A 57,671-nucleotide genomic window follows, 5' to 3' on the forward strand; every position below is an offset into this window, starting at 1 on the left:
TAATCTCCGGAGTTCGCGGCTCGGTTTCGACGCATCCTCAGCGCAGGTTCGCCGAGTGCGCGGCGATCCCCGGGATGTCCGGACCGATCAGGATGCAGGCTTGAGCACCAGAGAAATCGAGTTGATGCAGTACCGCTGGTCGGTCGGGGTGGGGTAGCCCTCGCCCTCGAAGACGTGGCCGAGGTGGCTGTGGCAGTTGCGGCAGACGACTTCGACGCGGCGCATACCGAGGGTGGTGTCCTCTTTCAGGATGACGGCGTCGCTGTCGGCCGGGTCGAAGAAAGACGGCCATCCGCAATGCGATTCGAACTTCTCGGTGCTGCGGAACAGTTCGGCTCCGCAGGCGCGGCACTCGTAGATGCCTTCGGTGGTGGTGTCGGTGTATTCGCCGACGCCCGGGCGCTCGGTACCGGCCTGACGCAGAACCGCGTACTCCTCGGGTGTCAGCTTCTCCCGCCACTGCGCGTCGGTGAGCTGGACGGCCGGAGCGGCATTGTTGTCTGTTGCTGAACTCATGCTGACACGCTAATACGATTTGCCGGGTTATGCCGTTTTCGCTGGTGACGCGGTCGGTAATAGGTAGTTGGGCTCGATTCCCTCGTCGAGCCGTCCCTCTGTTCTCGCGGCGAACCAGCGTCCGACGAGCACTCCGAAGATCACGACGATCAGCAGCGCCCAACCGAAGGTGGTGCGGAGATAGTCGAGGGCCCGTCCGGTTTCGATCCACCGTCCGGACAACCAACGATCGGCGTTCATGAACCCGTAGATCGCGAGCCAGGCCGGCCAGTTCCGGAGTAGCGAGTTCCTGAGCACCACCGTCATGAGCAAGGGGAACAGCATCATCGAGTAGTACATCTGGCCCAGTGAGCCCAGCAGCCAGTGCGCGGTGAGGATCAGGCCGGAGGTGGTGGCGAAGAAGAACAGTCGATCTTCTCGGCAGTACCGGTAGAGCAACCACAGCGAGACCAACACCATGATGCCCAGGACGGCGCGGATGCCGAGGGTCAGGAACTCGGGCACTCCGTAGTAACGGCCGTTGCCGACGACAGCGCTGTTGAAGTAGTCACGCGTCTGCAGCAGGTACGGCAGCGTCCGATCGATGAAATCTTTGGGATCGACGGACAACGGCCAGGCGATGGCCATCATCACCACCGGGATGGCGATCGAGGTGATGAACACCTTCCACTGTCTCGTCATCAGGGGGAGCAGCAGCAGTGGTGCGAGCATCGGTTTGATCGCCAGGGTCAAGCCCATCGCGACACCGGCGGACAAATCCTTGCGCTGCAACAGGAATCCGAGAAACGCCACTTCGCCGAGGAGTACGAAACCGTTGAAGTTGGTGAACACCAGTGTGTTCGTCACCGTCTCGCTGACGAAGGCAGCCAGGAGCAGGGCGGGTGCAGCCACCGAGTCCAACCGGAAGCCGAAGATGCGCAGCAGGATGTACAGCGCGACGAGGATGGCCACGGTGCTGGCAAGGATGAACAGCCAGCGAGAGCGCTCCGGGTCGATGATGGCGATGGGGGAGAGCAGCATCGTCGCGCTCGGCTGGTACAGGTAATGAGGATCGACCGAATCGAAGTTCGCGGTGTACACCGGCTGCCGGTTGAGGAACGCGAGAGCTGCGTTGTACACCGGGTTGAAGTCGTTGGTGACATCGCCGTTGACCGCCCTGATCACCACCCGATGCACGACGGTCATGATGGCGATCGGCCAGAGCGCGTACTTGATTACTTCGGCGGTGGTCCGCCCGGTACGCGGCTCCAGAAAGCTAAGTGACACCCGCGAACGGTACCCGAGACGGTCGGTGCGCCCGTTCAGGACACCCCGCGGGGCCCGTGTCTTTCGCGACCCTCCGAGGAGTCGAGTCAGGCCGGACAGACGGTGCCGTCGGTCGGAAGCGTCGTGTCTCGGGCGTAGGTGACAGCAGCACTCTGCAGGCACTGCGACCCGCCGATGCTCGGATGCCCGCTGCCCTGCCAGGCGGCCGACGCGACGGCGGCACCGGTCGCACCGATCAGGCCGGTGACCGAGGACAGGCTGCCGTTGCCGACGATCGGGTCGCCGGCGTTGGACAGAACCAGGACCGGAACGTCCAGCGAGGTGGGCAGTGGGACGGAGGGAGCTGTCGGCCAGGACGAGCACAGCAATGCCGTCAGGGCAGCGTCGGTTCCGTAGATCGGGTAGCGGTCGGCCCACCCCGGTGCCAGGTCGCGGACGCCCTGCGGAGAGGGCCACTGCTGCCCGTCCGTGCAGCGGGCGACGAACTGGCCGTCGGTGCTGTACGCCGCCCGGCCTCGTTCGGCGAGCGCTGCGAGCGCAGTCGTGTCGGAGGCGGCGGCAGCGGAGAGCGTCGAGGACAGATCTCTCGCCCGCGTCGACGCGTCTCCCGCGGTCGAGGCCAGCGCAAAGGTGATCGCGTCGAGAATTTCGTGTGTGGACAGCGGTGCGAACTCGCCGCCGGCGGCGCGCTTGATCAACTGTGCCACTGCGGCCGTCGGGTCATTTCCGAGCGAGCAGTTCAGCGCGACGCAACGCTGCGCGAAGGCAGCGAACGCCGCTTCCTTGCCCTGAGTTCGCTGCTCGGCGAGCGTTGCCTGGTCGGCGTTGACGCCCGTCGGCGAATCGAGGATCAGGCGCGCGACGTTGTCGGGAAACTTCGCGGCGTAGGCCATGGCGGTGAGAGAACCGTTCCCCGCTCCGATCAGGCCGATCCGGTCCACGCCCCACAACTGGCGAAGCCGATCGAGATCGTCCGCGGCGTACCCGGTGCCGAAGGCGAGTTCCTGCGGCTGCAGGGTGTCGGTGCATTCGATGGTGGCGTCTCGTCCGGCGTCGACCGCGCGGTCGACGGAGTCCGAGTCGGATCTGGAGAACTGTCCCAGGGCATCGACGGCAGCCTTGGTAGGCGCCTGGGGTGTGTCGTCGATGCAGTCCACGGCCGTCGAGCGTCCGATGCCGCGGCGATCCACGGCAACGATCGGATGTGCCTCGAGCAGCGTGGCGAGTGGGCCGGCGGCCATCGTGGCCAAGGTTGCGATGGACGAACGATCCGAACCGGACGTGAACACCAGGGGCCCGGCATCGACGGGTGTCCGGTCGAGCGTGGCCCGAAGCGCCCCGACGGCGAAGGTGCCGAACATCTGACCGCTGGCGTCGACATCGGCCTCGTACTCACCGCATTCGAGCGTCAGGCCCGGCGTGGTGGCGGTGAGCCCGAACATTCCGAGGGTGGCCGAGGTGCACTCGGACCAATCGAGGTCGGTGGTCGGAACAGCGAGTGCAGCCGGTTCGGGCGGGGTTTCGGGCGACGACTCGGCGGGCTGACCGGGCGAGCGCTGCTCCACCGCCACTTCGGGACGGATCGACGGGCCGCCTCCACAGGCCGCGCAGACCGTGGCGACGAGGAGTACTGCGGCGAGCAACGAACGTTTCTGCGTCACGGTGCGAGGCTATCTACTTTTGCTTCGCTGCCGCGCCCGCGTCTCTCGTCACGGCCGCACCCAGCGGGTCAACAGCGTGCCGTCGGTGTCGCCGAGCACGAGTGCGCGCTGCATGGACGTATCGGCAGCGTGTGCGGCATGGGCGATGCGGCCGGCAGGCCCACTGATCACCTTCGGTGAGATCGTCAGGCACACGTCGTCCGCCGCCCCGTCGGACACCAGCTGACCGAACAGTCCTGGTCCGCCCTCGCACAGCACGCGACCGAACCCGAGCTGGGACAGAGACTCGAGAATGTCGGTGGTCGACACCGATTCGCCGGACGCTTCGAGCACCGTCGCCCCGGCCGTCCGGAGTTCGCCCACCGCAGAGCGGTCCGCCGCGGCGGACGTGAACACCACCGGCATCACCGCTGTGTCCGTCAGTAGGCGAGACCGCGCATCGATGGAGCCGGAGGCGGTGACGACCACGATGGTCGGCACCGATTCCTGACCGTTCGCCTGCCGGCGAGCGATGACATCGGGAGACAGGGCGACCCCGCCGTAGTTCTCTCCGCGCACGGTGCCGGCGCCGACGAGCACCGCATCGCACAGCTCTCGCAGGATGCCGAACAACCGGGTGTCTGCCGGGGTGCCCAGCCCGGCCGAGGCACCGTCGGAGGTGACGGACCCGTCGATACTGGAGACGAAGTTGGTACGGATCCACGGTCGGCCCACATCGGTCGGGTAGGCATACAGCGATCGCAGACCGTCGTCGTCCACTTCGGTTCCGACGGCGGGGAGCGCTGCGGCGGCCTGCTCCGATGTGAAGTAGGTCCCAATATCGAGAAGCTGCATGAGTCACATGAGACCACGTCGTTACGCTCGATCAATGCCCGCACGCCTTGTCGACCGAAATCCCGTGGTCCCCTCCGATCAGCTGATCGCGCAGATGGTTCCGCCGGCGATGTTCGACGACGTCAGCTTCTCCTCGTACATTCCCGATCCCAAGGAGCCGACGCAGGCCGCTGCAGTCGCGAAAGCCGAGGAATTCGCGAACAAGGTGCAGAAGATTCGCGGCAAGGGCAAGCGCGGACTGTTCGGTAAGAAGACCCCGGCCACCGGTGCGGGGCTCTACCTCGACGGCGGCTTCGGCGTCGGTAAGACCCACTTGCTGGCCTCGATCTATCACAGCGTCCCCGAACCGAAGGCGTTCGGCACGTTCGTGGAGTTGACGCACGTCGTCGGTGCATTGGGCTTCAACAAGGCTCTCGAAGAGCTCTCGAACCACAGTGTTCTGTGCATCGACGAGTTCGAGCTCGACGATCCGGGCGACACGATGTTGGTCTCGCGACTGCTGTCGGAGCTCTCGCAGCGCGGCGTGTCCATCGTGGCGACGTCGAACACCCTGCCCGGCCAGCTCGGCGAAGGCCGCTTCGCGGCCGAGGACTTCCTGCGGGAGATCAAGAAGCTCGGTTCGATCTTCGAGTCCGTCCGCGTCGACGGTCCCGATTACCGGCACCGCGATCTGCCGCCGGCCCCGGAGCCGACGTCGGAGGCCGAGCTCGTCGAGCGTGCCGACGGTATCGAGGGCGCGACCCTGGACGACTTCGACGACCTGCTGGCGCACCTGAGCACGCTGCACCCGTCGCGCTACGGCAAATTGTTGGACGGTATTCCCGCGGTGTTCCTGAAGAACGTGCACCCGGCTTCCGATCAGGCAATTGCGTTGCGACTGGTCGTCCTCGCCGACCGCCTGTACGACGCGGGTATTCCGGTGACGGCCTCGGGTGGCAAGCTCGACGAGATCTTCACCGAGGAGATGCTCGCGGGTGGTTACCGGAAGAAGTACCTCCGTGCGACGTCCCGTCTGCTCGCACTGTCTCGTTTCGCTGCCGTCGGCTGACCTGCCTCGGTCGCGGCAGGCTCAGAGCTGCACCTGCATGACGTAGTCGTCGTGCGTCCGGTCGCCGACGACGAACGTCTTGGTGCCGACTGTCTCGAATCCGTACTTGGCATAGAACTTCTGGGCGCGGACGTTCTGTTGGTTGACGCCCAGCCACGCCCCTCGGCAGCCATGCCGACGAGCACTGTCCAGCGCCGACGTCATCAGGCGCGCTGCGACTCCGCCGCCGTGTTCGGTGGGTCGGACGTACAGCTTGCTGATCTCTACCGTCGGCTCGTGGGACAGCGCCGAGCGGATGCCGGAGTCGGTGGGAGTGCCGAACACCAGCATCGCGTATCCGAGTACCTGTGCCTCGGCCGACTCGTCGAGCAGTACGGTCCTGTTCGGGTCGGCGATGTACGTCTCGAAGTGCTTGGCCGACAACACGTTCGAGATGAAAGTCTCGATATCGCCGGGTTGCGTTCCCGGTGGGCAGGCCAAGGGGAAGGTCAGTGCGGCCAGATCGGCGACTCGGTGCGCATCCGCCGGGCCCGCCTCACGAACGCTCACAGCTGATCGACGGCATTCTTCGCGTCCCGCAACGACAGTCCTGTTCGATCGCGCAGCAGCTTGATCGCCGCAATCGCTTTGCCTTCCGATTTGAGTGCCGTCAGTCGGGGGAGGAGGTCGTCCCATCGCACGGGACCCGAACTCGCTGCATCGAGAATGGTCGACGGGGGAGGAAACGGTGCTCCGCGTTGCATCGTCTCGATTGCGTTCTTGGCATCGAGCAATCCGGCACCGGTTCGATCACGGAAAACCTTGATGGCCTGAATCTTCTTGTCGGCGGCCAACAATCGGTGAATTTCTGCTCGCGCACCGTCGTCCAGTCCTACCAGCTTCAGGCTCTGGGACGTGGCACGCGATCTGTCCGGCTTTCGACGCGCGAGGAACCAGGCCGCGAGCACCGCGGTATCGACGAGGACCAGCGCAACGATGAACCATCCCCAGGTCGGCATAACGTCAGTACACCACTTCAGCGTGACGGGTCGAAGAGCGGGACGACGCCCGACGGATCGGCGGGCAGCGACTCGAACAGTGAGACAGCAGCATCGAGAGTCCGCTGCGCTGCGTCGTACTTCGCCGGTGCGAGATCGTGGCCTGCACCGTCGATGTCGATCAGCAGTGTGGGCGCGGGAACCAGAGCGAACGCCGCCCCGAGTTCTTCGGTGGTAGCGAACGGATCCCTGGTGCCGTGCAGCACAACAGTGGGGGTACGTAGGTCGGGCAGATGGTGGGTCCGAAGCTTGTCGGGCTTTCCCGGTGGGTGCAGGGGATAGGACGTCAGCACCAGACCGTCCACGAGACCCGGCTGCTCCGACGCGATCATCGATCCCTGCCTGCCGCCGTACGAATGCCCGCCGAACACGACGAACCCGTCGGTTTCCGCACGCAGTCGATCGACGGCCGCGGCGATCCCCATCCGGTCCTCCTCGGAACGGGAGGGATGCGGAGGACCCTTGGCCTTGCGGACTCGGAACGGGAGGTCGAACCGCAAGACCGTGAAGCCGGCCGCCGCCCACATCGACGCAATGTTCTGTAGGAGCACCGACCCGCAGTTGCCGCCCGCACCGTGAGTGAGAGCGAGCCCTCCGCGCGACGGGATCGGCGGCGTGTGAAGAAACGCGACGCCCCCGCCGAGTTCGATGTCGGCGGGGGCGTCGGGAACGTCGTGTTCAGCCATCGGTCGAGGACGTTACCTTTTCGTCGCTGCCGGCGTGATCGGTGTCCGTGCTGTCTGTTTCGGAGCTGTCGGATGCATCCTGATCGTCGGCATCCACCATCTCACCGTTGTCGTCGACCATGTCGGCAAAGGCTGTACCCGCGACGGTGCCGTTGGTTCCGGGGAGAGCCACAGTGGGCCGAGCGCCGGGTCGGTATCGGTCGTCGAGTCCCTCGACCGATTTCTTCGCTTCTTCGAGTGTGGCGTCGTCGACCTGAGGCTCTTCGCTGTCGGTCGCGTTACCGGGGCCGGCCGTGTCGGTGGGTGTTTCGTCCGTGGGTGCACTGCGAGCATCGTCCGACACGTGAGTGTCCTTCCATCGAAGTGTGTGCGTCGTCTCCACTGTGCACTTCTATGGCGTGAATCACCACCGAGACTGGGTAAGCCACAAAAAAGGACCCCCTCGAAAGGGGGTCCTTTGTTCTGACTGTGGTGCGCGATACTGGGATTGAACCAGTGACCTCTTCCGTGTCAGGGAAGCGCTCTCCCGCTGAGCTAATCGCGCATGTCCTCGCATCGGCCTTCACAACCGATGCACTAGCGAGGTGGAGACGGGAATCGAACCCGTGTGCACGGCTTTGCAGGCCGTTGCCTCACCACTCGGCCACTCCACCATGGGTCGAGACCCTCGAGCGGATGACGGGATTCGAACCCGCGACCCTCACCTTGGCAAGGTGATGCGCTACCACTGCGCCACATCCGCATACCCCGGAGGCAATCACTGCTGGGCAGTTGCTGTCTCCGTGGTGCGGGGAAAACATTAACCCAACGGGAGTGAAACTCACAAATCTCGTGGTCAGCCCCAGAATTCGGGTCTCTGGCGGCTGTGAACCGTGTGAAAGATGGGGTCGGACCGAGTCCGGGGGAGTGAGGTCTGCGCTCGACACAGGCGTCGAATGCGACATGAACGAGTCGGAGCAGGCGATTCGATCCACTGCGACACCTCGTGTTAATGTTTTGCCTCGTTCGGTCCCGTGGCTCAGTGGAAGAGCGTCCGCTTCACACGCGGAAGGTCGCTGGTTCGATCCCAGCCGGGACCACAGACGGAGAAAGCCCGCACCGCTTGTCGGTGCGGGCTTTTTCGTGTTCCGTCCCGGTAATCTGACCCGGTGAGCACCGACGGATCCACGTCCCGCGAGGCGGACGGCAAGACCAGCACAGCGGACTCGAGTGGTCCGGCAGAACAGCTGGCGAAGAAGCATCGACGGTTTCGGTCTCGCATCGCCGAGAACAAGTCGCTCGATCTCGCCTACCGGATCACTGTCGGTGTCGTCGGAGCTCTGGTGTTGGCGTTGGGTGTGCTGGCCATTCCGTACCCCGGCCCCGGCTGGCTGATCGTGTTCGCAGGACTGGGCATCCTGGCCTCGGAGTTCGAGTGGGCCAAGGGCGCGCTGCGCTTCGTCCGCAAGAGGTACGACGCGTTCATGGCCTGGTTCTCGAAGCAGTCGATCGTCGTCAAGGGACTCGGCGTGTTGTTCACGACGGTCGTCGTGCTCGCAACACTGTGGCTTCTGGGCACTTTCGCGCTGGTCGGAGGTTGGTTCGGCCTCGACTGGACCTGGCTCGAGAGTCCCTTGTGACGCACGCGCCGCGCTGAGGGCCGCGCGGTGGCCCGTTGCCGATAGGCTGTCGGAGGCCTTCCTGGCCAGATGAACCGATCGAGGAGTACATCGCTGTGAGCATGCCCGTTGTCGCCGCCGTCTCGCCCGCCCGCATCTCGGTGCAGGCAGGAACGACCGCAGGTACGGCGCTACGCGACACCGGCCTGCCGAACAAGGGTCCCGACGCGATCGTCGTCGTGCGAGATCCGGAGGGCAAGCTCCGTGACCTGTCGTGGGCTCCAGACTCCGATACCGAGGTCGAGCCGGTCCCGGCGAACACCGAGGACGGGCGAAGCGTCATCAGGCACTCGGCTGCGCACGTTCTCGCTCAGGCCGTCCAGGAACTCTTCCCCGATGCCAAGCTGGGCATCGGACCGTTCATCAAGGACGGCTTCTACTACGACTTCGACGTGAAGCAGCCGTTCACCCCCGAGGATCTGACTGCACTCGAGAAGAAGATGAAGCAGATCGTCAAGGCCGGGCAGCGGTTCTCGCGTCGGGTGTACGAATCGGTGGATCAGGCCCGTGAAGAGTTGGCGAACGAGCCCTACAAACTCGAACTGATCGACGACAAGTCCGGGATCGACGATCCCGAGGTCATGGAAGTCGGCGGGGGAGAGCTCACCGCGTACGACAACCTCAATCCCCGTACCGGTGAACGCATCTGGGGCGATCTGTGCCGCGGCCCGCACATCCCCACCACCAAGTACGTGCCGGCGTTCAAGCTCACCCGCAGCTCGGCTGCGTACTGGCGGGGCAACCAGGACAACGCCGATCTGCAACGCATCTACGGCACCGCGTGGGAGTCCACCGAGGCGCTCGATGCGCATCTCGAGTTGCTCGCCGAAGCCGAACGTCGTGATCACCGCAAGCTCGGTTCCGAGTTGGACCTGTTCAGCTTTCCCGACGAACTGGGTTCCGGTCTTCCGGTGTTCCACCCCAAGGGCGGCGTGATCCGCAACGAACTCGAGAACTACTCACGTCAGCGCCACATCGAAGAGGGCTACGAGTTCGTCAACACCCCGCACATCACCAAGGGCCATCTGTACGAGGTGTCCGGTCACCTCGATTGGTACCGGGACGGCATGTTCCCGGCGATGCACCTGGACGCCGAACTCGACGAGAACGGCGACGTGCGCAAGCCCGGCCAGGACTACTACCTCAAGCCGATGAACTGCCCGATGCACAATCTGATCTTCCGCTCCCGAGGGCGCTCGTACCGCGAACTGCCGCTGCGTCTGTTCGAGTTCGGAACGGTGTACCGCTACGAGAAGTCCGGCGTCATCCACGGTCTGACCCGAGTACGCGGCATGACTCAGGACGACGCGCACATCTTCTGCACTCGCGACCAGATGCGCGACGAGCTGACTCGTGCTCTGGAATTCGTTCTCGGACTGCTCAAGGACTACGGACTCGACGACTTCTACCTCGAACTGTCGACTCGCAATCCGGCGAAGTCCGTCGGCAGCGACGAAGTTTGGGAGGAGGCGACCACCACCCTCGCCGAGGTGGCCGAGGCGTCGGGTCTGGATCTGGTGCCCGACCCGGGCGGTGCCGCGTTCTACGGTCCGAAGATCTCGGTGCAGGCGAAGGATGCGCTCGGCCGCACCTGGCAGATGTCGACCATTCAGCTCGACTTCAACCTGCCCGAGCGTTTCGAGCTCGAGTACACCGGTTCCGGTGGTACCAAGGAGCGCCCGGTGATGATTCACCGTGCCCTGTTCGGATCCATCGAGCGGTTCTTCGGTGTGCTGACCGAGCACTACGCCGGTGCTTTCCCGGCCTGGCTGGCGCCCGTGCAGGTCGTCGGAATTCCGGTGGCCGAGGTGCATCAGGACCACCTCTTCGCGGTGGTGAAGGAACTGAAGAAGCGCGGAGTCAGGGCCGAGGTCGACGCGAGCGACGACCGAATGCAGAAGAAGATCTTCAATCAAACAGCGCAGAAGGTCCCGTTCATGCTGCTGGCCGGCGAGCGCGACGTCGAAGCAGGTGCCGTCAGCTTCCGATTCCGGGACGGCACTCAGGTCAACGGGGTTCCGGTGGCGGAGGCCGTGACCGTGATCACCGAGTGGATCGCCGCGCGAAACAACGCATCACCGACCGCCGAACTCGTGCAGACCAGTACCGCCGGAGTGAGCTGACATGGAAGAACACGACGAGTCGATCGTCGCCACCGGTGCCGGTGAACCGGATCGGCTACAGCGATTGTGGACTCCCCATCGGATGTCGTATATCGCCGAGGCCCCACAGGGTTCGGCGGAGGGTTCGGCGAAGTCGACCGAGCCGTTCTCCGACATCCCGAAGATGACGGACGAGGACGGACTGGTCGTCGCGCGCGGCGAATCGGTGTATGCCGTACTCAACCTGTACCCGTACAACCCCGGCCACACGATGATCGTGCCGTACCGACGTGTCGCGGCGCTCGAGGATCTCACGCCCGCCGAGAGCTCGGAGCTGATGGCGTTCACGCAGAAGATGATTCGCGTGATCAAGCGAGTGTCGAGCCCGCACGGTTTCAATGTCGGCCTCAACCTCGGGGCGGCTGCAGGCGGTTCGCTGGCCGAGCACCTGCACCAGCACATCGTGCCGCGGTGGGGTGGTGACGCGAACTTCATCACGGTGATCGGCGGTGCCAAGGTGATGCCGCAACTGCTCCGCGACACTCGGGCCCTGCTTGCCTCGGCCTGGAACGAATGAACCACCGGCAACGGGAGCGTGCGGCGTGCTGAGCATCTTCGGCCGTGCGCCGGTCTCGAAGTTGACGGCCCCGTTGGGCCGAGCGCTCAACAGCACCGGCCTGACTCCGGACTCGGTGACAATCATCGGCACGGTCGTCACCGTGACCGCTGCGGTGACGATGTTCCCTGCCGGCTACCTTTGGTGGGGCTCGATCGTCATCACCCTGTTCGTTCTGTTCGACATGCTCGACGGTGCGATGGCTCGCGCACGCGGAGGCGGCACCAAGTACGGTGCCGTTCTCGACGCAACGTGCGACCGCGTTGCGGACGGTGCGATCTTCGGCGGCTTGGCCTGGTGGGCCGTGTATTCCGAGAACGACAAGCTACTGCTCGTTGCCACTCTCGTCTGCCTGGTCACCTCGCAGGTCATCTCGTACGCCAAAGCGCGCGCCGAGGCCAGCGGCCTGTCCGCGGACGGTGGTTGGATCGAACGACCCGACCGCCTCGTCATCGTTCTGGTCGGGGCCGGGCTCACCGGTGTCGGAAGACATTTCGACATACCGTGGCTGGACAGTCTCATCTATCCCGCAATGTGGATTCTTGCCGCGCTGAGCATCGTGACCGTGTTCCAACGAGTGCTCGCCGTCCGCGGATCCGAGGGTGCCCGCGACATCATCGTGCCGCCGGCTCCGTCGGTCTCCGACGACGGCGGTGTGGAGCCGACATGAATCTGTCGGAACGCGCGTCCGACGCCGGGTACGCCGCGGGGTGGCGTCTCGTCCGGTCGTTACCCGAGGGTGTCGCCCGTCGGTTGTTCGACCGCGGCGCGGACTTCGCCTCGTCCCGTAACGGCGGCCCGGATCAGCTGCGCCGCAATCTCGCTCGTGTGCTGGGGACCACGGCGGAGCAGGTCCCGGATGACCTGATCCGAGACAGTGTTCGCTCCTACGCCCGGTACTGGCGTGAGGCATTCCGGCTGCCGTCCATGGACCTGGCCGCTCAGGCGGCCGTCATCGATCGGTGCGTGTACGGCAAGGAACATCTCGAAGCGGCGCTCGGTGCTGGCAAGGGAGTGGTGCTCGCACTACCGCACAGCGGCAACTGGGACATGGCCGGAATGTGGTTGGTACGGACGCACGGTGGCCTGTCGACCGTGGCCGAGAGGCTGAAGCCGGAGTCGCTGTACCAACGCTTCGTGGCGTATCGCGAGAGCCTGGGATTCGAGATCTTTCCGCTCAGCGGCGGCGAGCAACCGCCCCTGCTCGCGTTGTCCGACAGACTGCGCCAGAACAAGGTGGTCTGCCTGCTCGGCGAACGAGACCTGGCCAAGCACGGAGTACCGGTGACCTTCTTCGGGGAACCGACACGAATGCCGGCGGGTGCGGCCAAGCTCGCCATCGACACCGGTGCCACGCTGCTCCCGGTACACGGCTATTTCGACGGCGACGGTTGGGGATTCGACATCTCGCCCGCGGTGGACGTCTCGCAGGGAGTAGCCGCTGCGACCCAGACGGTTGCGGATCATTTCGCCGCCGGTATCCGCGCTCATCCTGCCGATTGGCACATGCTGCAGCCGCTGTGGATGAGCGACTGGTCGGCAGAGCGCCGGGCCCGAATCGAGGGCACATGAGAATCGGCATGGTGTGCCCGTACTCGTTCGACGTGCCGGGCGGAGTGCAGGCCCACGTCCAGCAGTTGGCCGAGGTCTTCATCGAGCGCGGTCACCGGGTCAGTGTGCTGGCCCCTGCCTCGGAGGGTGTCGAGCTCCCCGAATTCGTGGTGTCTGCCGGTGAGGCGCTGGCCATTCCGTACAACGGGTCGGTCGCCCGGCTGCGATTCGGCCCGGTGACGTACTCACGGATCCGAAAGTGGATCTCGGAGAACGACTTCGACGTGCTGCACATTCACGAGCCCAATGCGCCGAGTCTGTCGATGCTCGCACTCAAGGCCGCGGACGGCCCGATCGTGGCCACGTTCCACACGTCGACCACCAAGTCTCTCGTGCTCAGCACGTTCCAGGGCGTGCTGCGGCCCTATCACGAGAAGATCAGCGGTCGGATCGCCGTGTCCGAGTTGGCGCGGCGATGGCAGGTCGAGGCGCTCGGGTCCGATGCGGTCGAAATTCCGAACGGAGTCGACGTGCCGGCGTTCGCCGACGCAGACGTGCTCGACGGCTATCCGCGTCCGGGCCGGACAGTGCTGTTCCTGGGCCGCTTCGACGAACCGCGCAAGGGAATGGCCGTGCTGCTGGGCGCGCTACCGGCCCTCGTCGAATCTCACCCCGACATCGAAATTCTCATCGTCGGCAGGGGCGACGAGGACAAGCTTCGCAAGGAAGCAGGCGCGCTGGCCTCGCATCTGACCTTCCTCGGCCAGGTGGACGACGCGACGAAGGCTTCCGCGATGCGTAGCGCCGACGTGTATTGCGCCCCCAACCTCGGCGGCGAAAGCTTCGGCATCGTTCTGGTGGAGGCGATGGCAGCCGGAACCCCCGTGGTGGCAAGCGAACTGGACGCTTTCCGTCGGGTCCTACGCGACGGCGCATGTGGCCTGCTGGTTCCGATCGACGATTCCGCGGCCCTCGCGGCAGCCGTCACCTCCATTCTGTCCGACGACGCCGTCCGCGAGCGTCTCGTCGACGCCGCCTCGGCGGCCGTGTCCACGTACGACTGGCCTGTTGTCGCCGAGCAGATCCTGCGCGTGTACGAGACGGTCACCCTCGGCGGACAGAAAGTGCGAGCCGCGAGCTGATGACACTGTCTGCCGTCACCATCCTGGTTCTCGGACTGATCGCGGTTCTGATCCTCGTCGTCGGGCTGTGGGCCTACGGAACCGCCAACCGACTCGATCGGCTCCACGTTCGCACCGACCTCGCCTGGCAGGCCCTCGACGCCGCACTCGCGCGCCGAGCCGTCGTCGCGCGAGCCGTGTCGGCCGCCACCCGGGGCTCGGTGTCGTCGAGCAAAGAGCTTGCTGCACTGGCAGATCGAGCCGAACGCGCCGACCGGTCGCAGCGGGAGGAAGCGGAGAACGCGGTGTCCATGGCACTCGCCGTCGTCGAACCGGCCGCTCTGCCACCACAACTTGTCGCCGAACTCGCCGACGCGGAAGCACGCGTGTTGATCGCACGACGCTTCCACAACGACGCCGTCCGAGACACCCTCGCTCTACGGGTACGCCGTCCGGTCCGGTGGCTGCATCTCGGCGGCACCGCCGCCCTGCCGTCGTACTTCGAGATCGCGGAGCGCTCGGCCGCGGCAACGTTCGGTAGTGAGACTCGGGCGACGCCGCGTACCTCTGCGCGGGTGGTGTTGCTCGACGAGCGTGGCCGTGTCCTGCTCCTGCGTGGACACGACCCCACGGTGCCCGAGACGTTCTTCTGGTTCACCATCGGAGGTGCGGTCGAAAAGGGGGAGTCCCTTCGCGAGGCAGCGGTACGCGAAGTGCACGAGGAGACCGGCCTGACCGTCGACGCGTCTGACCTGCGCGGACCGCTGTGGCGTCGAGTTGCGACCTTCCCGTTCAACGGAACGTTGATCCGGTCCGAGGAACTGTTCTTCGCGCATCGGACGCAGGAGTTCGAGCCCGAGAGTGCCGGGTTCACGGACTTCGAGCGACGAACCGTCACCGGGCATCGCTGGTGTACCGAGGCAGACATCCGGGCGCTGAGTGCGGTCGGCGAAAACGTGTATCCACAGGATCTGGCCGAACTTCTCGACGAGGTCAACGTAGCGCTCGCGCGACGCGGCGACCCGGACGTCAGGGCCATCCGCTGACAATCTGGACCTTTCCGACCAGTCCAGCAATCGTCAAGTGGTTATGGGAAACGACGCGGTAGCGGCCTACAGTTCTGGGCGCGTCGCCGCGCCGGCCCGCCCCTTCGCGGGCAGGGCAGCGGCTCTGCGCGAAGATCCGGACTGCCGAGAACACAGGAGTTGGCTTGAGTACCCCACACGCCCCCAATTCGCCCGCTGCTTCCACTGGATCCGCTGACGGCGGGTCCAACGAGAACGGAATCGGCACCGCTCGCGTCAAGCGCGGTATGGCCGAGATGCTCAAGGGCGGCGTCATCATGGACGTGGTCACCGCAGACCAGGCAAAGATCGCCGAGGATGCCGGTGCCGTTGCCGTCATGGCGCTCGAGCGCGTTCCCGCCGACATCCGCGCGCAGGGCGGGGTGTCGCGGATGAGCGATCCGGACATGATCGACAGCATCATCTCCTCGGTCAGCATTCCGGTGATGGCCAAGGCCCGCATCGGGCACTTCGTCGAGGCGCAGATCCTGCAGAGCCTGGGTGTCGACTACATCGACGAGTCCGAGGTCCTCACCCCGGCCGACTACGCCAATCACATCGACAAGTGGAATTTCACCGTTCCGTTCGTGTGTGGTGCCACCAACCTGGGTGAAGCACTGCGTCGAATCACCGAGGGCGCAGCCATGATTCGCTCCAAGGGCGAGGCCGGCACCGGCGACGTCTCGAACGCGACGACCCACATGCGCAAGATTCGCGACGAGATTCGCCGTCTCACATCACTTCCCGAAGACGAGCTGTACGTCGCGGCGAAGGAACTGCAGGCTCCGTACGATCTCGTCGTCGAGATCGCCCGTGCCGGAAAGCTGCCCGTCACGTTGTTCACCGCCGGCGGCATCGCCACCCCGGCCGACGCGGCGATGATGATGCAACTCGGTGCCGAGGGAGTGTTCGTCGGATCGGGAATCTTCAAGTCCGGCAACCCGAAAGAACGTGCCGAGGCAATCGTCAAGGCCACTACCTTCTTCGACGACCCGGATGTCCTCGCCAAGGTCTCCCGTGGACTCGGCGAGGCGATGGTCGGCATCAACGTCGACGACCTGCCCGTCGCGCACCGGCTCGCCGAGCGCGGTTGGTGACCGTCCTCTTCCGGTTGCGTAGCTACTGACTGCGCTCCAGTGCCGGGCGGTCCGGATGGTCCCACCGGACCGCGAAGTCCGGCCGCTCGGCGTAGTCGTCGATCGCGTCGTAGTACTCGAGCAGTGCCGTGCAGGTCCATTGGTCGGCCGTGTCGGTTCTCCGACGCAGCGCACCCTCGGACAACCGCAACTGCACTCGAAGATCGACGTCCAGTCCTCGGCCCAGCAGCATCGGGCCGGCAATCAGGACTATGTGATTCGGCGCGGCCTCGACGGTACGAGCGCGGGCGGATCGATCGGTTGCCTCATCCCACAGACGCGGCAGATAGTGACCTCGGCCACCGGAACGCAGCGGCGCGATGACCTCGCGGATCACGGCATCGTAGTCGAACCACACAGTGCGGTAGCTCAATTCGTCCGTTCGCGAATACTCGAATCGAATGGACGCCGGCCGGACGTAATCGTGCAGGTCGACGACGTCGGCAGGCCTGCCCTGTGCGCGGGCGTGTTCGGCTGTGCGAGTGGCGAACTCGACCGGCTTCGCGGCGTCGGCACCGTCGACGACAACGATCGTTCGCGACCCGGCGGGGCACGCATCGACGATCGACCTGGTCAGAAGATCGGGAAATATCGGTATCGGTTGACCCACACCGACCATCTTGCCTGGTCCACTCATTGTTAGCCTGAGCCGTTGTCACAGAAAGGTGGACACAGCCATGGCCAGCATCGAGGACATTCTCGAATTGGAACGAATCGAGAACGACATCTATCGGGGACGCACGTTCCCGAGCCGGCTGCCGCGGACGTTCGGCGGCCAGGTTGCCGGCCAGGCGCTCGTCGCGGCCGTGCGAACCGTGGCACCCGAGTTCCGCGTGCATTCGCTGCACGGCTACTTTCTCCGGCCGGGTAACCCGAACGAGCCGGCCGTGTTCATGGTCGATCGTATTCGGGACGGCCGGTCGTTCTGCACCCGTCGAGTGACCGGAATTCAGCACGGCAAGGCCATCTTCACGATGTCCGCCTCGTTCCACGGCGACGACGACGGGATCTCCCATCAGGACCTCATGCCCGAGGTGGTCGGACCGGAATCGTTGCCCGACCCGACCACTCTGGCGGAGTACGACACCTCCTACTACAAGGAGTGGTCCGAATGGGACATCCGTCTCATTCCCGACGATCAGACCGTCAAGCATCCCAGTTTCGCTGCGCAGCAACGGGTCTGGTTCAGGTACCGCGACACGCTGCCCGACGATCAGGTGTTCCATGTCTGCGCGCTCGCCTACATGAGCGACATGACGCTCATCGGATCGGCCAAGGTGCCGCACCCGGACGCCGTCACGCAGACGGCCTCCCTCGATCACGCGCTGTGGTTCCTCAGGCCGTTCCGAGCGGACGAATGGCTGCTCTACGACCAGACGTCGCCGTCCGCTGATTTCGGACGAGCACTGGCACAGGGGCGAATCTTCGACATCTCCGGTCGTATGGTCGCCGCCGTCGTCCAAGAGGGACTGATGCGCTTCGAGCGGGACACCTCGAAGCCACACGTCGATCCCTTCGGATTGAAGTGACGCCGCCGACGATCGGCGTACTCGCACTGCAGGGCGATGTTCGCGAGCACTTGGCCGCACTGGAGTCGAGCGGTGCGCACGGAATCACCGTGCGGAGGCCGGACGAACTCGCCCGAATCGACGGGTTGATCATTCCCGGCGGCGAATCCACGACGATGAGCACTCTGCTCGGTGTATTCGATCTGCTCGGGCCGCTGCGCGCTCGTCTGGCCGAGGGTATGCCCGCGTACGGATCGTGCGCGGGGATGATCCTGTTGGCGTCGGACATTCTCGACACCAGGCCCGACGCGGAACACCTCGACGGTCTCGATATCACCGTGCGCCGCAACGCTTTCGGCCGACAGGTCGACTCGTTCGAGACCGATCTCGAATTCGCCGAGATCGAGGGCGGACCGATGCGCGCAGTGTTCATTCGTGCGCCTTGGGTCGAGCGTGTCGGTGCGGACGTCGAAGTACTCGCCACCGTCCCGAACGGGCCAGCTGCGGGCCGCGTGGTTGCCGTGCGGCAGAACCGAGTGCTGGCCACCAGCTTCCATCCCGAGGTCACCGGAGACGATCGAGTGCACCGACTCTTCGTGGACATGGTGCGCAGCGCGTAGAAACCCGTAATCGCCGGTTGGGGCGGAGCGATGACACGGGCGAGTAAAGTCGACAACACCGAATTCGAGCAGGAAGGGGCTCTATCGCATGAGCGGCCACTCAAAATGGGCCACCACCAAGCACAAGAAGGCGGTGATCGACGCCCGACGCGGCAAGTCGTTTGCCAAGCTCATCAAGAACATCGAGGTGGCGGCCCGCACGGGTGGTGGTGACCCCACGGGCAACCCGACGCTCTACGACGCAATCCAGAAGGCGAAGAAGACGTCGGTTCCCAACGACAACATCGAACGTGCGCGCAAGCGCGGAGCCGGCGAAGAAGCGGGCGGAGCCGACTGGCAGACCATCATGTACGAGGGTTACGGCCCCAACGGTGTCGCCATCCTCATCGAGTGCCTCACCGACAACCGCAATCGTGCAGCAGGCGAGGTTCGAGTAGCAATGACTCGAAACGGCGGAAACATGGCCGATCCGGGTTCGGTGTCCTACCTCTTCTCACGCAAAGGCGTCGTGACGCTCGAGAAGAACGGACAGAGCGAGGACGACGTGTTGATGGCGGTTCTCGAGGCCGGTGCCGAGGAAGTGAACGACAACGGCGACACGTTCGAGATCGTCAGTGAGCCGACCGATTTGATCGCAGTGCGTACCGCACTGCAGGACGCGGGCATCGACTACGACTCCGCGGAGGCGAGCTTCCAGGCTTCGGTCAACGTCCCGGTGGACGCGGACGGAGCGCGCAAGGTCTTCAAGCTGATCGACGCCCTCGAAGACAGCGACGACGTGCAGAACGTCTGGTCCAACGTCGACCTGTCGGACGAGGTCATGGCCGAACTGGACGACGAGGACTGACCCGGTCCTTTTGCTCACGGTGATCGACCGGGTGTCGTAGCCCTGATCCGTCGGTGCGCTCCGCTACGCTATCGAACAACAGTTCGTAAGCGGAAGGTGTGGTGGCGTGCGGGTGATGGGTGTCGACCCCGGTCTCACCAGGTGTGGGCTCAGTTTGATCGAGGGAGGCGTCGGTCGCACAGTCGTCGCTCTCGACGTGGATGTGGTCCGGACTCCCGCCGACATGGATCTCGCGCAGCGTCTGCTGCGGATATCCGAAGCAGCGGAATACTGGCTCGATACACACAAGCCGTCGGTCGTGGCGATCGAGCGAGTGTTCGCTCAGCACAACGTACGGACGGCCATGGGCACCGCGCAGGCAGGCGGCGTCATCGCACTGGCTGCGGCCCGGCGCGGTATCGACGTCTGCTTCCACACTCCCAGTGAGGTGAAGGCAGCCGTCACCGGCAACGGTTCGGCCGACAAGGCGCAGGTCACCGCCATGGTCATGCGCATTCTCGGGCTGCAGACCGCGCCGACTCCCGCTGATGCCGCAGATGCGTTGGCTCTGGGTATCTGTCACTGCTGGCGCGCCCCGATGATCGCCCGGATGGCCAAAGCCGAGGCGATGGCCGCCGAACAGAAGCGCAAGTACGACGCGCGTCTGGCCGAGGAACGCAAAGCTCGCGCCGCCGTGGCGCGCAAAATCGAGAAACTGGCCAAGAAGGAGGCGGGCGCACGGTGATCGCATCCATTCGCGGGTCGGTGATCGACATCGCTCTCGATCACGCAGTACTCGAGGCGGCCGGTGTCGGATATCGCGTCAATGCCACACCGGCGACGTTGGCGACGCTGCATCGGGGGAGCGAGTCCACTCTGCTCACCACCATGATCGTTCGCGAGGACTCGCAAACGCTGTACGGGTTTCCCGACAAGGAATCACGTGAGCTGTTCGAGCTGCTGCTCACGGTGTCCGGAGTCGGGCCACGAATTGCGATGGCCACACTTGCGGTACACGAACCCGACTCCCTGCGAACAGCTTTGGCGGACAGCGACATCGGGGCCCTCACCAGAGTTCCCGGTATCGGCAAGCGCGGGGCCGAGAGGATGGTGGTCGAGCTGCGAGACAAGGTCGACGCCGTTGTCGGCCGCGCCGGCAGTTCCGCGGTGCCCGGTTCCGGGGCCGGCAACTCGATGCGCGATCAGATCGTCGAAGCCCTGATCGGTCTCGGATTTCCGGCGAAGCAGGCCGAGGAGGCCACCGACGCGGTACTCGCACAGCAGCCCGAGGCCACGACGTCCACCGCACTGCGGGCCGCGTTGGCGTACCTCGGTAAGTCCAGGTAGGTCGGCGTGACCGAGGACGACGAGTTCGGGGAATCCCAGGTCGGTGCGGAGGCCATGTCCGACGACCTCGACATCGAGACCAGTCTGCGTCCGAAGAACCTCACCGATTTCATCGGTCAGCCTCGGGTGCGTGAGCAACTGCAGCTGGTGCTCTCGGGGGCGAAGATGCGCGGCGGCACCCCCGATCACATCCTGATGTCGGGTCCGCCCGGCCTGGGAAAGACCAGCATGGCGATGATCATCGCCGCGGAACTCGGCACGTCACTGCGGTTGACCTCCGGGCCCGCCCTCGAGCGTGCGGGCGATCTGGCCGCGATGCTCAGCAACCTCGTCGAAGGGGACGTGCTGTTCATCGACGAGATTCATCGGATCGCCCGGCCGGCCGAGGAAATGTTGTATCTGGCCATGGAGGACTTCCGTGTCGACGTGATCGTCGGCAAGGGGCCGGGAGCGACATCCATTCCCTTGGAGGTCGCCCCGTTCACTCTCGTCGGTGCGACCACCCGGTCCGGCGCGCTCACCGGACCGCTGCGCGACCGCTTCGGGTTCGTGGCGCACATGGATTTCTACGAGCCGAGTGAACTCGAACGAATTCTGATGCGATCCGCCGGGATTCTGGGTGTCCCCATCGACCGTGACGGCTGCGCCGAGATCGCAGGACGCTCGCGTGGCACACCCCGAATCGCGAACCGACTGCTGCGCCGAGTTCGCGACTACGCGGACGTGCGCGGGGACGGCACCGTCACCCAGGACACCGCCAAGGCCGCGCTCGTGGTCTACGACGTGGACAAGCTCGGACTGGATCGCCTCGACCGTGCCGTCCTCAGCGCGCTGATCCGAAGTTTCGGCGGGGGACCGGTGGGAGTGTCCACTCTCGCTGTCGCCGTCGGCGAGGAGCCCTCGACGGTCGAGGAAGTGTGTGAGCCGTTCCTGGTACGGGCCGGGATGATCGCCCGCACGCCGCGCGGTCGCGTCGCCACCGCCGCCGCCTGGCACCACCTCGGTCTCACCCCACCGCCGGACCTCGCAGTCGGGGGAATTTCGGTGCGATCGGCCGAGGTCCAGCAGGGATTATTCGAGTGAAACGGCCGCAACACGAGACGAACGGACCGAGCGGGCCACAGGTGATGGCACACTGGGTAGCTGCGAGGCCCGCACCAGCGATGTTCTCGCACGAGACAATGACGATTATCGAACCGAACTTCGAGGACTGACCTTCCGATGGATTTGCTGTTTCCGCTGCTGATCGTGGCCCTTCTGGTACCGCTGTTTCTCAACGCGCGCCGACAGAAGAAGGTGCTGGCCAAGACCACGGAAATGCAGGACTCGCTGAAGGTCGGCGACGAGGTCGTCACCACCGCAGGCCTGTATGCACGAGTGGTCCTGGTCGAGGACGACACGATCGACCTCGAGATCGCCGACGGCGTCATCACGACGTGGTCACGCGCCGTCGTGCGTGAGGTTCTGCCCGACGACACCGAGTTCGACGACGGCGAGTCGGACGAGAACACCTTCGATTCGGTGCCCGGCGCCGGCACCGCCGCGGTCGGCCCCACCGAGCCGGCAGCTCCGTCGCTGCACAAGGACGTCGGGAACCCCGCCGACGAAACCGTCGAGCAGACGACGAAGCGCCTCGAAAAAGAGTGACGTAACGAAGATCCGAACCGCTGTCGGAGACACAATCCGGCAGCGGTTTCGTCTGCGGTGAGCGTCGTGGTGCACAATCGCACCGCCCGCCGCTGACACAACGAGGCACGAGCCAACAGGAACAGACACTTTTCCACCGCCCAGAGGAGAATCACACACCGTGGCACCTTCCAGCGGATCGGTGCATCCCGCCCGCTATCTCGCCGTCTTCGCGGTGCTGATGGCGGCGGTGTATGCCCTGGTCTTCTTCACCGGAGACAAAGACCCCTCGCCGAAGTTGGGAATCGACCTGCAGGGCGGCACGCGAGTGACGCTGACTGCACGCACGCCCGACGGGAATGCGCCGTCGCAGGACAGCCTCAAGCAGGCGCAGCAGATCATCGAGACCCGCGTCAACGGTCTCGGCGTGTCCGGTTCCGAGGTGGTCATCGACGGCGACAATCTCGTCATCACGGTGCCCGGTGACGACAGCTCTCAGGCGAGAACTCTGGGGCAGACCGCTCGACTGTTCATTCGTCCGGTGGTGGGGTCGGTTGCACCATCCGCAGGCCAGGCGACGCCGGGTTCTCCGCAGACCCCGACGGACCCGGCTGCGCCGGCAGATCCGGCGACAGCCGTCGATCCTGCTGCTCCAGCTGCTCCGCAGAGTCGGGTGTTTCCGGCGCAGGATCCGACGACGGTAGACCCGACCCCCGCTCCGACAACCGGTGCTCCGGCCTCGGACGCACCCGCGACGGACGCCCCGACCTCGAGTGATCCCGCCGAAAACGCGTCGCTGTCCGACGCCGATCGCGCAGCCCAGGAGATCGCCGACGCGAAGGCGCTTCGTCAGAGCGAGGATCAGCAGATACAGCAGCTCGCCATGCAGTCGCTCGATTGCAACGCCGCGGACCCGCTTGCCGGCAACGACGATCCTGCACTCCCGCTCGTGGCCTGCTCCACCGACGGAACAGCTGTCTACCTTCTCGGTCCGACGATCATCGACGGTCAGCAGATCGCCGACGCGACGTCGGGATTCGACAACCAGCAGGCTCAGTTCCAGGTGAGCCTGACGTTCGATTCCGAGGGGTCGAACACCTGGGCGCAGTTCACGGCTGCGAACCTGCAGAAGCAGGCCGCATTCGTACTGGACTCGAAGGTGATCAGCGCGCCGGTCATTCAGGGTGCCACTCCCGCCGGTAGTGCCACGTCGATCACCGGCAACTTCAACGCGCAGAGCGCTTCCGAACTGGCCAACACGCTCAAGTACGGTTCGCTGCCACTGTCGTTCGTGTCCTCCGAGGCCGAAACGGTCTCGGCCACATTGGGATTGGCGTCACTCGAAGCAGGCCTGATCGCCGGTGCCATCGGCTTGGCACTCGTGCTGGTCTACTGCCTGCTGTACTACAGAGCCCTCGGCCTGCTCACGGCTCTGTCGTTGGCGCTGGCCGGGCTCGTCGTCTACGGCATTCTGATCCTGCTCGGCAGGTGGATCAGCTTCACCCTCGACCTCGCCGGCATCGCCGGCCTGATCATCGGTATCGGTATGACCGCGGACTCTTTCGTGGTGTTCTTCGAACGCATCAAGGACGAGATTCGCGAGGGCCGCAGCTTCCGATCAGCAGTGCCCCGCGGTTGGGCCCGCGCACGCAAGACCATCCTGTCCGGGAACGCGGTCAGCTTCATCGCCGCTGCCGTTCTGTACGTACTGGCAGTGGGTCAGGTGCGCGGCTTCGCGTTCACCCTGGGACTGACGACCATCCTCGACGTCATCGTCGTGGTGCTGGTGACGTGGCCGCTGGTGAATCTGGCGTCGAAGTCGAAATTCTGGTCCAAGCCGTCCGTCAACGGTCTCGGCGCGGTCCAGCAGATCGCGCTCGAACGAAAGCGCGCCGCCAACAAGGCAGTCGCCGTCAAGACCGGCGCCGCGTCGCCGTCGAAGGAGGCATGACATGTCCGATACGGCCACCTCGACCCCATCGCCTCTCGACGATTCGAGCGTCGACCAGTCCACGCAGCCCAGGCACAGTTGGTTATCTCGTCTCTACACCGGCACCGGTGCATTCGAGATCGTCGGACGCCGCAGGTTCTACTACGTGCTGACCGGCGTCATCGTGCTGATCTGCCTGCTCAGCTTCCTCGTGCGTGGGTTCACGCTCGGTATCGACTTCGAGGGCGGCACCCGCATCGCATTGCCCGCCGCGGACAACATCTCCACCGAGCAGGTCGAAACCGTCTACAACGACTCGCTGGGTATGCCCCCGGTGTCGGTCCAGACGGTCGGCTCGGGTGCCGCGGCCACGGTGCAGATCCGTTCCGAGGCGCTCGATCCAGCCGAAGTCGACACTCTTCGACAGGCGCTGTTCCAGTCCTTCCAGCCGCAGGACAACTCGGGCACCGCAACGCCCAATGCCATCAGCGTCTCCGACGTGAGTGAGACATGGGGGAGTCAGATCACCCAGAAGGCTCTGATAGCCCTCGCGGTGTTCCTGGTGATCGTCAGCATCTACATCGCCATCCGATACGAACGGGACATGGCGCTGGCGGCCCTGGCCGCATTGGGCTTCGACCTCGTCGTCACCGCGGGCGTCTATTCACTCGTCGGCTTCGAGGTGACCCCGGCCACGGTGATCGGTCTGCTGACCATTCTGGGATTCTCGCTGTACGACTCCGTCGTGGTGTTCGACAAGGTGGAGGAGAACACCCGAGGCATCTTGAACCTGCACCGCAAGACGTACGCGGAGCAGGCCAACCTTGCCGTGAATCAGACTCTGATGCGATCGATCAACACGACCGTGATCGGCGTTCTGCCGGTTATCGCGTTGATGATCGTCGCGGTCTGGCTGCTGGGCGTGGGAACGCTCAAGGATCTCGCTCTCGTGCAGCTCGTCGGCATGATCGTCGGTGCCTACTCGTCCATCTTCTTCGCCACGCCGCTGTTGGTGACCCTGAAGGAGAAGTGGGGCCCGGTCGCGGTCCACACTCGCAAGGTCCACTCCAAGCGTGCCGACGCGGCGGCGCGCGCCGCCGGTCTCGCACCCGAACCGGTGGCCGTCGGCGTGGATGTCAGCAAGGCGTCGGCACCGCAGCCCGGCAATCGCCCCACTGGGAAGCGGAACAAGAAGCGCCGATAGCGAGATCGTAGAGATGGAGAGTGCACGTGGAACGTAGGTGGAGCGCGGCACTGCTGGCAGCGGGTCTGGCCGCAGCGTCGCTCACCGCATGTTCGGCCTCGGAGGACAAGGTGCCTTCCATCGGGTACTCGTTCGACAACGTGGTGAACAACTACAACGCCAGGACCGTCGACGGGGCCGCGTCGGGAGCGCGTCAGGCGTTCACACGAGTCCAGGTCGGGTTCAGCTATCTGGGACCGGACGGTGATGCGCTGTCGGACAACGACATCGGTACCGTCGCGGTCGTGCCAGGGGACGTTCTGACGCTGCAGTACACGATCGCGCCTGCGGCGAAATACTCCGACGGCGCACCGATGGCGTGCGATGACCTGGTGCTGGCGTGGGCCGCCAACAGCGGCCGGTTCGCCACCGACCGTCCCCTGTTCGACGCGGCGTCGACGGCGGGATACTCCGACATCGCGAGCATCGACTGCGTCCCCGGGTCCAAGGACGCCACCGTCGTCTTCGCCCCGGGCCGCAGCTACCAGAACTGGCGAGCTCTGTTCGGTGCCACCGATCTGTTGCCCGCACACGTGGCTGCGCGCGCGGCCGGGGTACCGAACGTCGTCGATCCCATAGTGGCCGGCGATGACGGTGTCGTCTCTCGGATCGCCGATTTCTGGAACACCGGGTGGACGTTGACGCCCGGTTCTGTCGACACGTCTCTGTTGCCGTCGGCCGGTCCGTACCGCGTCGACTCGTACACCGCCGAGGACGGGTTGGTTCTGGTCGCGAACGACGCCTGGTGGGGCATTCCGCCCGAGACGCAGAGAGTCGTGATCTGGCCCAAGGGCACCGACGTCCCGGCGAAGATCAACGATGGATCTCTGGACGTGATCGACCAGGGTGCGGGCGCGAACGATCTGGGTTCGACAGAGGGGTTCGAGACCGTCACGGAACCGTCGCGAGGCGTCGAGCAGCTGACGTTCGCGACCCAGGGCGCGCTGGCGGAAGCGAGTGCTCGCCGGGCCGTGGCCGCATGCATCCCGCGAACGGACCTGTTCGACACACTCGGGCACCCTGGCTTCGAGGCACCGCCGGCCGGGCCCGGCTCCAGCGTCGTCGATTCTCGGCTGATGCAACCGGACACTCTGGTGTACCCCTCGGTTGCCGCGACGGTCGGCGACCGGTACCAGCGGTCGGACCTGGACCGCGCGGGCAAGGAACTGGCCGCATCGGGTAGCAGTGCGCTGACCGTACGCGTCGGCTACCTGGCACCGGACGCGCGCCGCGCTCAGCTGGTCAGCCGAATGGCGACCGATTGTGCGGCGGCGGGGATCACCGTCGAGGACGCGAGCTCACCGGAGTTCACGCCGTCCGCGCTTCGTGCCGGAACAGTGGACGCCGTTCTCGGCGGCGCGGGGTCGCTGCCAGGGCCGACCGGCTCGGCGTCGTCCGTCGTTGCACGGTACTCGTTGCGAACCGGTATCGGCCTCAACGTGGGCGGGTACAGCAACGGGCGGATCGACTCGATCGTCGACCAGCTGGCGGTGACCGACGATCCCGAGCGCGTGCTGGCGTTGGCGACCGAGGGCGAGAACATTCTGTGGAACGACATGCCGTCGCTTCCGCTGTACAGCGAGCCGCGCACCACCGTCGTGAGCGACGGTATGCAGGACGTCGTGGCCAACCCCACGGCGGCCGGTGCCGGCTGGAACATGGATCGGTGGGTACTTCTGAAATGAGCGATGCGACAGTGACTCAGGACGGCGGGGTGCGCGGTGATGCCGTGTCGGCCGTGCATCGGCTGACGCGGTGGGTGGACGATTTTCCCGTGGACGGGGTGCGGTTCGGCGACCTGACCCCGGTGTTCGCGGAGGGGCCCGCGTTGCGCAGCGTCGTCACGGCATTGGCGGAGGGTTTCGAGAACGTCGATCTGGTGGCGGGCATCGATGCCCGAGGGTTTCTGCTGGGAGCGGGCGTGGGACTCGAGCTCGGTTGCGGGGTGCTCGCTGTACGCAAGGCGGGCAAACTGCCGCCGCCCGTGCACTCGCGAACCTACGATCTCGAATACGGAACCGCGGAACTGCAGATTCCGACCTCCATCGAGCTGGCCGGTCGACGGGTGCTCGTGGTCGACGATGTCCTCGCCACCGGCGGTACCGTCGATGCGACAGCTCGGTTGTTGGCCGAGCAGGGCGCGGTGGTGGTCGGGGCGACCGTGGTGTTGGAAATCGAGGCGCTCGACGGCCGCAGCAAGTGCAGTGACTACCCGCTCGCCTGCCTGGTTCGAGTCTGAGGACTAAAGTCGACTGATACAGCGTCGACCGGATCTGTCCTGGCGTCGGCGCGAATGTGTGGCAGGAGGTGATGAGAGTGACCCGTTACATCGATCAGCCCTTGCCCGAGCGGCCCGCAGTCGCCGATCGGCCGGGAACCGGTGCGGATTCGGTCGCGTCCGGCGATACGAGCGCGGTCGTCGATACCGCAGTGGTCAACGATCCGGTGGTGGACAGACCGGGCGTGCGCGAGCCGGTGTCGAGTGATTCGGCGCAGGCCGACGACCAGGCGCCGTCGGGTGCACGCAATTCGGCACCCGTGCCCACCTCGGCCTCCCGTCGAGTTCGGGCGCGGCTCGCTCGTCGCATCACGGCCGGACGCAGCGCGGCGGTCAAGCCCGTCCTCGAACCTCTGGTCAGTCTGCATCGCGAGCTGTATCCCAAGGCCGATCTGACGCTGCTGCAGCGGGCCTACGACGTCGCGGACGAGCTGCATTCCACACAGATGCGCAAGTCCGGCGACCCGTACATCACCCATCCACTTGCCGTGGCGAACATCCTCGCCGAACTGGGTATGGACACCACCACGCTGGTTGCGGCCCTGCTGCACGACACGGTGGAGGACACCGGCTACTCGTTGGCCAAGTTGACCGAGGAGTTCGGTGACGAGGTGTCCCATCTTGTCGACGGGGTCACCAAGCTGGACAAGGTCGTACTGGGGACGGCCGCCGAGGGCGAGACCATCCGAAAGATGATCATCGCGATGGCGCGGGACCCGCGGGTGTTGGTCATCAAGGTCGCCGATCGACTGCACAACATGCGCACGATGCGATTCCTGCCCCCGGAGAAGCAGGCCCGCAAGGCCAAGGAAACACTGGAAGTCATTGCGCCGCTTGCTCATCGGCTGGGTATGGCCACCGTCAAATGGGAGCTCGAAGACCTGGCCTTCGCCATTCTCCATCCCAAGAAGTACGACGAGATCGTTCGGTTGGTCGCAGATCGGGCACCGTCCCGCGACACGTACCTCGAGAAGGTACGGGCCGAGATCAACGCCACACTGGCGGCATCGAGAATCAGCGCCGTCGTCGAGGGACGTCCCAAGCACTACTGGTCGATCTACCAGAAGATGATCGTCAAGGGCCGCGACTTCGACGACATCCACGACCTCGTGGGAGTGCGCATTCTGTGCGACGAGATCCGCGACTGCTATGCCGCGGTCGGCGTCGTGCACTCGCTGTGGCAGCCGATGGCGGGCCGCTTCAAGGACTACATCGCGCAGCCACGGTACGGCGTCTACCAGTCGCTGCACACCACGGTGATCGGGCCCGAGGGCAAGCCACTCGAAGTGCAGATTCGCACCAGGGACATGCACCGCACCGCGGAGTTCGGTATCGCTGCTCACTGGCGATACAAGGAGACCAAGGGCAAGCACTCTCAGGACAACGCCGAGGTCGACGACATGGCGTGGATGCGCCAGTTGCTCGACTGGCAGCGTGAAGCGGCCGACCCGGGCGAGTTCCTCGAATCTCTGCGCTACGACCTGGCGGTCAAGGAAATCTTCGTCTTCACCCCGAAGGGCGATGTCGTCACGCTTCCCGCCGGATCCTGTCCGGTCGACTTCGCCTATGCGGTGCACACCGAAGTGGGTCACCGCTGTATCGGAGCCCGGGTCAACGGTCGCCTGGTGGCACTCGAACGGACCCTCGACAACGGCGAGGTGGTCGAGGTCTTCACGTCCAAGGCCGTCACGGCCGGGCCGAGTCGAGATTGGCAGGGCTTCGTCGCGTCACCGCGTGCGAAGACCAAGATCCGTCAGTGGTTCGCCAAGGAACGTCGCGAAGAGGCCCTCGAAGCCGGTAAGGACGCCATCGCGAAAGAGGTCCGTCGCGGCGGACTTCCGTTGCAGCGCTTGATGAATGCCGAGTCCATGTCGGCCATCTCCCACGAACTGCGGTACGTGGACGTGTCGGCGCTGTACACCGCGGTCGGTGAGAACCACGTTTCTGCTCGCCACGTCGTGCAGAGGCTGGTCGCTCATCTCGGTGGTGTCGGTGACGTCGAGGAAGAGCTCGCGGAGCGCTCTACGCCGTCGACCATTCCGACCAGACCGCGTCAGGTCGGAGACGCCGGGGTGCTGGTCACCGGTGCCGAGGGTGTCGTGGCAAAACTCGCCAAGTGCTGCACCCCTGTGCCCGGGGACGAGATACTCGGGTTCGTCACCCGCGGCGGGTCGGTCAGCGTCCACCGCACCGACTGCACCAATGCGCGGTCGCTCGAGGAGCAGTCCGAGCGCTTCATCGAGGTGCAATGGGCACCGTCGGCCTCCTCGGTGTTCCTCGTGGCCATTCAGATCGAGGCCCTGGACCGGCATCGGTTGCTCTCGGACGTCACGAAGGCTCTGGCCGACGAGAAGGTCAACATCCTCTCGGCATCCGTCGCGACGTCGGGCGATCGGGTGGCTATCAGCAAGTTCACGTTCGAGATGGGTGACCCCAAGCATCTGGGGCACGTGCTGAACGTCGTGCGCAACGTGGAGGGCGTGTACGACGTGTACAGGCTCACGTCGGCGGCCTGACCGAATTCCGACCCGATACGACAACAGGGTGAGCAGAAATTTCTGCTCACCCTGTCGTCGTCGTGCGGTACCTCAGGTTGCCGAGGTGATGACCACCGGATTCGCTGGTGCGCCGTCCTCTGCACCGCCGCTGACTCCACCGGCCGCAATGGCGTCCAGGGTCTGCAGGCCGGCATCGGAGATGGTGCCGAACACCGTGTACTGCGGCGGCAGCACCGAGTCGGCGTACACCAGGAAGAACTGGCTGCCGTTGGTGTCAGGGCCTGCATTGGCCATGGCCAGGGTGCCACGGGGGTAGACGACCGGGTTCTGGGCCTGCGCGGGATCGTCGGCGAACGCCGTTGTGGGGTATTCGTTGGCGAAGCTGTAGCCGGGGCCGCCACGGCCCGATCCCGACGGGTCGCCGCATTGCAACACTTCGAGGCCGGGGGACGTGGTCAACCGATGACACGGTGCGCCGTCGAAGTAGCCCTGCTGAGCCAGGCTGACCACACTGTTGACGGCGCACGGGGCCTCGGTACGGTCGAGCGTCATTCCGATGTCGCCCTGGGTCGTCGACAGCGTCACGTCGACCGTTCCGAAGACGTCGATGTTCTCGGTCGGAGGCGGAGCAACCTCCTTGGCAGCCGGAGACTCCGCCGGGTACGCACACGAGACCGTATCGGTGGTCGGCTGCGGAACGGGCGGCAGCGCACCGAACCGCGACAGATTCAGCGGCGGCCGCGGGGTGGTCGTCGTGGCCGACGTCGAGGCAGCGGTCGTCGAACCGGCCGGAGTGGGCGTGGCAGCGGTCTCCGTCGATCCGGAGCAGCCGGCGAGAAGAAGTGCCGCAGCGGAGGCTGCGATCACCAGACCGGGTACGCGTGTCACAGGTCGCTCTGCATCGAGGTGATGTCCACCGGCTCGGCCGGTGCACCGTCGGAGGCACCGCCTTGCGCCCCCTTGGCCGCGATGGCATCCAAGGTGGCGAGACCGGTCTCGTCGATCGTGCCGAAGGCGGTGTAGGCGGGCGGGAGTTGCGAATCGCCGTAGACGAGGAAGAACTGGCTGCCGTTGGTTCCCGGGCCGGCGTTGGCCATCGCCAGGGTTCCGCGGGGGTACAGGACGGGAGTCTGCGCGGCAGGATCGCCCTCGGCGTACGTGTCGGTGGGGAACTCGTCGGCGAACTGGTAGCCCGGCCCGCCACTACCGGAGCCGGTGGGATCGCCGCACTGCAGCACCTGCAGGCCGGCACCCGTCGTCAGGCGGTGGCAGGTGGTGCCGTCGAAGTAGCCCTGATTGGCCAGGGACACGAAACTGTTCACCGTGCACGGGGATTCGGGGTTGTTCAGGGTCAGGCCGATGTTGCCGGCGGTGGTGGCCATGCTGTAGCTCAATGACTCGTCGCTGGTGGGGATGTTCTCGGTGCGGGGAGGGGTGTTGGGCTTGGCGGCCGGCTGCGCGGCGGCTGGGTAGGAACAGTTCACCGTCTCGGGCAGCGGTTCCGTACGGCCCGCAGCGATGATCGAATCGGCCGGCGCAGACGTGGTCGAGTCCTGCGCCGTGCTCGCGTCGTCGTCACCGCGGGTCACCACGAAGACGACCGAGACAACGGCCACGACCGCAACCACACCGAGGATGGAGCCGGCGATCGTCAACTGCTTCCGACGTCGTGCTCGCTCTGCACGTCGTACGAGTTGGCGTTCGAGCTTTCGCTTGGCAGCCTCGCGCCGTTGCTCGTTGCTGGGCAATTCGTGTCCTCCCGCTTGTCCTGGTTCGACCACGCCTGCTCGCTGAGCGGGTGGGTCGTGTGGTAGCCGGCCGACAATCGGCCAACGCGAGTTTGCCATCATTGCCTGAGAGCATGCTGGGGGGACCCGACGAGAACCTCCCCACTAAGCTGGCTCGGTACTTCGGCCTCTGCCTCTTAGGAGCGATTGTCTTGCTCGTCACCGGATTCCCCGCAGGAATGTTTCAGACGAACTGCTACATCCTCGCTCAGGACGACGCATCCGAGTGCGTCGTGGTCGATCCCGGCCAGGATGCCGCCGATCCGTTGGTCGAGTTCCTGACGCGATCCTCGCTGAACCCGACGGCGGTGCTGCTGACCCACGGTCATCTGGACCACACGTGGTCCGTGGAGCCGGTCTGCTCGAAGTACGGAATCCCCGCATACATCGCGCCCGAGGATCGATACATGTTGGCGGACCCGATCAAAGGGACCGGTCCGACGCTCGCTGCCGTGCTCGGCGACCTCGAGTTCCACGAGCCGGACGAGGTCATCGAGTTGGCGCACGAGCAACGTCTGAGCCTCGCGGGAATCGACTTCACGGTCGTGCACACTCCAGGGCACACGCAGGGCTCGGTGGTGTTCCTCACCGAGGCCAACGGTCCCGACGGGACGGTTCCGTTGGCGCTGACCGGCGACACCTTGTTCGCCGGGTCGATCGGCCGGACAGATCTGCCCGGCGGCGACCACGATCAACTTCTACGGTCCATCGCGTCGCGGTTGCTGCCGCTGCGCGACGAGACCGTCGTGCTCCCCGGACACGGCGGACAGAGTTCCATCGGTCAGGAGCGCGGGTCCAATCCGTTCCTCGTTGGACTCGGCGACCCCGAGCAAGGAAAGCTGTGACCGTGAGCAAGCCGACCACCTTTTCCGCGCCCAAGGGCATTCCCGATTACTTCCCCCCGAATTCGGCCGAATTCGTCGCTGTCCGGGAGGGCCTCCTCGGTGCCGCCCGCGCCGCCGGGTACGGCCATATCGAACTCCCGATCTTCGAGGACACCGGGTTGTTCGCCCGGGGAGTCGGCGAATCGACCGACGTGGTCAGCAAGGAGATGTACACCTTCTCCGATCGCGGCGACCGATCGGTGACATTGCGTCCCGAGGGCACCGCCGGGGTCATGCGCGCTGTGATCGAGCACGGCTTGGACCGCGGGGCGCTGCCGGTCAAGTTGGCCTACGCCGGGCCGTTCTTCCGGTACGAGCGCCCGCAGGCCGGCCGCTACCGCCAACTGCAGCAGGTCGGTGTCGAGGCGATCGGCGTCGACGACCCGGCGCTGGACGCGGAGGTCATCGCCGTGGCCGACGCCGGGTTCCGCGCCCTCGGTCTTACCGGCTTCAGGCTCGAGATCACCTCGCTCGGTGACGACACCTGCCGCCCGCAGTATCGAGAGTTGCTGCAGCAGTTCCTCTTTGCGCTTCCGTTGGACGAGGACACGCGTCGACGCGCCGAGATCAACCCGCTGCGGGTTCTCGATGACAAGCGGCCGGAGGTTCGCGAGATGACTGCCGACGCGCCGTTGATGCTCGACCATCTCTCCGATTCTGCGAAGCAGCACTTCGACGAGGTGCTGGCCTACCTCGATGTGATGAATGTTCCGTACCTGGTCAACCCGCGCATGGTTCGTGGACTCGACTACTACACGAAGACGACGTTCGAGTTCGTGCACGACGGCCTCGGGGCCCAATCGGGCATCGGCGGCGGCGGCCGCTACGACGGCCTGATGGAGCAGTTGGGCGGGCAGGCGCTGTCGGGTATCGGATTCGGGCTCGGTGTCGACCGCACCGTCCTCGCGTTGGCCGCCGAGGGCAAGACCGCAGGCACGACGTCGCGGTGTCAGGTGTTCGGCATCCCGATGGGTGCCGCGGCCAAACTCGCGATCGTCGACATCGCGGCGCAGTTGCGTGAACGTGGCATCGCGGTGGACATGGCGTACGGAAATCGCGGCATGAAGGGAGCGATGAAAGCGGCCGATCGTTCGGGAGCCCGATACGCACTCGTGCTGGGCGATCAAGAGCTGTCGGCCGAATCCATCGTGATGAAAGACCTTTCGAACGGCGAGCAGGAGACGGTCGCGTTGGCCGACGTGGTCGACGTCCTCGGAGTGCACCTTGGCCGATGACCCTCGGCCCTCGGCGGGTCCGGTAGCCCTCGATCTGGTCTCGGCGGAGTTCCTCGCGCCGCGGTTGCGCAAGATCGTGGTCGGTTCGCTACTGGTCGGAGTCGTGCTGGGCGTCGTTCTGGCGCTCGTCGTCCCCGTGTGGGTGGCAGTCCTCGTCGGAGTGATCGTCGGTGGTCCGGCGGCGCTGTCGGGTTGGCTGGGATTGCGCCGCCGGGTGTGGCTCGACGGGCCACGGCTGTGCGCTCGGGGACTGCGTACCCGACGGCTGAACATGCCGGAGGTGGTGACGGCGGAAATGACCATCCGCACGGCCGGAATCGACCAGATCTCGCTGCGGCTCTACGACGGTCGTACTCGTATCGTTCTGCCGTTGGCGCTCTACACCAGGGGTGGCGGCCGCGAACTGCCGATTCTTGCGTTGCGCACGCTCGCCGATTCGCTGTGGACCACCGAACTCGTTCCCGCGGCGGCCATCGCGTCGGTGCTGGTGGATCAGCTGCGGGCCGAGGCGCGCGACGCCGGGCTGGACGAACGGCCCCTCTACCGAGCGATCGAACTGGTTCGCAGCAAGGGTCGCACTCCGCACGCGACGTTGACCGACCGGGAGGTCGCGCAGCTGCTCGGATGAGAGCGGACGGCTCTCAGGTCACCAGGAATGCGTCGAGCACCACGGCCTCGGCCGATCGTGAGCCGGAGGTGACGACGAGGGCCCGGTTGAGGTACGTGAACTTCGGAACAGCGGTCGACACTCGCAACGTGCCGCGGAAGTAGTAGGTCGCCGGGTCGACCTCTCGGTCGGGATCGTTCAGAGCGTCGATGACCTCGGCCGGTCCGAACTGGACTCCTCGGTAGTCGAGCGAAAGGTAACCGCCGGTTGCCAATTCGAGGACGAGATCGCTGCTGAACTCGGTGCACCCGTCGGGCCGGGTGACGCTGACGACGGTCGATCGAGCAGCCAGAGTGCCCTCGATGTCCGGGCCGGGTGCGGCCCCGCCGAGGACGGTGGTGACGACTCGGTCGCCTTCGGGCACCGAACCGATCTCGATGGCCGGTCCCAGGGTGAGGCCCAGGCGCAGAATGGGTTCCAGGGTCGGTGTGTTCGGGGCGGTCACGTGCGGTGCACTCCTAGGATCGACTTCGGGCCCTACGCTATCGCTTGTCGGCTGCCGGACCCGACCGGGGGATGCGGGGGAGCGATGCCGACCTTGACACGGCATAGAACAAATGTTCGACTGTGTGCATGCGATGGGCCGGTCAGACTCTCGATGCCGCAGACGAGGGCGCGCTACCGGGGCTGGAACGGTCCGGGCTCGTCCGCAGCGTGCAGACCCCGGAGTTCGAGGGCATCACATTTCACGAGGTGCTGTGCAAGAGTGCCCTGAACGAGGTTCCGGGCGAATCGCAGGTGCCGTTCTCGTGGACCGTCAATCCGATGCGCGGATGCTCGCATGCGTGCCGGTACTGCTTCGCGAGGCCGACACACGAATACCTGGACCTCGATTCCGGCAACGATTTCGACTCGCAGATCGTCGTCAAGACGAACGTTGCGGCAGTCCTCCGCAAAGAGCTCGCACGTCGATCCTGGAAGCGGGAGCCGGTCGCGCTGGGGACCAACACCGATCCCTATCAACGCGCCGAGGGGCGATATCGGTTGATGCCCGGCATCATTCGCGCGTTGACCGAGTCGGGTACGCCGTTCTCGATCCTGACCAAGGGAACGCTGTTGCGACGGGATCTGCCGCTGCTGACCCTGGCTGCACAGAAGGTCGACGTACACGTGAGCATCAGTTTGGCGATCCACGATGCAGATTTGCAGAAGCAGCTCGAACCCGGAACACCAAGTCCGCGAGCAAGGTTGGACCTCATCCGCGCCGTGCGGGATGCGGGACTCGACTGCGGTGTGCTGGTGGCGCCGGTCATTCCGTTTCTCACCGACGGAGCCAGACAACTCGACGGGCTGATCGCTGCGCTGGCCGAGGCCGGGGCGACGACCGTCACGGCGCTGCCGATGCATCTTCGATCGAGCACCAAGGACTGGTACATGAGCTGGCTGGTGAAGGAGCACCCGGCGTTGGTACGCAGATACCGCCAGCTCTACGGACACGGGGCGTACGTCACTCCGGAGTACAAGCAGTGGCTGAAGGCGAGAATCGATCCGCTGCTCGACACCTACGGTTTCGCCGCCGACCAGACCCGCGCGTTGCCCGCGAACGAGCCTGCCGAACCCCGCGGGTTGGTGACCTCGGGGCCGGCACTCACGCTGTTCTGAGCAGTACTGGTTCAGGGATTGTCGAGGTCGCGAGCCGAGAACGTGTCGCAGGCGGCCACTTGTCCTGTCTCGTAGCCGGTGGAGAACCACGCCTGGCGCTGGGCGGACGAGCCGTGCGTCCAGCCCTCGGGGTTGACCCGTCCGGTGGACGCCTGCTGAATCCGGTCGTCGCCCACCGAGGACGCGGCGGACAGTGCGTCGTCGATCTGGGCGGAGGTCAGCGGTTCCAGAAATGGGACGCCGCTCTTCGGGTCGACGGTCTCGGCCGCGTAGTGCGCCCAAATTCCTGCGTAGCAATCGGCTTGCAATTCCACCCGCACGCCACCGGACTCGGGACCCTGAGGGTCTTGCTGTGCGCGCCCGATGTCGCCCAACTGGTTCTGGATGTGGTGGCCGATCTCGTGCGCCACGACGTACTCCTGTGCCAGTGGGCCACCGCTGGAGCCGAACTGATCGACCAGGACCTGAAAGAAGCTGGTATCGAAATACGCCGTGGAATCGGCCGGGCAGTAGAACGGCCCGACGGCGCTGGTGGCGTTGCCGCAGCCGGTGTTCGTTGCTCCCGAGAACAGATTCACGCCGGGCTGAACGTAGGCGACGCCGGTCTGGGCTTGGAGCTGAGATTCCCAGACGGTGTCCAGACTTCCTACCGTGAAGTCGATACGGCAATCGACGTTGCTGTTCGCGTCTGCGACGTCACAGTCGAGAGTTCCCGACGTCCCGGAGCCGTTCTGACCCGCAGAGCTGTCGCCACCGCTGATCTGGTTCAGGATTGCTCCCGGGTCGCCGCCGAAAAGCAGCGCGAGGACGATGATGACCAGTCCACCGGCACCACCGCCGATCGCCAACTTGCCGCGTCCGCCGCCTCCGCCGCCACCGCCGACGGAGACTCGGCCCGGTGTCGTTTGCGAGCCTTCTCTGAACGTCATGTTGGAGTTCCCCTCCGCCGAGCCCGCATCTGCGGTGCGAACCGATGCCGCCACTGTCGGCCTTAGCTTCGCATGCCGGGACGGCATCTCGTTTCCTTCTATGGTGATGTGCTCCGTAGGATCGGTGAGCGAAGAACACGATCAGCGGATTTTTCTCGAAAGGACACCCGTGCTGCGCACCCATCTCGCCGGCTCATTACGCCCCGAGCACGTCGACCGAACTGTGACGTTGACGGGATGGGTGGCCCGTCGACGCGACCACGGTGGCGTCATCTTCATCGATCTGCGTGACGCCTCCGGTGTGTCTCAGGTCGTCTTCCGCGAGGGCGCAGCACTCGAGCAGGCCCACCGACTGCGCGCCGAGTACGTGGTGAAGGTGACCGGCAAGGTCGAGGGTCGTCCCGAAGGCAACGCGAACTACGAGATCCCCACCGGTGCCATCGAGGTCGAGGCATCGGAGATCGAGGTCCTGTCCGAGGCCGCACCGTTGCCGTTTCAGCTCGACGATCAGCCCGGTGAGGAGGCGCGGCTCAAGTACCGCTATCTCGACCTTCGGCGTGAGGGCCCCGGCCATGCGATTCGGCTGCGTTCGCACGTCAACGCTGCCGCCCGATCGGTTCTGGCGCACCACGAGTTCGTCGAGGTCGAGACCCCGACGCTGACGCGTTCCACCCCCGAGGGCGCACGGGACTTCCTCGTTCCCGCTCGTCTGCAGCCGGGTAGCTTCTACGCACTGCCGCAGAGCCCGCAGCTGTTCAAGCAGCTGCTGATGGTCGGCGGTATCGAGCGGTACTACCAGATCGCTCGCTGCTATCGAGACGAAGACTTCCGAGCCGATCGTCAGCCCGAGTTCACCCAGCTCGACGTCGAGATGAGCTTCGTCACCCAGGACGACGTCATCCTGTTGGCCGAAGAAATTCTGGCGTCGCTGTGGAAGCTCGTCGGGCACCACTTCACGGCACCCATCCCGCGGATCACCTACGCCGAGGCCATGCGCCGCTACGGCTCCGACAAGCCCGATCTTCGATTCGACATCGAACTGGTCGAGTGCACGGACTTCTTCTCCGACACCACGTTCCGCGTCTTTCAGGCTCCGTACGTCGGTGCGGTCGTCATGCCCGGTGGCGCGTCTCAGCCCCGCAAGCAACTGGACCGCTGGCAGGAATTCGCCAAGCAACGTGGACACAAGGGCCTCGCGTACGTTCTCGTCGGCGAGGACGGCACCCTCGGCGGCCCGGTCGCGAAGAATCTGACCGACGCCGAACGTGACGGCCTCGCTGCGCACGTCGGCGCGAAGAACGGCGACGCGATCTTCTTCTCCGCCGGTCCGGTCAAGGCCTCCCGCGGACTGCTGGGCGCTGTCCGCGGCGAGATCGCACGCAAGCTCGACCTGATCGACCCCAAGGCGTGGGCGTTCGTGTGGGTCGTCGACGCGCCGCTGTTCGAGCCCACGTCCGACGCCACCGCCAGTGGCGACGTCGCCGTCGGGTCCGGGGCGTGGACGGCCGTGCACCATGCGTTCACGTCGCCGAAGCCGGAGTCGATGGACACATTCGACACCGATCCGGGATCTGCTCTGGCCTACGCCTACGACATCGTCTGCAACGGAAACGAGATCGGCGGCGGCAGTATTCGTATCCATCGCAAGGACATTCAGGAACGAGTGTTTGCGATCATGGGGATCGGCAAGGAAGAGGCCCAGGAGAAGTTCGGCTTCCTTCTCGATGCCTTCAGCTACGGCGCGCCGCCGCACGGCGGAATCGCGTTCGGTTGGGATCGCATCACCGCGCTGCTCGCCGGAGTCGATTCCATCCGTGAGGTCATCGCATTCCCCAAGTCCGGTGGCGGCATCGACCCGTTGACCGACGCGCCCGCACCGATCACCGCGCAGCAGCGCAAGGAATCGGGCGTCGACTTCAAGCCGGAGAAGAAGGAAGAAGCGCCGACAGAGGCCTAGCTTCCACTCGAGGTCCGCAAGAACGAATGTCCCCGTAACGCAGTGCGTTACGGGGACATTCGCGTCTGTCGTGGTGCGAGATCATCGCGCGGGAGTCAGGGGCCCGCCGGTGAGTACGCGGTAGGCGTAGTTGGTGGCGATCACCGAGACCGGAAGGGTGATGAGCAGACCGAGGCCGCACAGCACAATGCCGATGAAGTTGATGGCGGCGAGGGCCAGCAACAGCAGCAGGACCGGGCCGAAGTTCTTGACCGTCAGGTCGATAGACGACTTGATCGACTCGATCGCCGACTGGTTTCGATCGATCAGGAAAGTCAGTGCGAAGTTCGCGAGGAAACCGATCACGACCAGCAGGACGGTGCCCAGGAAAGGAACGAAGCTCAGCACGACGCTGGCCACCGTCCAGATCAAAGCCAGTACCGCAATCTGCGGAACGTTCGTGAGTTGGAAGAACCTGCCGAACGTCGGCTTCTGTGGCCCACCCGTTTCGTCCAACGCTCCCCGTACGTATGCCGCATTCACGAAGTAGGACACGAATGTCGCGATCGTGGTCACCACCAGGAATGCGCCCGACGTCGCCGCGACGGCAGTACTTTCACCTCGGTCGGCAGCAGCGACCGCGGCCGTCAGGGTCGATGCGAACGTGACGATGAACACGGCGACGCTGACCGCCCACACGATGGCCGTGATACCGAGCCACGGTCCGGTGTTGGCCTTGAACTTGTCGAAGCCGTAGCTCAGTGCAGCACCGACGTCGAGTCGACCGGGGTTGGGTCCGAGAGGTGTCTGTCCGTAGTTCTGATTTCCGTAGTTCCCGTAGTTTCCCGGCGGCGGTGGGTAGTTTCCGGGAGGGGGTGGGTAGCCGCCCGGAGGCGGATAGCCGCCCTGAGGTGGGTAGTTTCCGGGCGGCGGTGGGTAGTTTCCGGGAGGGGGAGGATAGCCGCCCTGAGGCGGGTAGTTGCCTTGGGGCGGGTAGTTGCCGGGCGGTGGCGGGTAGCTGCCCTGATGCGGGTAGTTGCCGGGTGGTGGGTACCCGTTTCCCGGTGTCTGCGGCGTGTTCGGGTCCGGCTGGTCCGGGTTGGGTCCGCGACCGTATTGCGGTCCGTCGGGCGGGTTTTCACTCACGGTTCACCCTTCATGTCTGGCGTGGTACGTCGACGATTCGTCCGCATTTTCGAAGCTGAGCGAACCGTAGACCGATGAGGCGTGTCAAGGCGTTCGACACGTGGACGGTCGTGCGGGCCCGAATACCGTCGGGCATCGTCGATGGTTCGAATTCTTGCCGAGCGCACCGGGCCGGGGCCCACTAGGGTTGTTGTTTCTACCCATACCGGGACTATCACGAGGGGCTCGCCGTGGGCATCAAGGTTGCACTCGAACATCGCACCAGTTACCGATTCGACCGCACGGTCAAGATCTTTCCGCACGAGATCAGGCTGCGACCGGCACCGCATTCGCGCACTCCCATCGAGGCGTATTCGCTGAAGATCGAGCCGGCCGAGCATTTCGTCAACTGGCAGCAGGACGTCTTCGGCAACTTTCTCGCCCGCGTGGTGTTCCCCGAGCGAACCGACCATCTGTCCATCACGGTCGGACTCGTTGCGGACATGGCGTCGATCAATCCGTTGGATTTTTTCGTCGAGGAATGGGCGGAGCACTTCGGCTTCGCATACGAGGAACACGATCTGCCCGATCTCGAGCCCTATCTTCGCCCGGTGGACGAGGACAAGGCCGGTTCCGGGCCCGGACCGGTCGTGTCCGCGTGGGTGGAAAAGCTGCAGGCCGCCGTCGTCGAGCGGGGAGAATCGTTGCGCACCATCGACTTTCTCGTCATGGCCAATCAGGCCGTGATGGCGGACGTCGGCTACTCCGTGCGGATGGAGCCCGGAGTGCAGACCCCGGACCTGACGTTGACGTCCGCCGTGGGATCGTGCCGCGACTCCGCGTGGTTGCTGGTGTCGGTCCTTCGTCAGATGGGCCTGGCCGCGCGTTTCGTCTCGGGTTACCTCGTCCAATTGTCCTCGGACGTGAAATCGCTGGACGGTCCGTCCGGGCCGGTCGAGGACTTCACCGACCTGCACGCCTGGACCGAGGTGTATCTCCCCGGTGCCGGTTGGGTCGGAATGGACCCCACCTCGGGCCTGTTCGCCGGCGAGGGGCACATTCCACTGTCGGCCACGCCGCATCCGTCGACCGCGGCCGCAATTTCCGGCGCGACGAGCAAATGCACAGCCGAACTGGACTTCTCGAACACTGTGGTGCGTGTTCACGAGGATCCGCGTACAACGTTGCCATACACGGCCGAGCAGTGGGACGCGATCGAGGCCACGGCCGAGAAGATCGACCGGCGCATGCTCGATCAGGACATTCGATTGACCGTCGGTGGTGAGCCGACGTTCGTCGCCATCGAGAACCAGGAAGCGCCCGAGTGGAACACCACCGCAGACGGTCCGCACAAGCGCAAGCTGGCCAGCGTTCTCGCAGAACGACTTCGAACCATCTACGCGCCCGACGGCATGGTCCAGCGCAGCCAGGGCAAATGGTATCCCGGTGAGCCTCTCCCACGATGGCAGGTGGGTTTGTTCTGGCGCACCGACGGCCAGGCACTGTGGCACGACTCGGACCTCATAGCCGATCCGTGGTCGGCGCACGATCTGCGTCCTGATCCAGTCGACAATTCCGTATCGCAGAAGCTGATCGACCGACTGGTCGACGGATTGGGTCTGCCCGCCTCGCAAGCGCGTCCGGCCTACGAGGATCCGCTCGTCAAGCTGTTGGATCTGGTGCGTCAGCCCTACGGGGATCCTCCGGCCGACGCCGACGATCTCGAACCGGGGACAGATTCCGCAGCTGCGAGAAGGCTTCTCCTCGAACGGCTCGACGCCAGTACCGACGAACCGGCGGCATTCGTGCTGCCGATCTCGCGGACCGAGGACGGCACTGGCTGGCAGAGCGCAGACTGGAAGCTGCGACGTGGGCGAATCGTGTTGTTGGAGGGGGATTCTCCCGCCGGGCTCCGTCTGCCGCTACGAGCGATCTCGTGGGACGGGGGTCCGGTCGAGAACCCGGCCGATCCCACCGCACCGAAACCCGATCTGCCGACCCCGCAGCTGACGCAGCAACCACCCCGGGCCGTCGACCCGGCCGAGTCGCGCTACGCGCAGGCGGTGCGGGAGACGTCCGGAGTGGGTGGAACTGCGGTGACCGCACTGGTCGCCGAGGTACGCGACGGCGTACTGCACGTGTTCATGCCGCCGATGGATCGATTGGACGACTTCGTCGATCTGGTCTCTCGGGTGGAGCGCGCCGCATCCGCGATCGAGACACCGGTCGTCCTCGAGGGTTACGGCCCGCCTTCGGATCCCCGTATCCAAACCCTCACGGTCACTCCGGATCCCGGGGTCATCGAGGTGAACGTTCAGCCGACGTCGTCGTGGGCGGAGCAGAACGAGCTGATGGAGCGCTTGTATCTCGAGGCGCGTAAATCACGGTTGAGTACCGAGGGTTTCGACAACGACGGCACCACTCGCGGCACCGGCGGTGGTAACCACATCACTCTGGGTGGCGTCACACCGTCCGATTCGCCGGTGCTGCGCCGACCGGACCTGCTGGTGTCTCTGTTGACACACTGGCAACGTCACCCGTCGCTGTCGTACCTGTTCTCGGGTCGATTCATCGGTACCACCTCGCAGGCCCCCCGAGCCGACGAAGGTCGTGAGGAGTCGCTCTACGAGCTCGAGGTTGCGTTCAGCGAGATCAAGCGTCTGACCGGTGCCGACCGTTCGGCATCGCCGTGGGTCGTCGATCGGGCGCTGCGGCACCTGCTCACCGACATCACCGGGAACACGCACCGTGCCGAGTTCTGCATCGACAAGCTGTACAGCCCCGACTCCACCCGCGGCAGGCTCGGTCTGCTCGAACTTCGCGGATTCGAGATGCCGCCGCATCATCAGATGGCGATGGTGCAGTCCTTACTCGTGCGCTCGATGGTCTCGCGATTCTGGGATACCCCGCTCGAAGCACCACTGATTCGGCACGGTGCCAACCTGCACGGTCGATACATGTTGCCGCACTTCGTGATCGGTGATATCGGCCGGGTCGCCGAGGACCTCCGCGAGCACGGCATCGAATTCGATACCAGCTGGCTGGACCCGTTCACCGAGTTTCGTTTCCCGCGCATCGGTACCACCGTCGTCGGCGATGCCGAGATCGAACTGCGCGGTGCAATCGAGCCGTGGAACACGCTCGGGGAGGAGTCGACGTCGTCGGGCACGGCGCGCTACGTGGACTCCTCGGTCGAGCGCATCCAGGTTCGCGTTGCCGGTGCCGATGTGGGCCGCTACCTGTTGACCTGCAACGGGGTGCCGGTACCGATGTTGCGCACCGAGCGACAGGACGTCCAGGTCGCCGGAGTTCGCTATCGCGCCTGGCAACCGCCGAGCGCGCTGCACCCCACGATCGAGGTGCAGAGTCCCTTGCGATTCGATCTGGTGGAGATGCAAACCGGACGCGCAGTCGGCGGGTGCTCGTATCACGTGGTGCACCCCGGCGGACGGTCGTACGACGGTCCACCGGTCAACTCGGTGGAGGCGGAAGCGCGACGCAACGGTCGTTTCGAGGAGGGCGGGTTCACGTCCGGCAAGGTGGACATAGCAAGATTGCTCGAGATGCACGCTCGCCAAGCGATCGACGTGACTGCGCCCGGCATGCTGGACCTGCGCCGGACCGGGGTTCACACGTCCTGAGGCGGGCAAGAAAAGAACGAGTCGACCGGTAGCGATTTCGGTCCGACGCGGAACGGGTGGATTCGGCAACGACCACGCCTCATCCGGCGACGGAGTGTGATCGACCGACGGAAGGAACAACGGCTCGATGGTGCCCGTGGATACCGCTCACAGTGAGGCGGGCCGCAGCGAGACGGCGGCCGGTGCGCCCGACCCCGTGTCACCCGACCTCGTGTCACCGTGGCTCGAATATCACGGTCGACGTGAGGCCGTGACGGGTCGCAGAGATCTGTTCGACGAGATGCTCGCTGCCGACGACAAGGTGCGTCCGCACTGGGCGGAGTTGGTCGACGGTATGCGCGACGCCGGCCCGGGTGCCATGCAGACGTTGCAGTCCCGGGTCAGCCGGCTGGTCGACGATCACGGAATCACGTACAACCCGATTCCGACGGGCGGCAACGAGCCCGGGCCCAGTTCCGTGCGGTGGGGATTGGACAGCGTCCCGTACGTCGTTGCAGCGGACGAATGGGATCGGCTCGAAGCGGGGCTGGTTCAACGTTCGCAACTGCTCGACGCCATCCTGACCGACATCTACGGTGCGCAGGAGACAGTCCGGCGCGGTCTGATTCCGCCCGAGCTGATCTTCGGCAACCCCGGCTATCTTCGACCGGCGCACGCCATCACCGTCCCGGGTCCGCATCAGTTGTTCATGCACGCAGCCGACATCGCGCGCGGGTCCGACGGCCGGTTCTCGGTCGTTGCGGATCGCACTCAGGCACCGTCCGGGGTGGGGTATGCGCTGGCCGATCGGCGAGTGATGTCGCGGGCGATGCCGGAGCTGTTCCAGGCGAGCAATCCGAGGCCGCTGTCGACGTTCGCTCGGGCGATGCGCTTGGCGCTGCGTGACGCTGCACCCGCGTCCGCCGAGGATCCTGTCGTGGTGGTGTTGACGCCGGGGTCGCATTCCGAGACGGCGTTCGATCAGGCTTATCTGGCAACGGTTCTGGGCTTCCCGCTCGTCGAGAACGCCGATCTGGTGGTGCGGGACGGCTGTTTGTGGATGCGTTCGCTCGGCACACTGCGACGGGTGGACGTGGTGTTACGACGCGTCGACGCCGAGTTCGTCGACCCGCTCGATCTGCGTCCGGATTCGCATCTGGGTGTGGTCGGTCTGGTCGAGGTCCTGCGGCGCGGTGCGGTGAGCGTGGTCAACACTCTCGGTAGCGGAGTCCTCGAGAATCCCGCACTGACACCGTTGCTGCCGGCTCTGAGCCGGGCTCTGCTGGATGAGGATCTGACTCTCGATTCGGTCCCCACCTATTGGGGTGGTGATCCGATCGCACTCTCGCACATGCGAACTCGCTTCCGATCGCTGGTATTGAGATCCACCGTGTCCCGACGCGCGGTCGTGGGTCACGATCTCACCGAGCAGGCGGCCCGGGCGCTGTGGGACGAGGTCGAGGCAGCTCCGTGGAAATGGACCGGTCAGGAAGTGCCGGAGTTCTCGCTGGCTCCGGTGGGTTCGTCGTGGGGCAGCGGGTCGGGGGAGCAGTTGGCGGTTGCTCCGGCCCAGGTCGGAATGCGCTTGTTCACCGTCGCGCAGCGGGTCGGCTACACCCCGATGCGAGGCGGTCTGGGTCAGGTCATGATCACGGCGCCGGTCACCGAACCACTGATCACCGTCGCCTCCAAGGACGTGTGGGTCAAGTCGGTGGAGAGGGTCACTCCGGCCGATTCTGCTCCGCACACCCCGCCTGCCACGGTGGAGGAGTTGCCGCAGTACGCCGCGTCCAACGTCGAGGTGGTCAGTTCCCCGCGTGTGCTGGGCGATCTCTTCTGGTTCGGTCGGTACAGCGAACGCGCGGAGGACATGACACGTCTGCTCATCGCCGCCCGGGAGCGGGATCAGGACTATCGTTCGATGCCGTGGCTCGACGGCAGCGACAGCCTGCCGCTTCTGCTGGAAGCGGTCACGAAGGTATCGCGCACGGGACCGGGATTCCTGGACGAGACGATCCGCGCCGATGCGATGGCCGAAATGCGTTCGCTGATGCTCTCGGTGGAGCGCCTCGGTTCACTGGCGCAGTCGGTCGATCGGATGCAACAGGCAGCTCGTGCGGTGCGCGATCAACTCTCGAACGACACCTGGGCAGTGCTCGCTCGCATCGACACCGCGCTCGATGAGTTGGGCGAGTCGGCCGTCAACAACGGTGCCCAGCTGGCTGCATCGCAATCGAGCGTGCTGCGCGGTCTGCTCGCGCTGTCCGGACTGGCGTCGGAGTCGATGGTTCGCGACGCCGGTTGGTACCTGATGGACGCGGGCAAGCGAATAGAGCGGGGATTGCAACTGACAGCGTTGCTGTCAGCGACTCTGAGTCACGCCCTGACGCCGTCCACCGAACAGGCGGTCATCGATTCGGTGCTGTCTGCGGCAGAGTCCTCGGTGATCTATCGCCGACGCAACAGTGGTCGTGCACGGCCGGCTGCAGTTGCGCAGCTCCTGCTGTTCGACGCCGGCAACCCTCGCGCACTGGTGTACCAACTCGACCGCCTTCGTGACGACCTCGGGGCGCTACCGGATGCGTCCGGTAGCTCGCGGCCCGAACAACTCGTCGAGCAGATGCGGGTTCGGTTGCGGCGCGTCGACCCGGGTGATCTGGAGTCGGTCGACGCCACCGGGCGGCGGGTGGAACTGATCGATCTCGTGGACGGTATTCACGATTCGCTCGAAGAACTGTCCCGAGTTGTTCTCGCGACGCACATGTCGCTGCCGGGCGGTACCCAGCCGCTGTGGGGCAGCGTCGGTGCGCGGATCGGAAGCGGGGCACGATGACGAGTCGTCGGTACCGAATCAAGCACATCACCACGTACACCTACTCCGATCGCGTCACGTCGTCCTACGGGCGAGGATTTCTCGCGCCGCGGGACATGGACGGGCAGCACTGCGTCGAGAAGTCGGTCACGGTGGAGCCGCCACCCACCGATCAATCGTTCGGCGTCGATGTCTACGGCAACGAAGACGTGTACTTCCACGTGACCAACGATCACGAGAAGCTGGTCGTCACGGCGGATTCGCTCGTCGAGGTGTACCCGCGGCCGGTGGACGAGACCACGTCGTGGCCTGCGACTGCCCCGTGGGAATCGGCCCGGATGGCCATGTTCGACCCCACCAGGACCGATGCAGCGGAGTCGGCACGTTCATCGGCGGTGGAGTTCGCCCTCGATCTGCCGACGCCGGAGATCACGGACGAGGTGCGAGCGTATGCCGCGCCCAGTTTCACGCCGGGGCGTCCGCTCGCGGACGTCATCGTCGATCTGACGCACCGAATCTTCACCGACTTTCGGTATCTGTCCGGGTCCACGACGGTATCGACCACCGTGGTCGACGTCCTCGCCGCACGTTCGGGGGTCTGTCAGGACTTCGCTCGGTTGGCCATCGCCTGTCTGCGGTCGCAGGGGTTGGCGGCACGGTACGTGTCGGGCTATCTCGCCACGGAACCGCCACCGGGCAAGGAACGCATGATCGGTGTCGATGCGACCCACGCGTGGGCCGCGGTGTGGATGCCCGACGACCGCTGGCTGGCCTTCGATCCGACCAATGATCAGCTGGTCGACGAGCGATATGCGACGGTCGCCTGGGGCCGTGACTACGCCGACGTTCCGCCGCTGCGCGGGGTCATCTACACCGAGGCCGAGAAGAGCACGATCGCGGTCTCGGTCGACGTTGCACCGATGTAGTTCGCGCTGCATACTTTGGTGGCTTCGGGGTAACCGGCCAGCTGGTCGGGTCTACGAATGGGATCTCGAAAGCCGCAAAACGGACAATCGTGTCTCTTTCGTAGCCGACGACACGGCACAGTACGACGTAGCGAACAGGTAGCTTGGACAACGATGACCGCAACACTTGCAGACCCTGTATCCGAGGTAGTGGCAGCAGCCCAGCGACTACTGACCAAGCGCACCGGAGCACCGGTGACGCTGATCGATCCCGTCGACCTCGGGGGTAGTGGCCAAGCCATCGTGTTGCGAGTGAAGGTGTCCGAGAATCCTTTTCAGCTTCCGCGAACCCTTGTCGTCAAGCAGGTGCGCGATCTTCCCGGAGAATCGGAGCTGCATTCCGAGCTCACCGATGTCGCCGGGTCGAGTGCATTTCTGCGCGAGGCCGCGTCGTACCAGTTCGCGAACGCCCTGGCCACCGACAGCAGGCCGGGGCCGGAGCTGCACGCCTACGATCTCGATGCTCGGCTGTTGATTCTGAGCGACCTCGGTGACGCCAGTGCGATCCCCACGCTGCTGCGCAGTTCCGATGCATCGATGGTCACCAACTCCTTGATGGCCATGGCTCAGGCGCTCGGGCGCATGCATGCGGCAACCGTCGGCCGCGAGGACGATTTCGCAGCATTGCTTCGGCGGGTCGGCCAGCCCGACTCGGCAGACGGGATTTCCGCGCAGATACCCGATGCCCTCGCCGCGGTACCCGGCATGTTGACCGGATTGCTCGGAGTAGGGGCACCACCGGACGTCCTTCTCGAACGGGTCTCGCGCAGCGGACGGCTGTTCGCACACGGAGCGTTCCGTGCCTTCAGCCCGTCGGATCTGTGTCCCGACAACATCATCGTCAACGACGAAGGCGTTCGATTCCTCGACTACGAGTGGGGCGGTTTTCGAGACGCCACTCTCGACATCACGTACGCGTTGGCGTCGTTCCCGGGGTGTCTGTGCAGTTTCGAGCTCTCGCACGATCGCGAGCAGGCCATGATCGACGCGTGGCGTTCGGAGGTCGTCGGCATCTGGCCTGCACTGGCGGACGACCACGTGCTGGCTACCAAGCTGCTCGACGCGAGGTTGATCTGGGTGTGGCTGACCACGTACTGGTTCCTACCCGACGATCACACTCGAATTGCCGCGGCGCGCGCACATCAGCTGTCGGTACCGCGGTCGCAGGCGCTGATTTCGCGTTGGTCGGTGCTCCAGGACAGCGCAGTGCGTTCGGGAGAGCCCGATATCGCCGACTACGCCGAGTCGGTCGTGTCCGCTCTGCGCGCGAAGCGGGACCGCTGAGCGCGAACGCGTTCGCCTTTCGTACCGTCGAATCGGTAGCGTTCGACCAGTGAGCGGCGGTTTCGGAAGTGACATCTCGGACGACGAGTCGGACGGCGACGGATTGTTCGATCCGCCCGCGGCACCGGATCCGATGATCGACCAGCCGCGTCCGACTTCCACGTACACGCGCCCCGACGCACCGCTCGCTGTGCGCATGCGACCGACGACGCTCGACGAGGTCGTCGGACAGTCTCATCTGCTGGCACCCGGCGCACCGTTGCGTCGTCTCGTCGAGGGATCCGGAGCGTCCTCGGTGATGCTGTACGGCCCGCCCGGAACAGGAAAAACCACGCTGGCGTCGTTGATCTCGGGGGCGACCGGTCGCAAGTTCGAGGCGTTGTCCGCCCTCTCGGCCGGGGTCAAGGAAGTGCGCAACGTCATCGAACTCGCGCGCCGCCGGCTGTTGTCCGGTGAGCAGACCGTGTTGTTCATCGACGAGGTTCACCGTTTCTCCAAGACGCAGCAGGACGCACTGCTCGCCGCCGTCGAGAACCGAATCGTGTTGCTCGTGGCCGCCACGACGGAGAATCCGTCCTTCTCGGTGGTGTCACCACTGCTGTCGAGATCGCTGGTGCTGCAATTGCAGCCGCTCGGCTCCGAGGACATCGAACTGTTGCTGACCCGTGCGGCAAACGATCCCCGAGGCCTGGACGGTGCGGTGACCATCGCCGAGGACGCAATGGATCACCTGGTGCGGCTCGCGGCCGGTGACGCCCGCCGAGCGTTGACGGCCCTCGAGGCGGCAGCGGGTGCCGCAACCGACGGAACGCTGGACCTCGCGACGGTCGAGGCCAGTGTCGACAAGGCCGCGGTGCGCTACGACCGTGACGGCGACCAGCACTACGACGTCATCAGCGCGTTCATCAAGTCGATCAGGGGATCCGACGTCGATGCCGCACTTCATTACCTCGCACGCATGATCACCGCGGGGGAGGACGCCCGTTTCATCGCGCGGCGGCTCGTCGTCCATGCGAGCGAGGACATCGGGATGGCCGATCCCACCGCACTGCAGACGGCCACCGCCGCGGCGAGTGCCGTGCAGATGATCGGGATGCCGGAGGCGCGACTGGCGCTGGCGCAGGCAACCATTCACCTGGCGACAGCGCCCAAGTCCGGTGCCGTGATCGGCGCACTCGGAGCGGCCATGGCCGACGTCGCCGCAGGCAAGTCCGGATCGGTGCCGCCGCATCTACGCGACGGCCACTACAAGGGTGCCCAGGGGTTGGGTAACGCCGTCGGATACAAATACCCGCACAGCAGTCCGGGTGGCGTGCTGGGGCAGCAGTATCCGCCCGACGAACTGGTCGGCGTGAACTACTACGAACCCACCGAACACGGTGCCGAGCGCGAAATCGCGACCAGGGTGGGGAAACTGCGGCGCATCATCCGAGGCCGATAGGCCCTCGGATCGACACAGGGTCTGACGACGCTAACCTGTATCAGTGCAGACCCATGAGATCCGCAGGCGTTTCCTCGACCATTTCGTGAAGGCGGGACACACCGAAGTACCCAGTGCGTCGTTGATCCTCGACGATCCCAACCTGCTGTTCGTCAACGCGGGCATGGTTCCCTTCGTGCCGTTCTTCCTCGGGCAGCAGACGCCGCCGTACAAGACGGCGACGAGCGTCCAGAAGTGCGTGCGCACCCTCGACATCGAGAACGTCGGTATCACCACTCGGCACAACACGTTCTTCCAGATGGCCGGAAACTTCTCGTTCGGCGATTACTTCAAGCGCGACGCGATCAAGCATGCCTGGACCCTGCTGACCGACAGCGTCGAAGACGGCGGCTACGGGTTCGATCCCGAGCGGATCTGGGCCACGGCCTACCTCGACGACGACGAGGCTATCGAGCTGTGGAAGGAGATCGCCGGTCTGCCCGACGAACGCATCCAGCGTCGTGGAATGGCCGACAACTACTGGTCCATGGGAATCCCCGGACCCTGTGGGCCCTGCTCGGAGATCTACTACGACCGAGGCCCCGAGTTCGGTGCCGAAGGCGGCCCCGAAGCCGACGAGGACCGGTACATCGAAATCTGGAACCTCGTCTTCATGCAGAACGAACGCGGCCAAGGCATCAGCAAGGACGATTTCGAGATCCTCGGCCCACTGCCGAAGAAGAACATCGACACCGGCATGGGCGTCGAGCGCGTCGCATTCCTGCTGCAAGGCGTCGACAACGTGTACGAGACCGATCTCGTGCGTCCGGTCATCGCCAAGGCCGAGGAGCTGTCGGGTCGGACCTACCGCAGTAACCACGACGACGACGTCCGCTTCCGCGTCATCGCCGACCACGCGCGCACCGCTGCATTGCTGATCTCCGATGGAGTCAATCCCGGCAACGACGGCCGCGGCTACGTGCTTCGGCGCCTGCTGCGTCGCATCGTCCGATCCGCGCGTCTCCTCGGCGCACCCGACGAGACGATGGCGCAGTTCATCACCGTCGTCCGCGACACCATGGCCGAGTCGTACCCCAACCTGGTCACGGACTTCGATCGCATCCTCACCGTCGCAGTGGGGGAGGAGACCGCCTTCCTCAAGACCCTGACGTCGGGCTCGCGGCTGTTCGAGGGTGCCGCGGAGGCCGTCAAGGCGTCGGGCGCGAAAAAGATCGGCGGCGCCGAAGCCTTCGCGCTGCACGACACCTACGGGTTCCCGATCGACCTGACGCTCGAGATGGCCGCCGAGGCCGGACTGTCCGTGGACGAAGACGGATTCCGCTCGTTGATGGCCGAGCAACGCACTCGCGCCAAAGAGGACGCCCGCGCGCGCAAGCATGCACACGCCGACCTCACCGTCTACAAGGATTTCGTCGACGGTTCGCCGACCGAGTTCACCGGGTTCGACGAACTCGGTTCCGAGGCAACGGTTCTCGCGTTGATCTCCAACGGCGTTCGGGTTCCGACCGCGGTCGCCGGCGAGAGCGTGGAGATCATCCTCGACCGCAGCCCGCTGTACGCGGAATCCGGTGGTCAGATCGCCGACATCGGCACCATCACCGCACCCGGCCTGACCGTCAAGGTCAACGATGTGCAGAAGATCGCCAAGAAGGTGTGGACCCACAAGTCCGTGGTCGACGCCGGCCAGATCACCGAGGGCGACACCGTGCACGTCGACGTCGACCACGCCTGGCGCAAGGGTGCGACCCAAGGGCACTCGGGCACGCACATGGTCCACGCTGCACTGCGCCAGGTGCTCGGACCCAATGCGACGCAGGCAGGCTCGCTGAACAAGCCGGGGTACCTGCGTTTCGACTTCTCCTGGCAGGGATCGTTGTCCGAGGCGCAGCGCGACGACATCGAGAATGTCGCCAACGATGCGGTCGGCTCGGACTACGAGGTCAACACCCTCGTCACCGACCTCGACAGCGCCAAGAAGATGGGGGCCATGGCGCTGTTCGGCGAGAACTACGGCGACGAGGTCCGCGTGGTCGAGATCGGCGGGCCGTTCTCGATGGAACTGTGCGGTGGCACTCACGTCCAACACTCGTCGCAGATCGGTCCGGTCACCATCCTCGGCGAATCCTCGGTCGGCTCGGGAGTACGCCGCGTCGAAGCCTTCGTCGGCCTCGACTCGTACCGCTACCTGGCGAAGGAACGCGCGCTCTTGGCCGGCGTCGCGTCGTCGTTGAAGGTCCCGTCCGAGGAGGTGCCGGCGCGCATCGAGAACCTGGTGGAGCGTCTTCGGGTCGCCGAGAAGGAACTGGAGTCGGTCAAGGCCGCGGCCGTACTGGCCTCGGCGGGAGAGTACGTCGGTAAGGCCGAACGGTTCGGTGACGTGCGAGCAGTCGTCGCGCAGGCACCCGACGGCGTCGGCGGGAACGACCTGCGCACGCTGGCCACCGACATCCGCGGCCGACTCGGGACGGATCCGGCCGTGGTCGTGCTGTTCGGCACGGTCGGTGGCAAGGTCCCGTTCGTGGTCTCGGTGAACAAGGCCGCCCAGGAGACCGGAATCGCGGCCGGCGAGCTGGTCGCGTCGTTCGGCCCGAGCATCGGTGGCCGAGGTGGTGGCAAGCCCGAACTCGCCCAGGGATCGGGCTCGGATGTCGCGGGCATCGCCGCAGGGATCGACGCCGCTCGGGCGCGATTGACCGAACTCACCACCCACTGACGATCGTGCCGACTCAGGGGCGAGGCCCCGATCGACCCGGCGTCGACGATCCGGGCCGCGGCAGACGCATCGGCATCGACGTCGGGAGCGTTCGCATCGGCATCGCGTCGTCCGACCCCGACGGCGTCCTCGCGACGCCCGTCGAAACGGTGCCGCGGTCCAAGGTCAAGGGACCCGATGCGCCGGACGTCGTCCGGGTGGCGGAAATTATCGCCGAGTACGAGGCCGTCGAGGTCGTCATCGGACTGCCTCGGACGTTGCGCGGTGAACGTGGAAGTGCAGTCGACGCGGCGGAGAGATTCGGCCGTTCTCTGCACAGGCGGTTGGCCGGCGTGCCGATTCGCATGGCCGACGAGAGACTGACTACGGTGAGCGCGTCGCGTGCCTTACGGGAGAGTGGTGTGCGCGCGAAGGATCAGCGATCGGTCATCGACCAGGCCGCCGCGGTAGCGATACTGCAGGGTTGGCTTGACGAACGACGGGCCGCGGCGCACCGAGCAACGACGAATTCAGGATCGACGGAGGTCGACGAGTGAGCAACCATGGGTCCGATGATCGGGGTCGACGGCGGGTGGCTCCGGACGAGGCCCACACCGATCCGATCGGGTATCGCGTGGACGAGGGCAGTGAGTTCCACCGGAGTATGAATCGGTCCCGGCCGCCGCAACGCAGTGAACCGCATACGCAGGGCACCCGTCGTGCGGACCGCGAAGCCGGCGGCGGCCCGGTAGTCGACCCGGATGCCGGAGCGATGCCGCAGGCCGTGGGTCGGAGCCGCGCCGCCGGTCGCAGGGAACGCGCTGCGTCCAGCCGGAAGCGTCGTGGCCGAGTAGTCGCCCTGGTTCTCGGGCTGCTGTTGGTCGTCGCCGTGGCAGGAGGGGGGTACTTCGCAGTGAACAAGTTCGGGAATCGAACGACACCGAACGAGGACTTCGCGGCCGGTTCGTCCGGTGACGGAGTCGTGATTCAGGTCCATCCCAACGACACCGCCCAGCAAATTGGTACCGAGGCTGCGGACAAGGGCGTGGTGGCGAGTTCCGGAGCGTTCCTCGAAGCTGCGCTGCAGAACAATGCGATCACGTCGGTCCAGCCGGGCTTCTACCTGCTCACCAGCGGTGTTCCGGCTTCCCGCGCGGTCGAGGAGCTGGTGGATCCTGCCTCGCGGGTGGGAAACATGGTCATCTCGGAGGGGCGTCAACTGCACGACGCGAGAGACGTGAACACCGGTTCGGTCAAGAAGGGGATCTACACCTTGATCTCCGAGGCCAGCTGCGTGGATCGGACCGGCAGCGGCAGTCCGACGTGCATCAGCTACGACGATCTGAACGCAGCAGGAGCGGTCGACGATCCGGCAGCCCTGGGAGTGCCGCAGTGGGCAACCGACCGCGTCGAGGGCGTGCCGGACCGAGACCGGCAACTCGAGGGTCTGATCTCCGCCGGAACGTGGGACTTCGATCCCAGCGCCGCTCCTGCGGACATCCTGAAGCAATTGGTGTCCGAGAGCGCCACCCGGTACGAGGACACCGGAATCCTCACCGCGGGCAGCAACTCCGGACTGACCCCGTACGACACACTCGTCGCGGCCTCGCTGGTGGAGCGTGAATCCCTGCCGCAGGACTTCAGCAAAGTGGCGCGGGTGATCCTCAACCGTCTCGCGGTGCCGCAGAAGCTCGAATTCGACTCGACGGTGAACTACTCGCTCGACACCACCGAGGTGGCCACCACCGACGCCGATCGCGCCACGGTGACGCCCTGGAACACCTATGCCAGCGAAGGGCTGCCCGCCACTCCGATCTCGTCCCCGAGCATCGGTGCGGTACAGGCCGTCGAGATGCCGGCCGACGGAGACTGGCTGTACTTCGTGACCATCAACCAGGCTGGGGAGACGCTGTTCACCCGCAGTTACGACGAGCACCTGGCCAACATCGGCAAGGTGGAAGCCGGATTCCTCGACAGCGGCCGCTGACATGCGTGCCGCCGTACTCGGCAGCCCGATCGAGCACTCGAAGTCACCGGTGCTCCATCGGGCGGCTTACCGCGCCCTCGGCCTCGACGAGTGGACCTACGACCGCATCGAGTGCACGGCCGAGCAACTTCCCGGACTGGTCGACGGTTTCGGGCCGGATTGGGTCGGCGTGTCGGTGACGATGCCCGGCAAAGTCGCCGCTCTGACGTACGCGTCGGAACGTACCGAACGCGCCGTCATGGCCGGGTCGGCCAACACTCTGCTGCGGACGACGTCGGGATGGCGGGCGGACTGCACGGACGTGGACGGCGTCGTCGGCGCACTGCGAGATGCTCGAATCGACGATCTGACCGGTGCCGCCGTGACGGTGGTGGGTGCAGGAGGTACGTCGAGACCCGCGATCGTGGCACTGGCAACACTGGGTGCCGCGTCGGTCACGGTGGTTGCTCGATCGGCCGATCGTGCGACGGCCACTCTCGAGTGCGCGGTGGCCGCCGGGCTCCGCGCCGACTTCGCACAGTTCAGCGATCCCGGGCTCGCCGACGTCGCAGCGGCGTCGGCCGTGCTGGTCAGCACCGTGCCCGCAGCCGGAGTTGCCCCCTTCGCGGCCGCTCTCGGCCGGGCACCCGTCGTACTCGATGCGATCTACGACCCCTGGCCGACCGCACTCGCCGCTGCGGTCGACGACGCCGGCGGAACGGTCATCAGCGGACTGTCGATGCTGCTCAACCAGGCCTACGGGCAGGTAGAGCAATTCACCGGTATGCCGGCACCCAGATCGGCCATGCGAGAGGCGCTCGGCGTCGTTCTGTAGCCGCGTCTGTGGTCGACCGGCGAGCAACCTCGATCTGCGCCCGTCGGGTCATCGGCTGTGCACAAGACATCGGCTGTACACAGGGCGGCGGTTGTCCACAGGTCTTTTCGTGACCTGGACTGTGCGCGCAACTCGGTTCGTCTCGGTGCGACGCTTCGAGCCATGTGGAGTCTGGGTGTTGCTGTCACGGTCGGTGCTGTCGCCGGTGTGGTGCTGCGCGTCGTGTTGCGTCGATGGGAGCCGCGTCTTCTACCGGCGCTGTGTGTCCTCGGATCCGGGTGGGCGTGGTGGCGGTTCGGGGAGAGCCCGGATGCCGCGTCGTGGGGGCTGATCACCTGGTGCGTACTGACGTGGTGGTTCGCAGCGCTGATCGCCGTCGACCTGCGGTGTCGCCGGCTGCCGAACGTGTTGACCGTTCCCGGTGCGGTCGTGGTTCCGGCAGTGCTGGTGGCGACGGGTTCGGCTCAGGCTCTGCTGGGCGGCGGGCTGCTGTTCGGCATCTACCTCGTGGTTCATCTCGGTGCGCCGAGGGCGTTCGGCGCGGGTGACGTCAAGCTCGCCTGGTCGGTGGGTTCGATCGCTTGCCTGGGCGGTACAGCCGGGTGGACCGTCGCGGCGTTGGCGGCGCCGGTGGCCACAGCCGTGGTGGGGTCGATCGCGGCGGTCTGCGGATACCCCGGTGCGCGCATCGCGCACGGGCCGTCGATGTGCGCGGCCACCCTGCTGGCAGTTGCGGCGGCCACGACGTGAAAAGATGTTCGAGTGCTGCGCTGGATAACTGCCGGAGAATCCCACGGACCCGCTCTCGTCGCCATCCTCGAAGGAATGGTCGCGGGAGTCGAGGTGACCTCGGACGACATTGCTCGCCAACTCGCTCGCCGCCGCCTCGGTTACGGCCGCGGTGCTCGCATGAAGTTCGAAGCGGACAAGGTGACCCTCACGGGCGGCGTTCGTCACGGCCGGACCATGGGCGGGCCGGTGGCGATCGAGGTCGGTAATACCGAATGGCCGAAGTGGGAACAGGTGATGTCGGCCGACCCCGTCGACGAGGCCGTCCTCGCCGATCTGGCCCGCAACTCTCCACTGACTCGACCACGACCCGGGCATGCCGACTTCTCCGGGATGCTCAAGTACGGTTTCGACGACGCACGTCCGGTGCTCGAGCGTGCCAGTGCGCGTGAGACCGCGGCGCGGGTGGCGATCGGAACGGTCGCGCGGCTGTTCCTGAAGCAGGCGTTCGGCATCGACGTCGTCTCGCACGTGATCTCCATCGGTGCCTCGGATCCCTACGTCGGCCCGCCGCCCGCGGGCGCGGACATCGATGCCATCGACGAGTCTCCGGTGCGGGCCTTCGACAAGGCCGCCGAGGAGTCCATGATCGCCGAGATCGAAGCCGCCAAGAAAGACGGCGACACCCTCGGCGGCATCGTCGAGGTCGTCGTGCACGGACTGCCGGTCGGCCTCGGCTCGTTCGTCTCGGGTGAACGCAAGCTCGACGCCAGACTGGCGGCTGCGCTGATGGGCATCCAGGCGATCAAGGGTGTCGAGGTGGGCGACGGTTTCGAGACCGCGCGCCGACGCGGCAGTGTCGCACACGACGAGATCAAGCCGGGGCCAGACGGAGTTCTCCGCTCGACGAACCGTGCGGGCGGGATCGAAGGCGGAATGACCAACGGTGAGGCTCTGCGGGTGCGTGCCGCGATGAAGCCCATCTCCACG

51 protein-coding genes and 4 tRNA genes (1 of these 55 only partly in view) are annotated in these 57,671 nt (G+C 65.5%); 38 read left to right on the forward strand and 17 right to left on the reverse strand.

What is annotated here, in order from left to right; genetic code table 11:
- Nucleotides 1–87: 87 nt before the first annotated feature.
- From msrB to CH281_RS12915, 4 genes are read right to left on the reverse strand one after another with little or no spacing between them, the layout of a single operon-like run.
- Complete coding sequence (msrB, locus tag CH281_RS12900) at nucleotides 88–516, reverse strand: peptide-methionine (R)-S-oxide reductase MsrB (protein ID WP_027496925.1); 429 nt, start codon at nucleotides 514–516, stop codon at nucleotides 88–90.
- Nucleotides 517–543: 27 nt separating this feature from the next.
- Complete coding sequence (locus CH281_RS12905; RefSeq protein ID WP_373453883.1) at nucleotides 544–1,821, reverse strand: glycosyltransferase family 87 protein; 1,278 nt, start codon at nucleotides 1,819–1,821, stop codon at nucleotides 544–546.
- A gap of 47 nt (nucleotides 1,822–1,868) precedes the next feature.
- Nucleotides 1,869–3,443: an alpha/beta hydrolase gene (locus tag CH281_RS12910; RefSeq protein ID WP_094694455.1), complete on the reverse strand. Its 1,575-nt coding sequence runs from the start codon at nucleotides 3,441–3,443 to the stop codon at nucleotides 1,869–1,871.
- Between the two features lie 48 nt (nucleotides 3,444–3,491).
- Nucleotides 3,492–4,277, reverse strand: a complete 786-nt coding sequence (locus tag CH281_RS12915) for a pyrimidine reductase family protein (protein ID WP_094694457.1) — start codon at nucleotides 4,275–4,277, stop codon at nucleotides 3,492–3,494.
- Between the two features lie 34 nt (nucleotides 4,278–4,311).
- Between CH281_RS12915 and zapE the strand changes: the two genes are divergently transcribed.
- Complete coding sequence (gene zapE / locus CH281_RS12920; RefSeq protein WP_032365070.1) at nucleotides 4,312–5,325, forward strand: cell division protein ZapE; 1,014 nt, start codon at nucleotides 4,312–4,314, stop codon at nucleotides 5,323–5,325.
- A gap of 21 nt (nucleotides 5,326–5,346) precedes the next feature.
- Here the strand turns inward: zapE and CH281_RS12925 are convergent, their stop codons facing one another.
- The 7 genes from CH281_RS12925 to CH281_RS12950 all read right to left on the reverse strand — a co-directional run bounded on the left by CH281_RS12925 (nucleotide 5,347) and on the right by CH281_RS12950 (nucleotide 7,790).
- Nucleotides 5,347–5,874 carry a GNAT family N-acetyltransferase gene (locus CH281_RS12925; RefSeq protein WP_032370463.1) on the reverse strand — a complete coding sequence of 176 codons (528 nt, stop codon included), beginning with the start codon at nucleotides 5,872–5,874 and terminating at the stop codon, nucleotides 5,347–5,349.
- The gene (locus CH281_RS27340) at nucleotides 5,871–6,323 is read right to left on the reverse strand and encodes a hypothetical protein (RefSeq protein ID WP_027496931.1); all 453 of its coding nucleotides are present in this window, start codon (nucleotides 6,321–6,323) and stop codon (nucleotides 5,871–5,873) included. The genes CH281_RS12925 and CH281_RS27340 overlap by 4 nt, the downstream gene beginning before the upstream one ends.
- 17 nt (nucleotides 6,324–6,340) lie before the next feature.
- Entirely contained in the window at nucleotides 6,341–7,048 is a 708-nt protein-coding gene (locus CH281_RS12930; RefSeq protein WP_032408297.1) for an alpha/beta hydrolase family protein, read from the reverse strand.
- On the reverse strand, nucleotides 7,041–7,391 hold the full coding sequence (locus CH281_RS12935) for a hypothetical protein (protein ID WP_032370466.1): 351 nt from the start codon (nucleotides 7,389–7,391) through the stop codon (nucleotides 7,041–7,043). The genes CH281_RS12930 and CH281_RS12935 overlap by 8 nt, the downstream gene beginning before the upstream one ends.
- A 126-nt stretch (nucleotides 7,392–7,517) precedes the next feature.
- A tRNA-Val gene (locus tag CH281_RS12940) sits at nucleotides 7,518–7,592 on the reverse strand.
- Between the two features lie 38 nt (nucleotides 7,593–7,630).
- Nucleotides 7,631–7,701, reverse strand: a tRNA-Cys gene (locus CH281_RS12945).
- A 17-nt stretch (nucleotides 7,702–7,718) separates the two neighbouring features.
- Nucleotides 7,719–7,790 (reverse strand) — tRNA-Gly (locus CH281_RS12950).
- Nucleotides 7,791–8,055: 265 nt separating this feature from the next.
- Between CH281_RS12950 and CH281_RS12955 the strand changes: the two genes are divergently transcribed.
- The 9 genes from CH281_RS12955 to pdxS all read left to right on the forward strand — a co-directional run bounded on the left by CH281_RS12955 (nucleotide 8,056) and on the right by pdxS (nucleotide 16,257).
- Nucleotides 8,056–8,127 (forward strand) — tRNA-Val (locus CH281_RS12955).
- A 147-nt stretch (nucleotides 8,128–8,274) separates the two neighbouring features.
- Complete coding sequence (locus CH281_RS12960; RefSeq protein ID WP_094621941.1) at nucleotides 8,275–8,667, forward strand: TIGR02611 family protein; 393 nt, start codon at nucleotides 8,275–8,277, stop codon at nucleotides 8,665–8,667.
- A 101-nt stretch (nucleotides 8,668–8,768) separates the two neighbouring features.
- Nucleotides 8,769–10,829 carry a threonine--tRNA ligase gene (gene thrS, locus CH281_RS12965; RefSeq protein ID WP_032391465.1) on the forward strand — a complete coding sequence of 687 codons (2,061 nt, stop codon included), beginning with the start codon at nucleotides 8,769–8,771 and terminating at the stop codon, nucleotides 10,827–10,829.
- Nucleotide 10,830: 1 nt separating this feature from the next.
- Nucleotides 10,831–11,385: an HIT family protein gene (locus CH281_RS12970; protein ID WP_027496935.1), complete on the forward strand. Its 555-nt coding sequence runs from the start codon at nucleotides 10,831–10,833 to the stop codon at nucleotides 11,383–11,385.
- Nucleotides 11,386–11,410: 25 nt separating this feature from the next.
- Nucleotides 11,411–12,094, forward strand: a complete 684-nt coding sequence (gene pgsA, locus CH281_RS12975) for a phosphatidylinositol phosphate synthase (protein WP_027496936.1) — start codon at nucleotides 11,411–11,413, stop codon at nucleotides 12,092–12,094.
- A complete protein-coding gene (locus CH281_RS12980; protein ID WP_032370467.1) occupies nucleotides 12,091–12,996 on the forward strand; it encodes a phosphatidylinositol mannoside acyltransferase in 906 nt (301 codons plus the stop codon). Before pgsA ends, CH281_RS12980 begins: the two co-directional genes overlap by 4 nt.
- Nucleotides 12,993–14,117 (forward strand): glycosyltransferase family 4 protein, encoded by a 1,125-nt coding sequence (locus CH281_RS12985; RefSeq protein WP_032365078.1) that lies wholly within the window; start codon nucleotides 12,993–12,995, stop codon nucleotides 14,115–14,117. Before CH281_RS12980 ends, CH281_RS12985 begins: the two co-directional genes overlap by 4 nt.
- Nucleotides 14,117–15,142, forward strand: a complete 1,026-nt coding sequence (locus tag CH281_RS12990; RefSeq protein ID WP_032365079.1) for an NUDIX hydrolase — start codon at nucleotides 14,117–14,119, stop codon at nucleotides 15,140–15,142. The genes CH281_RS12985 and CH281_RS12990 overlap by 1 nt, the downstream gene beginning before the upstream one ends.
- A gap of 239 nt (nucleotides 15,143–15,381) precedes the next feature.
- Nucleotides 15,382–16,257: a pyridoxal 5'-phosphate synthase lyase subunit PdxS gene (gene pdxS / locus CH281_RS12995; RefSeq protein ID WP_094652899.1), complete on the forward strand. Its 876-nt coding sequence runs from the start codon at nucleotides 15,382–15,384 to the stop codon at nucleotides 16,255–16,257.
- 22 nt (nucleotides 16,258–16,279) lie between these two features.
- Here pdxS and CH281_RS13000 read toward each other — a convergent pair whose 3' ends face one another.
- The gene (locus CH281_RS13000) at nucleotides 16,280–16,933 is read right to left on the reverse strand and encodes a hypothetical protein (protein ID WP_230591905.1); all 654 of its coding nucleotides are present in this window, start codon (nucleotides 16,931–16,933) and stop codon (nucleotides 16,280–16,282) included.
- Nucleotides 16,934–16,973: 40 nt separating this feature from the next.
- Between CH281_RS13000 and CH281_RS13005 the strand changes: the two genes are divergently transcribed.
- The 12 genes from CH281_RS13005 to CH281_RS13060 all read left to right on the forward strand — a co-directional run bounded on the left by CH281_RS13005 (nucleotide 16,974) and on the right by CH281_RS13060 (nucleotide 30,190).
- On the forward strand, nucleotides 16,974–17,825 hold the full coding sequence (locus tag CH281_RS13005) for an acyl-CoA thioesterase (RefSeq protein ID WP_027496942.1): 852 nt from the start codon (nucleotides 16,974–16,976) through the stop codon (nucleotides 17,823–17,825).
- Nucleotides 17,822–18,424, forward strand: a complete 603-nt coding sequence (gene pdxT, locus CH281_RS13010) for a pyridoxal 5'-phosphate synthase glutaminase subunit PdxT (protein WP_027496943.1) — start codon at nucleotides 17,822–17,824, stop codon at nucleotides 18,422–18,424. Before CH281_RS13005 ends, pdxT begins: the two co-directional genes overlap by 4 nt.
- Nucleotides 18,425–18,512: 88 nt before the next feature.
- On the forward strand, nucleotides 18,513–19,271 hold the full coding sequence (locus CH281_RS13015; protein WP_027496944.1) for a YebC/PmpR family DNA-binding transcriptional regulator: 759 nt from the start codon (nucleotides 18,513–18,515) through the stop codon (nucleotides 19,269–19,271).
- A 106-nt stretch (nucleotides 19,272–19,377) separates the two neighbouring features.
- Entirely contained in the window at nucleotides 19,378–19,995 is a 618-nt protein-coding gene (ruvC, locus tag CH281_RS13020) for a crossover junction endodeoxyribonuclease RuvC (protein WP_032370470.1), read from the forward strand.
- Nucleotides 19,992–20,597, forward strand: a complete 606-nt coding sequence (ruvA, locus tag CH281_RS13025) for a Holliday junction branch migration protein RuvA (protein WP_027496945.1) — start codon at nucleotides 19,992–19,994, stop codon at nucleotides 20,595–20,597. Before ruvC ends, ruvA begins: the two co-directional genes overlap by 4 nt.
- Nucleotides 20,598–20,651: 54 nt before the next feature.
- On the forward strand, nucleotides 20,652–21,680 hold the full coding sequence (gene ruvB / locus CH281_RS13030; protein ID WP_045841916.1) for a Holliday junction branch migration DNA helicase RuvB: 1,029 nt from the start codon (nucleotides 20,652–20,654) through the stop codon (nucleotides 21,678–21,680).
- A gap of 138 nt (nucleotides 21,681–21,818) precedes the next feature.
- A complete protein-coding gene (gene yajC, locus CH281_RS13035) occupies nucleotides 21,819–22,244 on the forward strand; it encodes a preprotein translocase subunit YajC (protein ID WP_027496947.1) in 426 nt (141 codons plus the stop codon).
- Between the two features lie 160 nt (nucleotides 22,245–22,404).
- Nucleotides 22,405–24,174 (forward strand): protein translocase subunit SecD, encoded by a 1,770-nt coding sequence (gene secD / locus CH281_RS13040; RefSeq protein ID WP_032365084.1) that lies wholly within the window; start codon nucleotides 22,405–22,407, stop codon nucleotides 24,172–24,174.
- A 1-nt stretch (nucleotide 24,175) separates the two neighbouring features.
- Nucleotides 24,176–25,357 (forward strand): protein translocase subunit SecF, encoded by a 1,182-nt coding sequence (gene secF, locus CH281_RS13045; protein ID WP_027496949.1) that lies wholly within the window; start codon nucleotides 24,176–24,178, stop codon nucleotides 25,355–25,357.
- Nucleotides 25,358–25,377: 20 nt separating this feature from the next.
- Entirely contained in the window at nucleotides 25,378–27,081 is a 1,704-nt protein-coding gene (locus CH281_RS13050) for an ABC transporter substrate-binding protein (protein WP_032365085.1), read from the forward strand.
- Nucleotides 27,078–27,635, forward strand: a complete 558-nt coding sequence (locus CH281_RS13055; protein WP_051365142.1) for an adenine phosphoribosyltransferase — start codon at nucleotides 27,078–27,080, stop codon at nucleotides 27,633–27,635. Before CH281_RS13050 ends, CH281_RS13055 begins: the two co-directional genes overlap by 4 nt.
- Before the next feature lie 299 nt (nucleotides 27,636–27,934).
- On the forward strand, nucleotides 27,935–30,190 hold the full coding sequence (locus tag CH281_RS13060; RefSeq protein ID WP_167327864.1) for a RelA/SpoT family protein: 2,256 nt from the start codon (nucleotides 27,935–27,937) through the stop codon (nucleotides 30,188–30,190).
- A gap of 72 nt (nucleotides 30,191–30,262) precedes the next feature.
- Here the strand turns inward: CH281_RS13060 and CH281_RS13065 are convergent, their stop codons facing one another.
- Both CH281_RS13065 and CH281_RS13070 read right to left on the reverse strand, forming a co-directional pair.
- A complete protein-coding gene (locus tag CH281_RS13065; protein ID WP_052053307.1) occupies nucleotides 30,263–31,060 on the reverse strand; it encodes a peptidylprolyl isomerase in 798 nt (265 codons plus the stop codon).
- Nucleotides 31,057–31,920: a peptidylprolyl isomerase gene (locus tag CH281_RS13070; RefSeq protein ID WP_094694592.1), complete on the reverse strand. Its 864-nt coding sequence runs from the start codon at nucleotides 31,918–31,920 to the stop codon at nucleotides 31,057–31,059. The genes CH281_RS13065 and CH281_RS13070 overlap by 4 nt, the downstream gene beginning before the upstream one ends.
- A gap of 191 nt (nucleotides 31,921–32,111) precedes the next feature.
- On the opposite strand from CH281_RS13070, the gene CH281_RS13075 reads away from it, so the two are divergent.
- Genes CH281_RS13075 through CH281_RS13085 form a run of 3 tightly spaced genes read left to right on the forward strand, consistent with a single transcriptional unit; the run spans nucleotide 32,112 to nucleotide 34,706 of the window.
- A complete protein-coding gene (locus CH281_RS13075; RefSeq protein ID WP_032370475.1) occupies nucleotides 32,112–32,804 on the forward strand; it encodes an MBL fold metallo-hydrolase in 693 nt (230 codons plus the stop codon).
- Between the two features lie 2 nt (nucleotides 32,805–32,806).
- Nucleotides 32,807–34,078, forward strand: a complete 1,272-nt coding sequence (gene hisS, locus CH281_RS13080; RefSeq protein ID WP_032388471.1) for a histidine--tRNA ligase — start codon at nucleotides 32,807–32,809, stop codon at nucleotides 34,076–34,078.
- Nucleotides 34,068–34,706 (forward strand): hypothetical protein, encoded by a 639-nt coding sequence (locus CH281_RS13085; RefSeq protein ID WP_027496957.1) that lies wholly within the window; start codon nucleotides 34,068–34,070, stop codon nucleotides 34,704–34,706. Before hisS ends, CH281_RS13085 begins: the two co-directional genes overlap by 11 nt.
- Before the next feature lie 13 nt (nucleotides 34,707–34,719).
- On the opposite strand, the gene CH281_RS13090 is transcribed toward CH281_RS13085, so the two are convergent.
- Nucleotides 34,720–35,190: a DUF3237 domain-containing protein gene (locus CH281_RS13090; protein ID WP_032370476.1), complete on the reverse strand. Its 471-nt coding sequence runs from the start codon at nucleotides 35,188–35,190 to the stop codon at nucleotides 34,720–34,722.
- 128 nt (nucleotides 35,191–35,318) lie between these two features.
- Between CH281_RS13090 and CH281_RS13095 the strand changes: the two genes are divergently transcribed.
- Nucleotides 35,319–36,347, forward strand: coding sequence for an Rv2578c family radical SAM protein (locus tag CH281_RS13095; protein WP_094665275.1), 1,029 nt, complete (start codon nucleotides 35,319–35,321; stop codon nucleotides 36,345–36,347).
- 11 nt (nucleotides 36,348–36,358) lie between these two features.
- Here the strand turns inward: CH281_RS13095 and ypfJ are convergent, their stop codons facing one another.
- On the reverse strand, nucleotides 36,359–37,276 hold the full coding sequence (gene ypfJ / locus CH281_RS13100; protein ID WP_032365115.1) for a KPN_02809 family neutral zinc metallopeptidase: 918 nt from the start codon (nucleotides 37,274–37,276) through the stop codon (nucleotides 36,359–36,361).
- Nucleotides 37,277–37,445: 169 nt separating this feature from the next.
- Between ypfJ and aspS the strand changes: the two genes are divergently transcribed.
- On the forward strand, nucleotides 37,446–39,233 hold the full coding sequence (gene aspS, locus CH281_RS13105; protein ID WP_032372494.1) for an aspartate--tRNA ligase: 1,788 nt from the start codon (nucleotides 37,446–37,448) through the stop codon (nucleotides 39,231–39,233).
- Nucleotides 39,234–39,314: 81 nt separating this feature from the next.
- On the opposite strand, the gene CH281_RS13110 is transcribed toward aspS, so the two are convergent.
- Nucleotides 39,315–40,358 carry a hypothetical protein gene (locus CH281_RS13110; RefSeq protein ID WP_094694459.1) on the reverse strand — a complete coding sequence of 348 codons (1,044 nt, stop codon included), beginning with the start codon at nucleotides 40,356–40,358 and terminating at the stop codon, nucleotides 39,315–39,317.
- Nucleotides 40,359–40,588: 230 nt separating this feature from the next.
- Between CH281_RS13110 and CH281_RS13115 the strand changes: the two genes are divergently transcribed.
- The 11 genes from CH281_RS13115 to aroC all read left to right on the forward strand — a co-directional run.
- Complete coding sequence (locus tag CH281_RS13115; RefSeq protein ID WP_032387320.1) at nucleotides 40,589–43,978, forward strand: transglutaminase family protein; 3,390 nt, start codon at nucleotides 40,589–40,591, stop codon at nucleotides 43,976–43,978.
- Between the two features lie 127 nt (nucleotides 43,979–44,105).
- The gene (locus CH281_RS13120) at nucleotides 44,106–46,790 is read left to right on the forward strand and encodes a circularly permuted type 2 ATP-grasp protein (protein ID WP_094694461.1); all 2,685 of its coding nucleotides are present in this window, start codon (nucleotides 44,106–44,108) and stop codon (nucleotides 46,788–46,790) included.
- Entirely contained in the window at nucleotides 46,787–47,695 is a 909-nt protein-coding gene (locus CH281_RS13125; protein ID WP_032382091.1) for a transglutaminase family protein, read from the forward strand. The genes CH281_RS13120 and CH281_RS13125 overlap by 4 nt, the downstream gene beginning before the upstream one ends.
- A 153-nt stretch (nucleotides 47,696–47,848) precedes the next feature.
- Nucleotides 47,849–49,018, forward strand: a complete 1,170-nt coding sequence (locus CH281_RS13130) for a kinase (protein ID WP_032372489.1) — start codon at nucleotides 47,849–47,851, stop codon at nucleotides 49,016–49,018.
- 133 nt (nucleotides 49,019–49,151) lie between these two features.
- Nucleotides 49,152–50,459 carry a replication-associated recombination protein A gene (locus tag CH281_RS13135; protein WP_240934053.1) on the forward strand — a complete coding sequence of 436 codons (1,308 nt, stop codon included), beginning with the start codon at nucleotides 49,152–49,154 and terminating at the stop codon, nucleotides 50,457–50,459.
- A 43-nt stretch (nucleotides 50,460–50,502) separates the two neighbouring features.
- Complete coding sequence (gene alaS / locus CH281_RS13140; RefSeq protein WP_094694463.1) at nucleotides 50,503–53,172, forward strand: alanine--tRNA ligase; 2,670 nt, start codon at nucleotides 50,503–50,505, stop codon at nucleotides 53,170–53,172.
- A 2-nt stretch (nucleotides 53,173–53,174) separates the two neighbouring features.
- A complete protein-coding gene (gene ruvX, locus CH281_RS13145; protein WP_032391452.1) occupies nucleotides 53,175–53,708 on the forward strand; it encodes a Holliday junction resolvase RuvX in 534 nt (177 codons plus the stop codon).
- Nucleotides 53,705–55,138 carry an endolytic transglycosylase MltG gene (locus tag CH281_RS13150; protein WP_027496970.1) on the forward strand — a complete coding sequence of 478 codons (1,434 nt, stop codon included), beginning with the start codon at nucleotides 53,705–53,707 and terminating at the stop codon, nucleotides 55,136–55,138. Before ruvX ends, CH281_RS13150 begins: the two co-directional genes overlap by 4 nt.
- A 1-nt stretch (nucleotide 55,139) precedes the next feature.
- Complete coding sequence (locus CH281_RS13155) at nucleotides 55,140–55,952, forward strand: shikimate dehydrogenase (protein ID WP_094694465.1); 813 nt, start codon at nucleotides 55,140–55,142, stop codon at nucleotides 55,950–55,952.
- Between the two features lie 162 nt (nucleotides 55,953–56,114).
- Nucleotides 56,115–56,702: a prepilin peptidase gene (locus CH281_RS13160; RefSeq protein ID WP_080729239.1), complete on the forward strand. Its 588-nt coding sequence runs from the start codon at nucleotides 56,115–56,117 to the stop codon at nucleotides 56,700–56,702.
- 12 nt (nucleotides 56,703–56,714) lie between these two features.
- Nucleotides 56,715–57,671 carry the 5' portion of a chorismate synthase gene (aroC, locus tag CH281_RS13165; protein ID WP_027496973.1) on the forward strand. 231 nt of this gene lie beyond the right edge of the window, so only the first 957 of its 1,188 coding nucleotides appear in the window; its start codon is at nucleotides 56,715–56,717; its stop codon lies beyond the right edge, outside the window.

The organism is Rhodococcus sp. 06-221-2 (genome assembly GCF_002258365.1).
GTDB classification, from domain to species: domain Bacteria; phylum Actinomycetota; class Actinomycetes; order Mycobacteriales; family Mycobacteriaceae; genus Rhodococcoides; species Rhodococcoides fascians.

Bases quoted from the DNA above. Each gene is read 5' to 3' on its own strand.
- CH281_RS13130 (WP_032372489.1), top strand. From the start codon at position 47,849: ATGACCGCAACACTTGCAGACCCTGTATCCGAGGTAGTGGCAGCAGCC.
- CH281_RS13015 (WP_027496944.1), top strand. From the start codon at position 18,513: ATGAGCGGCCACTCAAAATGGGCCACCACCAAGCACAAGAAGGCGGTG.
- CH281_RS13000 (WP_230591905.1), bottom strand. From the start codon at position 16,933: ATGAGTGGACCAGGCAAGATGGTCGGTGTGGGTCAACCGATACCGATA.
- CH281_RS27340 (WP_027496931.1), bottom strand. From the start codon at position 6,323: ATGCCGACCTGGGGATGGTTCATCGTTGCGCTGGTCCTCGTCGATACC.
- CH281_RS12985 (WP_032365078.1), top strand. From the start codon at position 12,993: ATGAGAATCGGCATGGTGTGCCCGTACTCGTTCGACGTGCCGGGCGGA.
- CH281_RS12990 (WP_032365079.1), top strand. From the start codon at position 14,117: ATGACACTGTCTGCCGTCACCATCCTGGTTCTCGGACTGATCGCGGTT.
- CH281_RS12915 (WP_094694457.1), bottom strand. From the start codon at position 4,277: ATGCAGCTTCTCGATATTGGGACCTACTTCACATCGGAGCAGGCCGCC.
- thrS (WP_032391465.1), top strand. From the start codon at position 8,769: ATGCCCGTTGTCGCCGCCGTCTCGCCCGCCCGCATCTCGGTGCAGGCA.
- CH281_RS13135 (WP_240934053.1), top strand. From the start codon at position 49,152: ATGATCGACCAGCCGCGTCCGACTTCCACGTACACGCGCCCCGACGCA.
- yajC (WP_027496947.1), top strand. From the start codon at position 21,819: ATGGATTTGCTGTTTCCGCTGCTGATCGTGGCCCTTCTGGTACCGCTG.
- CH281_RS13155 (WP_094694465.1), top strand. From the start codon at position 55,140: ATGCGTGCCGCCGTACTCGGCAGCCCGATCGAGCACTCGAAGTCACCG.
- CH281_RS12930 (WP_032408297.1), bottom strand. From the start codon at position 7,048: ATGGCTGAACACGACGTTCCCGACGCCCCCGCCGACATCGAACTCGGC.
- CH281_RS13160 (WP_080729239.1), top strand. From the start codon at position 56,115: ATGTGGAGTCTGGGTGTTGCTGTCACGGTCGGTGCTGTCGCCGGTGTG.
- zapE (WP_032365070.1), top strand. From the start codon at position 4,312: ATGCCCGCACGCCTTGTCGACCGAAATCCCGTGGTCCCCTCCGATCAG.
- CH281_RS13125 (WP_032382091.1), top strand. From the start codon at position 46,787: ATGACGAGTCGTCGGTACCGAATCAAGCACATCACCACGTACACCTAC.
- CH281_RS13095 (WP_094665275.1), top strand. From the start codon at position 35,319: ATGCGATGGGCCGGTCAGACTCTCGATGCCGCAGACGAGGGCGCGCTA.
- CH281_RS13005 (WP_027496942.1), top strand. From the start codon at position 16,974: ATGGCCAGCATCGAGGACATTCTCGAATTGGAACGAATCGAGAACGAC.
- secF (WP_027496949.1), top strand. From the start codon at position 24,176: ATGTCCGATACGGCCACCTCGACCCCATCGCCTCTCGACGATTCGAGC.
- CH281_RS12980 (WP_032370467.1), top strand. From the start codon at position 12,091: ATGAATCTGTCGGAACGCGCGTCCGACGCCGGGTACGCCGCGGGGTGG.
- ruvB (WP_045841916.1), top strand. From the start codon at position 20,652: ATGTCCGACGACCTCGACATCGAGACCAGTCTGCGTCCGAAGAACCTC.
- ypfJ (WP_032365115.1), bottom strand. From the start codon at position 37,276: ATGACGTTCAGAGAAGGCTCGCAAACGACACCGGGCCGAGTCTCCGTC.
- CH281_RS12970 (WP_027496935.1), top strand. From the start codon at position 10,831: ATGGAAGAACACGACGAGTCGATCGTCGCCACCGGTGCCGGTGAACCG.
- msrB (WP_027496925.1), bottom strand. From the start codon at position 516: ATGAGTTCAGCAACAGACAACAATGCCGCTCCGGCCGTCCAGCTCACC.
- CH281_RS13120 (WP_094694461.1), top strand. From the start codon at position 44,106: ATGGTGCCCGTGGATACCGCTCACAGTGAGGCGGGCCGCAGCGAGACG.
- CH281_RS13055 (WP_051365142.1), top strand. From the start codon at position 27,078: ATGAGCGATGCGACAGTGACTCAGGACGGCGGGGTGCGCGGTGATGCC.